The sequence below is a fragment of the Xanthomonas sp. NCPPB 3959 genome, assembly GCF_056675575.1.
In genome coordinates, this window is sequence record NZ_JBWWVR010000007.1 from 1 (window position 1) to 57671 (window position 57671).

51 protein-coding genes and 1 riboswitch (1 of these 52 running past the window's edge) are annotated in these 57671 nt (G+C 63.5%); of the genes, 31 read left to right on the top strand and 20 right to left on the bottom strand.

The features are described from left to right. Window positions 1-125 precede the first annotated feature (125 nt). Window positions 126-572 (bottom strand): redox-sensitive transcriptional activator SoxR, encoded by a 447-nt coding sequence (gene soxR / locus AC1KVG_RS09685; RefSeq protein ID WP_043889844.1) that lies wholly within the window; start codon window positions 570-572, stop codon window positions 126-128. Window positions 573-684: 112 nt separating this feature from the next. Between soxR and AC1KVG_RS09690 the strand changes: the two genes are divergently transcribed. Next, a complete protein-coding gene (locus AC1KVG_RS09690; protein WP_481094382.1) occupies window positions 685-2055 on the top strand; it encodes an MFS transporter in 1371 nt (456 codons plus the stop codon). Window positions 2056-2437: 382 nt separating this feature from the next. On the opposite strand, the gene AC1KVG_RS09695 is transcribed toward AC1KVG_RS09690, so the two are convergent. The 9 genes from AC1KVG_RS09695 to pdxH all read right to left on the bottom strand — a co-directional run bounded on the left by AC1KVG_RS09695 (window position 2438) and on the right by pdxH (window position 8810). Beyond that, window positions 2438-3604: a glutathionylspermidine synthase family protein gene (locus AC1KVG_RS09695; protein WP_481094263.1), complete on the bottom strand. Its 1167-nt coding sequence runs from the start codon at window positions 3602-3604 to the stop codon at window positions 2438-2440. Between the two features lies 1 nt (window position 3605). Next, window positions 3606-4184: a DUF1190 domain-containing protein gene (locus AC1KVG_RS09700; RefSeq protein WP_006449069.1), complete on the bottom strand. Its 579-nt coding sequence runs from the start codon at window positions 4182-4184 to the stop codon at window positions 3606-3608. A gap of 12 nt (window positions 4185-4196) precedes the next feature. Next, window positions 4197-4601, bottom strand: a complete 405-nt coding sequence (locus tag AC1KVG_RS09705; RefSeq protein WP_006449070.1) for a DUF350 domain-containing protein — start codon at window positions 4599-4601, stop codon at window positions 4197-4199. 37 nt (window positions 4602-4638) lie between these two features. After that, entirely contained in the window at window positions 4639-5313 is a 675-nt protein-coding gene (locus AC1KVG_RS09710) for a YjfK family protein (RefSeq protein ID WP_481094264.1), read from the bottom strand. Continuing rightward, a complete protein-coding gene (locus AC1KVG_RS09715) occupies window positions 5310-6392 on the bottom strand; it encodes a potassium channel family protein (RefSeq protein ID WP_481094265.1) in 1083 nt (360 codons plus the stop codon). The genes AC1KVG_RS09710 and AC1KVG_RS09715 overlap by 4 nt, the downstream gene beginning before the upstream one ends. 25 nt (window positions 6393-6417) lie before the next feature. After that, window positions 6418-7188, bottom strand: a complete 771-nt coding sequence (locus tag AC1KVG_RS09720; RefSeq protein WP_023904670.1) for a PspA/IM30 family protein — start codon at window positions 7186-7188, stop codon at window positions 6418-6420. A 12-nt stretch (window positions 7189-7200) separates the two neighbouring features. Next, window positions 7201-7617 carry a YjfI family protein gene (locus AC1KVG_RS09725; RefSeq protein ID WP_006449074.1) on the bottom strand — a complete coding sequence of 139 codons (417 nt, stop codon included), beginning with the start codon at window positions 7615-7617 and terminating at the stop codon, window positions 7201-7203. Window positions 7618-7743: 126 nt separating this feature from the next. Beyond that, the gene (gene aac(6') / locus AC1KVG_RS09730) at window positions 7744-8214 is read right to left on the bottom strand and encodes an aminoglycoside 6'-N-acetyltransferase (protein ID WP_481094266.1); all 471 of its coding nucleotides are present in this window, start codon (window positions 8212-8214) and stop codon (window positions 7744-7746) included. Next, window positions 8211-8810: a pyridoxamine 5'-phosphate oxidase gene (gene pdxH, locus AC1KVG_RS09735; protein ID WP_074057342.1), complete on the bottom strand. Its 600-nt coding sequence runs from the start codon at window positions 8808-8810 to the stop codon at window positions 8211-8213. The genes aac(6') and pdxH overlap by 4 nt, the downstream gene beginning before the upstream one ends. Before the next feature lie 206 nt (window positions 8811-9016). Here pdxH and AC1KVG_RS09740 point away from each other — a divergent pair, with 206 nt between their 5' ends. The 19 genes from AC1KVG_RS09740 to AC1KVG_RS09830 all read left to right on the top strand — a co-directional run bounded on the left by AC1KVG_RS09740 (window position 9017) and on the right by AC1KVG_RS09830 (window position 23241). Then, window positions 9017-9559, top strand: a complete 543-nt coding sequence (locus AC1KVG_RS09740; RefSeq protein WP_043889342.1) for a shikimate kinase — start codon at window positions 9017-9019, stop codon at window positions 9557-9559. After that, window positions 9556-10668: a 3-dehydroquinate synthase gene (aroB, locus tag AC1KVG_RS09745; RefSeq protein WP_481094267.1), complete on the top strand. Its 1113-nt coding sequence runs from the start codon at window positions 9556-9558 to the stop codon at window positions 10666-10668. The genes AC1KVG_RS09740 and aroB overlap by 4 nt, the downstream gene beginning before the upstream one ends. A 179-nt stretch (window positions 10669-10847) precedes the next feature. Beyond that, window positions 10848-11099 (top strand): WGR domain-containing protein, encoded by a 252-nt coding sequence (locus AC1KVG_RS09750; protein WP_006449079.1) that lies wholly within the window; start codon window positions 10848-10850, stop codon window positions 11097-11099. Between the two features lie 8 nt (window positions 11100-11107). Further along, window positions 11108-12172: a uroporphyrinogen decarboxylase gene (gene hemE / locus AC1KVG_RS09755; RefSeq protein WP_115040620.1), complete on the top strand. Its 1065-nt coding sequence runs from the start codon at window positions 11108-11110 to the stop codon at window positions 12170-12172. Window positions 12173-13357: 1185 nt separating this feature from the next. Next, window positions 13358-13645, top strand: a complete 288-nt coding sequence (locus AC1KVG_RS09760) for a RebB family R body protein (RefSeq protein WP_115040621.1) — start codon at window positions 13358-13360, stop codon at window positions 13643-13645. A 35-nt stretch (window positions 13646-13680) separates the two neighbouring features. Then, window positions 13681-13950, top strand: a complete 270-nt coding sequence (locus AC1KVG_RS09765; RefSeq protein ID WP_022973269.1) for a RebB family R body protein — start codon at window positions 13681-13683, stop codon at window positions 13948-13950. Between the two features lie 30 nt (window positions 13951-13980). After that, window positions 13981-14247 (top strand): RebB family R body protein, encoded by a 267-nt coding sequence (locus tag AC1KVG_RS09770; protein ID WP_317062861.1) that lies wholly within the window; start codon window positions 13981-13983, stop codon window positions 14245-14247. A gap of 52 nt (window positions 14248-14299) precedes the next feature. Next, entirely contained in the window at window positions 14300-14578 is a 279-nt protein-coding gene (locus tag AC1KVG_RS09775) for a RebB family R body protein (protein WP_022973268.1), read from the top strand. A gap of 106 nt (window positions 14579-14684) precedes the next feature. Next, on the top strand, window positions 14685-15020 hold the full coding sequence (locus tag AC1KVG_RS09780; RefSeq protein ID WP_115040623.1) for a hypothetical protein: 336 nt from the start codon (window positions 14685-14687) through the stop codon (window positions 15018-15020). An 89-nt stretch (window positions 15021-15109) separates the two neighbouring features. Next, window positions 15110-15289: a RebB family R body protein gene (locus AC1KVG_RS09785; protein WP_043931546.1), complete on the top strand. Its 180-nt coding sequence runs from the start codon at window positions 15110-15112 to the stop codon at window positions 15287-15289. Then, a complete protein-coding gene (locus tag AC1KVG_RS09790; protein WP_481094268.1) occupies window positions 15286-15948 on the top strand; it encodes a RebB family R body protein in 663 nt (220 codons plus the stop codon). The genes AC1KVG_RS09785 and AC1KVG_RS09790 overlap by 4 nt, the downstream gene beginning before the upstream one ends. A 79-nt stretch (window positions 15949-16027) precedes the next feature. Continuing rightward, window positions 16028-16375, top strand: coding sequence for a hypothetical protein (locus AC1KVG_RS09795; protein WP_115040715.1), 348 nt, complete (start codon window positions 16028-16030; stop codon window positions 16373-16375). A 19-nt stretch (window positions 16376-16394) separates the two neighbouring features. Continuing rightward, on the top strand, window positions 16395-17465 hold the full coding sequence (locus AC1KVG_RS09800) for a hypothetical protein (protein WP_481094269.1): 1071 nt from the start codon (window positions 16395-16397) through the stop codon (window positions 17463-17465). Beyond that, window positions 17462-18094 carry a hypothetical protein gene (locus AC1KVG_RS09805; RefSeq protein WP_481094270.1) on the top strand — a complete coding sequence of 211 codons (633 nt, stop codon included), beginning with the start codon at window positions 17462-17464 and terminating at the stop codon, window positions 18092-18094. Before AC1KVG_RS09800 ends, AC1KVG_RS09805 begins: the two co-directional genes overlap by 4 nt. A 173-nt stretch (window positions 18095-18267) precedes the next feature. Beyond that, window positions 18268-18954, top strand: a complete 687-nt coding sequence (locus AC1KVG_RS09810) for a glycoside hydrolase domain-containing protein (RefSeq protein ID WP_481094271.1) — start codon at window positions 18268-18270, stop codon at window positions 18952-18954. A 33-nt stretch (window positions 18955-18987) separates the two neighbouring features. After that, the gene (locus tag AC1KVG_RS09815) at window positions 18988-20919 is read left to right on the top strand and encodes a hypothetical protein (RefSeq protein WP_481094272.1); all 1932 of its coding nucleotides are present in this window, start codon (window positions 18988-18990) and stop codon (window positions 20917-20919) included. Between the two features lie 43 nt (window positions 20920-20962). Further along, window positions 20963-21085: a hypothetical protein gene (locus AC1KVG_RS09820; protein WP_481094273.1), complete on the top strand. Its 123-nt coding sequence runs from the start codon at window positions 20963-20965 to the stop codon at window positions 21083-21085. A 47-nt stretch (window positions 21086-21132) separates the two neighbouring features. Then, the gene (locus AC1KVG_RS09825; RefSeq protein ID WP_238601873.1) at window positions 21133-21756 is read left to right on the top strand and encodes a hypothetical protein; all 624 of its coding nucleotides are present in this window, start codon (window positions 21133-21135) and stop codon (window positions 21754-21756) included. A 225-nt stretch (window positions 21757-21981) separates the two neighbouring features. Continuing rightward, the gene (locus AC1KVG_RS09830) at window positions 21982-23241 is read left to right on the top strand and encodes a hypothetical protein (protein ID WP_481094274.1); all 1260 of its coding nucleotides are present in this window, start codon (window positions 21982-21984) and stop codon (window positions 23239-23241) included. Window positions 23242-23258: 17 nt separating this feature from the next. Here the strand turns inward: AC1KVG_RS09830 and AC1KVG_RS09835 are convergent, their stop codons facing one another. After that, on the bottom strand, window positions 23259-24791 hold the full coding sequence (locus tag AC1KVG_RS09835) for a helix-turn-helix domain-containing protein (protein ID WP_481094275.1): 1533 nt from the start codon (window positions 24789-24791) through the stop codon (window positions 23259-23261). 446 nt (window positions 24792-25237) lie between these two features. On the opposite strand from AC1KVG_RS09835, the gene mdtD reads away from it, so the two are divergent. Next, on the top strand, window positions 25238-26659 hold the full coding sequence (mdtD, locus tag AC1KVG_RS09840; RefSeq protein ID WP_481094276.1) for a multidrug transporter subunit MdtD: 1422 nt from the start codon (window positions 25238-25240) through the stop codon (window positions 26657-26659). A 75-nt stretch (window positions 26660-26734) separates the two neighbouring features. Here mdtD and AC1KVG_RS09845 read toward each other — a convergent pair whose 3' ends face one another. The 4 genes from AC1KVG_RS09845 to AC1KVG_RS09860 all read right to left on the bottom strand — a co-directional run bounded on the left by AC1KVG_RS09845 (window position 26735) and on the right by AC1KVG_RS09860 (window position 41593). Continuing rightward, complete coding sequence (locus tag AC1KVG_RS09845; protein WP_481094277.1) at window positions 26735-30256, bottom strand: hybrid sensor histidine kinase/response regulator; 3522 nt, start codon at window positions 30254-30256, stop codon at window positions 26735-26737. 364 nt (window positions 30257-30620) lie between these two features. Beyond that, complete coding sequence (locus AC1KVG_RS09850; RefSeq protein WP_481094383.1) at window positions 30621-34205, bottom strand: hybrid sensor histidine kinase/response regulator; 3585 nt, start codon at window positions 34203-34205, stop codon at window positions 30621-30623. 199 nt (window positions 34206-34404) lie between these two features. Further along, window positions 34405-37944: a sensor histidine kinase gene (locus AC1KVG_RS09855; RefSeq protein WP_481094278.1), complete on the bottom strand. Its 3540-nt coding sequence runs from the start codon at window positions 37942-37944 to the stop codon at window positions 34405-34407. A 79-nt stretch (window positions 37945-38023) separates the two neighbouring features. Beyond that, complete coding sequence (locus tag AC1KVG_RS09860; RefSeq protein ID WP_481094279.1) at window positions 38024-41593, bottom strand: sensor histidine kinase; 3570 nt, start codon at window positions 41591-41593, stop codon at window positions 38024-38026. 95 nt (window positions 41594-41688) lie between these two features. On the opposite strand from AC1KVG_RS09860, the gene AC1KVG_RS09865 reads away from it, so the two are divergent. The 4 genes from AC1KVG_RS09865 (at window position 41689) to AC1KVG_RS09880 (ending at window position 44205) form a co-directional block, all read left to right on the top strand. Beyond that, window positions 41689-42345 (top strand): YceI family protein, encoded by a 657-nt coding sequence (locus tag AC1KVG_RS09865; RefSeq protein WP_481094280.1) that lies wholly within the window; start codon window positions 41689-41691, stop codon window positions 42343-42345. A gap of 2 nt (window positions 42346-42347) precedes the next feature. Beyond that, a complete protein-coding gene (locus tag AC1KVG_RS09870; RefSeq protein ID WP_481094281.1) occupies window positions 42348-42911 on the top strand; it encodes a cytochrome b in 564 nt (187 codons plus the stop codon). Between the two features lie 10 nt (window positions 42912-42921). Continuing rightward, window positions 42922-43491, top strand: coding sequence for a YceI family protein (locus AC1KVG_RS09875; protein ID WP_481094282.1), 570 nt, complete (start codon window positions 42922-42924; stop codon window positions 43489-43491). A 132-nt stretch (window positions 43492-43623) separates the two neighbouring features. Then, the gene (locus AC1KVG_RS09880; RefSeq protein ID WP_481094283.1) at window positions 43624-44205 is read left to right on the top strand and encodes a cold shock domain-containing protein; all 582 of its coding nucleotides are present in this window, start codon (window positions 43624-43626) and stop codon (window positions 44203-44205) included. Window positions 44206-44713: 508 nt separating this feature from the next. Here AC1KVG_RS09880 and AC1KVG_RS09885 read toward each other — a convergent pair. Then, the gene (locus tag AC1KVG_RS09885; RefSeq protein WP_481094284.1) at window positions 44714-44947 is read right to left on the bottom strand and encodes a glutaredoxin family protein; all 234 of its coding nucleotides are present in this window, start codon (window positions 44945-44947) and stop codon (window positions 44714-44716) included. Window positions 44948-45034: 87 nt separating this feature from the next. Between AC1KVG_RS09885 and AC1KVG_RS09890 the strand changes: the two genes are divergently transcribed. Then, entirely contained in the window at window positions 45035-46417 is a 1383-nt protein-coding gene (locus tag AC1KVG_RS09890) for an L-serine ammonia-lyase (RefSeq protein WP_023904687.1), read from the top strand. A 270-nt stretch (window positions 46418-46687) separates the two neighbouring features. After that, window positions 46688-47683: an alpha/beta fold hydrolase gene (locus tag AC1KVG_RS09895; RefSeq protein ID WP_481094285.1), complete on the top strand. Its 996-nt coding sequence runs from the start codon at window positions 46688-46690 to the stop codon at window positions 47681-47683. A gap of 207 nt (window positions 47684-47890) precedes the next feature. Here the strand turns inward: AC1KVG_RS09895 and AC1KVG_RS09900 are convergent, their stop codons facing one another. From AC1KVG_RS09900 to metX, 3 genes are read right to left on the bottom strand one after another with little or no spacing between them, the layout of a single operon-like run. Continuing rightward, window positions 47891-48979, bottom strand: coding sequence for a homoserine dehydrogenase family protein (locus AC1KVG_RS09900; protein WP_481094286.1), 1089 nt, complete (start codon window positions 48977-48979; stop codon window positions 47891-47893). Then, window positions 48976-50193 (bottom strand): O-succinylhomoserine (thiol)-lyase, encoded by a 1218-nt coding sequence (locus tag AC1KVG_RS09905; protein ID WP_481094287.1) that lies wholly within the window; start codon window positions 50191-50193, stop codon window positions 48976-48978. Before AC1KVG_RS09905 ends, AC1KVG_RS09900 begins: the two co-directional genes overlap by 4 nt. Next, window positions 50190-51221 carry a homoserine O-succinyltransferase MetX gene (metX, locus tag AC1KVG_RS09910; RefSeq protein ID WP_481094288.1) on the bottom strand — a complete coding sequence of 344 codons (1032 nt, stop codon included), beginning with the start codon at window positions 51219-51221 and terminating at the stop codon, window positions 50190-50192. The genes AC1KVG_RS09905 and metX overlap by 4 nt, the downstream gene beginning before the upstream one ends. Window positions 51222-51292: 71 nt before the next feature. Then, window positions 51293-51413: riboswitch (SAM riboswitch) on the bottom strand. Between the two features lie 129 nt (window positions 51414-51542). On the opposite strand from metX, the gene AC1KVG_RS09915 reads away from it, so the two are divergent. The 4 genes from AC1KVG_RS09915 (at window position 51543) to AC1KVG_RS09930 (ending at window position 56946) form a co-directional block, all read left to right on the top strand. Then, window positions 51543-52454 carry a M23 family metallopeptidase gene (locus AC1KVG_RS09915; protein ID WP_481094289.1) on the top strand — a complete coding sequence of 304 codons (912 nt, stop codon included), beginning with the start codon at window positions 51543-51545 and terminating at the stop codon, window positions 52452-52454. A 135-nt stretch (window positions 52455-52589) separates the two neighbouring features. Beyond that, window positions 52590-54194, top strand: a complete 1605-nt coding sequence (locus AC1KVG_RS09920; protein WP_115040646.1) for a peptide chain release factor 3 — start codon at window positions 52590-52592, stop codon at window positions 54192-54194. 75 nt (window positions 54195-54269) lie between these two features. Beyond that, window positions 54270-54914, top strand: a complete 645-nt coding sequence (trhA, locus tag AC1KVG_RS09925; RefSeq protein ID WP_023904694.1) for a PAQR family membrane homeostasis protein TrhA — start codon at window positions 54270-54272, stop codon at window positions 54912-54914. A gap of 67 nt (window positions 54915-54981) precedes the next feature. Continuing rightward, a complete protein-coding gene (locus AC1KVG_RS09930; protein ID WP_481094384.1) occupies window positions 54982-56946 on the top strand; it encodes an AsmA family protein in 1965 nt (654 codons plus the stop codon). Between the two features lie 671 nt (window positions 56947-57617). Here the strand turns inward: AC1KVG_RS09930 and AC1KVG_RS09935 are convergent. Further along, a protein-coding gene (locus tag AC1KVG_RS09935; protein ID WP_104549838.1) for a CBS domain-containing protein crosses the window boundary here: on the bottom strand, window positions 57618-57671 show its end. It continues 375 nt past the right edge of the window; 54 of the gene's 429 nt are visible here — the last part of the coding sequence; its start codon lies off the right edge, out of view — the gene reads right to left on this strand; it ends in the stop codon at window positions 57618-57620.

The window sequence follows — 57671 nt, forward strand, 5'->3', positions numbered from 1 at the left end:
CGAGGGCCCCGCGCCCTCGATCCACTCAGCGTTTGACCTGGACTTCTGACGCCATCCACCAAGACGCGGCCGACAACACCAGACTCACCGCCAAGCGCCCGCTCGCTAAGTTTTGTTAGCCACTCTTATTCCGCAATCAAGCTGCCCAGTCGCAAAGCCCCCTCACCGTCGTGGCCCAGGGTGTCGCCCGGATTGCTCAGCCGGCAGCGGCGCAGCGACAGACACCCGCAGCCGATGCAGTCGGTGAGCTGGTCGCGCAGCGCCTGTAGTTCGCTAATGCGCGCATCCAGTTGCCCGCGCCAGCGCGCCGACATGCGCGCCCACTCCGCACGTGTGGGGGTGCGCTGCTCCGGCAACACCGAGAACGCCTCCAGCACCTGCTGCAAGGGCACGCCAAGCCGCTGCGCCACGCGGATCACCGCAATCCGCCGCAACACATCGCGCGCATAACGGCGTTGGTTGCCTGCGGTGCGCAGGCTGCGGATCAAGCCCTTGCGCTCGTAGAAATGCAATGCCGACACCGCCACGCCACTGCGCTTGGCCACTTCGCCCACGGACAACTCACGCTGCATTGCCTTGACCTCAACCTTGGTTGAGGCAGGATGCTGCGCGGCCATGACCGGTGCAAGTACCGATGTCATGGCTGTGCTCACGCTCGTTCCTGGATCTTCGATGCCCACCGACATGCCCGCCGCAATCACCACGCCCGCCACGCCACTGGGCGCCACGCAACCCACTTCCATTCTCGCCGCGCCGTATCGCGCCGCAACGCTGGGCATGGTCGCGCTGGTATCGCTCAATGCCTTCGAGTCGCTGGCGGTTGCCGCCGCCATGCCGACCGTGGCGCGCGAATTGAACGGGCTGCCGCTGTACGCGCTTGCCTTCGGTGGCACCTTGGCGACCAGCGTGGTCGGCATGACCGCCGCCGGGCGCTGGAGCGACCGACGCGGCCCGGGCGGCGCGCTGGGTGCAGGACTGCTGTGCTTTGTGATCGGGCTGTTGATCGCCGGGTTGGCGCCAAGCATGCCGCTACTCATCGCAGGGCGCTTGCTGCAAGGCCTGGGCGCCGGGGCGTATTCGGTGGCGCTGTACGTCATCGTCGGGCGCCTGTATCCGGAAGCGTTGCGGCCGCGTGTGTTTGCCGCGTTTTCCGCCGGCTGGGTGGTGCCCTCGTTGATCGGGCCCGGCATCAGCGGGCTGATCGTGCAGCACGTGGGATGGCGCTGGGTATTTCTGTCGGTGCCGCTGCTGGCGATTCCGGCCGGGCTGATGTTGTGGCCGGCCATCCGCGGGCGCGCGTGGTCGGGCGAACCGTACGCCGACTCCAACGCCGCGTTCGGCTGGGCGATCGGTGCGGCCTTGGGCGTGCTCGGCGTGTATCTGGGCGGGCAGCTGCACGGCATGCTGGCGTTGCTTGCGATGACGCCAGCGCTATTGCTCACGCTGCTCTGCGCCTGGCACCTGTTGCCGGGCGGCACGCTGCGGCTGGCGCGTGGGCTGCCCAGCGTGATCGCGCTGCGTGGCATTGCGGCGGCGGCCTTCTTCGGGTTCGAGGCGTTTCTGCCGTTGCTGCTGTCGCGCGAACGCGGCCTCTCGCCGCTGCTGGCCGGCGTGGCGCTCAGCGTGGGTGCGCTGGGGTGGTTCAGCGGCTCGTGGTATCAGGGCCATAGCCGCGCCGGCTGGGCGCGCCCACGCCTGCTCAAGATCGGTGCGTTGTTGATGTCGCTGGGCATCGTGATCAGCGCGGGCGCGGTGTGGCCGCTCATTCCGGTACCGGTGGCAATTGCCGGCTGGGCGCTGGCAGGCCTGGGCATGGGCCTGCTGTATCCGAGTCTGTCGGTGTTGATGTTGTCGTTGTCGCCACCGGCGCAACAAGGCGCGAACAGTTCGGCGCTGCAGTTGAGCGAAGCGATTGCGGTGGCCGGCATGCTGGCGCTGGCCGGCGCCTTGTTCGCTGCGCTGCTGGCTTCCGCGACGTTGGCCGCATACCTGAGCGTGTTCGCGTTGGCGTGGCTGCTGGCGATGGCGAGCTTTTTCGTGGCGCGGCGAGTGTGATGGTGTGCAATCGACTTTGCCGATCCTGCCGGGATCGTTCAAATCTCGACTGGAAAACCATCGCCGCGAGCGGTTGGTCATTTTTTCGCCACCCATCTTGACAGCGTTGCAGGCCGCGGCCTGCGCTCACTTGTCCACAGCCTTGTGCAACTTCCATCCACAGGGGGTGTGGAAAACCTGCGCTGCTCGGCCTGCAGTGAAGGGCTTGCGCGCAACCAAGGCGTGTGTAAGGCGATGAAGCGCGTTGTCTGCGCTGTGCAGGGCAGGACCATTGCGCAGAGCGCAGCCACGTAACCGGCGAACCTCACCAACGGCCACAGCTGAGGCAATCGCAACAAGCAACACCGCCACCTTGCGGTGGCGATGCGCACTCACTACTACATCAATCCACGATCACGTGCGGTACGAAGCGCGAGGTGTCGCGGGTGATCGGGCCATCGTCGTCGCGCATGCCCAGCCCGGCGGGGCGATCGGCCACGACCCAACTGCCCACCAGCGCATGCCGCCCGTCGAACACCGGCAACGGATGGTGCGCCTGCAAAATCGCCGGCCCATCCACATACGGCCCATCGGTCTGTGCGGCATCGCCCTGTGCGGTGACCAGAGAGATATTGGCGCCCTCGCGCGAGAGCAGCGGCTTGCGCACCCAGCCTGCCGTCGGCGCTTCGCCGGCTTGCGCAAAGCGTGCAGGCAGCAGATTGGGATGGCCTTGATGGCGCTCCCACAGCAGCGGCAGGATGCCCTTGTTGCTCAGCACCGATTTCCATGCCGGCTCGATCAGGCGCACACGGTTGGCAATCAATGCCGGCCCGAAGCGCTCTTCCATCATGAATTCCAGCGGGTAGAGCTTGAACAGCGTATGGATCACCCGGTCCTGCTCATCGGTGAACCAGCCATCGGCGCTCAGGCCGATATCTTCGATGGCCACTTCCTCGGTGCTGATGCCCACCTGGTGCGCGCAATCGCGCAGATACCGCACCGTGGCGCGATCCTCCAGCGAATCGCGCACCGCTGAAAAATGCATCTGCGGCCCGATCGCCCCCTCCACCGCCAGCGCGCCCAGGGTTTCGCACAGCAGATCCTGGATCAGGTTGTACTGGTCGGTGCCCTTGGGCAGCACGCCGGCGGCGATCTGCTGTTCCAGCCACAACCACTGGAAATACGCCGATTCGTACAGCGAGGTCGGCGTGTCGTAATTGAGTTCGTACAACTTGGCCGGGCCGTCGCCGGCATACGCCAGATCCATGCGGCCGTACAGGTGCGGGTCGCGGTCTTTCCACGAGTTGGCGATCCAGTCCCAGTAGAACGGCGGGATCGCCAGCTGCGTCATCAGTTGTTCCGAGCCGACCACCTCGTCCACCAACTGCATCGCCATATCGTGCAGTTCCTGGGTGGGCGCCTCGATGTCGTCCTCGATCTGGCGCAGCGAGAACGCGTAATACGCGCTTTCGTCCCAATACGGTTCGCCGTCGATGGTGTGGAAATGGAAGCCGAGCGACTCGGCCTGGTCGCGCCAATCGGTACGTTCTGCAATTGCGATCCGTTGCATGTCAGCCGCCGTACCCGGAGCTGCGCCCGCCGCTGCCGAACGAACTGCGCGCCGCCGCACTGGAGCCGAAACCCGAGCGCGACACGGTGATCGCACGCGACGGCATGTCGATGGCGCCGCTGCGCCCGCGCACGGTGCCGATACGGTTGCTGGCCAGATCGCCATTGGGTTTGTAGTAACCGCCGCTGCGGTAATCGCGATACAGCGGCATCGCGCCGCCGTAGCGATAGCCGCCGCCACCGCTCATGTTGCCCAGCGCATAGCCGAGCAGGAAGCCGCCCATCGGCGGAATCCAGCTGTGTTGCCCCTGGGTCTGACCCGGCACCTCGGTGCAGCTGCCGAACTGCGCATCGCACTCGTAGCGCGAATTGAAGCGCGGCGCAGCCTGCTGATGCTTGGCCACCGCCTCGTCATAGGCCTTGAGGCATTGCTGGATGTCGGTCTGTTCCTGCTTGATCTGGTAGCAGTCGGAGGCCGACTGCAGCACCACACCTGTCTCTGGTTCAGAACCACAACCGGTGACGAGGGCGGCCGGCAAGGCGGCCATCAAGGTGAGCTTGAGATTGCGTGAGCGCTTCATGCCTGTACTCCGTTACGGCGTGATCGCCGCAGCATTGATCAGCCCGACCGCGATCGACACGCCAGCCGAAAAGATGCCCGCCGCAGCAACGTTGTCGGTGATCTGCCGCGAGATGCGCCCGGCCACCACGTTGGCCAGCAGATACGCCACGATCTGAATCCCGCAGGCGACCGCGCCCCAGATCAGCGCATCGACCAGGCTCACCGAATGGGTGATGGCCGAATGCAGCGGCAATGCCACACCGATGAAGTTGCCGGCCAGTGCGGTGGCCGCAGCCACGTTGCCCTGCCGCAGCAAGGTGAAATCCTTGTGCGGGGTGACCAGGGTCACCAGCACCACCGCGACGATCAACACGCCCAGACCGGTGCCGAAGTAGGAAAGAAACGCGAGAAAACTCTGCAGGTTGATCGGGTTCATGACAGGACCAGGGTAGGTGGAAGACGAGCGCGCGCGCTCAGGTGATATCCAGATCGGCGACGGTGACATCGATGCCGACTGCATAGGTGACGCAGAATTCGTTGGGGCCGGAATCTTCGCCAGTGACCAGCAGGAATTCCTCACGCTGCAGCTCAGGCACATCGCGGCTGTAGAGCATGGCGTAGTGGGTCAGATCGCCATCGCGGCGCGGCGGCTGATAGCGGTACAGCACTTCGTCGTAGGCGATCGGCGGGATCCGCGCGGCATCATCGGTGGACTGGGTGGCGCGCTCCCAACGTTTGCCGGCGTAGTCGATCTGCGCCGCACCCAGATGCGGATGCTGCATCACGAACTCCTGAAATGCCTGCTTGCTGGGCGGGTTGACCGTCTCGCAATACACAAACGCCTTCATCGCTTCCAGATCGCCGCCCACCGTGGTGACCTGCAAGAACGCATCGTCGTCCAGATAGAAACGATGCAGGGAATAGCCATCGCCCAGATTGACGTGGCCATAGCACGGGATACCTTGATGGCCGCCCGGTAGCTCGGCGGTCATGGCCTCCGGCGCCATGCGATACAGGGTGGTGTCGATCTCCACCTGGCCACCGACACGCAGGCCCAGCGGCAGCGTGTGGCCGATCGCGCCGGTGCCGGACGCGGGCGCCGCGGGTTGTGGTTGACCGAACAACTTGCTGAAAAAACTCATCGTCATGCACCTTGTGGCGATGGGGAATGGGGAACGGCGGCAGTGCGCAGGGCGTGCCATGCGATGGCGTGCGCAGGCACGCGCTGCTCGGCCAGGTAATACAGCATGGCACCGGCCGCCACAGCGGTGTGTGCGGGCGGGTTCAACCGCAACGCACCATCGGGCGCGCGCAGGCCCAGCAACAAAGCGCCGCGCTGGCTGAAGTCGGCCGCCACGACGCGGTAATCCAGCGGGCCTGCATCGGCCGGAACCGCAAGACTGAACTGGGTGGGGCCATCGTCCACAGACAGCAGCTCGGCAGTGATCGCCGCGCTGCCCGGATCCTGCGCAGCGCGCGCCAGGATCTCGGCGGTCATCGGGCGAGTGCATTCGATGGCCGGATAGTGGCAATTGACCAGCCGCGCGGCGCTGCCCGAATCGAAGTGCGCCACGATGTGCGCACGCGGCGCATGCGCCATCAGCGCGAACACCGCCGCCAGGGTCTGATCGTCGGATGGCGGGTTGACGATCACCCGCGCCGCGCCCGCGATGCCCGCACGCAGATACACGTCCGTGTGCGTGTACGACTCGGCGGCGATGAAGCGCATGTGGTCTGGCATCGGGTTCTCGGCCACGCCCTCGGCGATCAGCACCACGCCTTCGTCGTCGGTGGCGGTGTCCGAGAGCAACAGTTCCAGCAAACGCGCGGAGGCGGCGCCCTGCCAGCCGATCAGGATAGTGTGCCCGCGCAGATCGGCGTAAGCCATCTTGCCCATGTAGTGGCGCCTCCAGAAAGTGATGAGCACGCCGCTGGTCTTGGCCAGCACCGTGGCGAACAGCGCCACCGCGCCCGGCATCAACACGAACGCGGCGATATAGCGCCCGGCCACCGAGCCCGGCGACAGGTCGCCGTAGCCGATGGTGGTGGCGGTGGTCATGTAGTAGTACGGAAACGCGTCCAGGCCGACGAGCTTGTGCTCGCCAGCCATCAACAACAATGCCCAACTCACGCCCATGTGGGCCAGCAGCGCCAGCGCCACCAGGCCCCAGCTGACGCGGCGCACATGGCGCCGCAGTACCCGGAACAACCGTCCGACAATGATCATGGCGCGTCCTGTGCCGTGCGGTGGATCAGCTGTCGCTGCGCGGAACCTGCTGCACGTCGCGCACCTGGCCGATCAGCGGCGCGGTGCCGCTGGCGGTGTCGTGGCCGAGTTGGGCCGGCTTCTTGAAGCGTGCCAGCACTGCGGCAGCGTTGGACTCGCCTTCCATCAGGCCGGCTGCGGCCAGACGCCGGTTCAGATCGCCGTCGCCGCTGGACGATTCGAGCTCTTCGGCCGATTCGATGCGTGCGGAAGTCTCGGCCTGACGCGCCTTGATCCGCTCCAGCGATTCCAGTGCCGAGCCCATCTTGCTGCTGGCGCCGGAGTGCCGCGCGGCAATCGCCGCCTGCGCTTTTTGCACCGCGTCGGTGGCCTTGACCGTGTCGATCTGCTGGCGCATGCCGCGCAGCTGGTTTTCGGTCTTCTGGATGGTGGCCTTGAGCGTCACCACCGACTGGTCCAGCGCCGTCTTGGAGGCCTTGTCGCCGGCGTCCTCGCTTTCCAGCGCGGCGAGCTTTGTCGCCACATCGTGGGCCAGCGATTCGTCGCCCTTGGCCAGCGCACCTTCGATATAACGCGTGTATTCGGCCATCTTGCCGGCGCGCGCGTCGATCTTCTGCTGGGCCAGCTTGCTCTGTGCCATCAGCTTGGTCAGCTCTTCGCGCGAACGCGTGAGCTGGGCGCCGGCATCGCGCATTTCCTGGTCCAGGATGCGCAGCGCATTGGCGTCGACCGCCTTCTGGCCGGTTTCGTGTGCAGTGCCACGCAGCAGCGTGATCAGCTTTGAAAAGATACTCATGACAACACGCCTTTAGGAAAAGTACGGCTTGAGAGATTCGGCGGCATCCAGCGTATTGGCCGCCAGGGTCTGGATTTCCTCGTCGATCTGGTCGAGCGTGGACGACGCCGACAGTTCGCCAAAGACCACGTAGCTGTCCTTGCCGTCGACCTGCACCAGACCCAGGTTGGACAAGGGGTTGAGCGGATTGAGCCGCAGGCAGGCATCGTTGAAGGCGGCGCGGTCGCTGACCTGGTCGGCATTGGCCAGCAGCGTGGACACGAACACCTGCGAGCCGGAGGCGGCGACCTGGATCTGCATGTCTCCGTGGTCGGCCAGGGTGAGATTGATGGCCGGTTCCAGCCCGTCGATCAGCTCGACCTCGATCGGCTGGTCGCGGTAGCGCTCGGCCAGCAGGCCGTGCAATTCGACAGTGGTGTACTGCGTCATACGATGTCCTGTCCTTTGGTCATGCAGCGGTGGTCGAGCAGCTGCGGTGATGCAGCAATGCTCGTGCAATGGGCGGACATACTACAGACTGTCCGCGACCGGCAGAAAGGGCCGGAAGTCAGCTGGTCAGGCCAGCTGCAGGCGGAAGCAGACCACCCGTTCAGTTGGCTCGAAGCCGCACGCCGCATGCGCCGCCTGGGCGCCGCTGTCTTCCAGCCGCGCATCGGAGGCCAGCTCCGCACAGCCTTGATCACGCGTCCACGCGACCGCCGCTGCCACCAGTGCACGACCGAGCCCGCGGCCGCGCCAGGCCGGAATCACATACCAACCTTCTAGAAAGCCCACCGGCGTGCTTTCGGTGCCATTGACATACTCGTGGCGCACCGACACCTCGGCAAACCCCAGCGCCGCATCCGCGTCGTCCACCACCATCAGGTAACCGGCATCTGATTGCGCCAGCGCGGCCTGCAGTTCGGCGACGCTGTCGTCGGCAACGCCACCGTCGGCATCCGGCCACAAGGCCAGGCGCAAGGCCAGCAAGGCCTGCGCATCGGCACCGACCGCCGCGCGCACCCGCCACCCGGCTGGCGCGCTCACGGATACAGCATCCGCTTGCTCCAGCGGCTGGCCGCATCGGCCTCGTAGCGCCAGCGCTCGTGCAGGCGGAAGTTGGCGCCGTACCAGAACTCGAACGCCTGCGGCACCACCCGGAACCCGCCCCAGCCATCCGGGCGCGGCACCTCGCGGCCCTCGAACGTGGCTTCGACCTTGGCGATGGCCGCGTCGAACTCCTCGCGCGAGCCCAGCGTCTGCGACTGCAGCGAGGCCCAGGCGCCGATCTGGCTCATGCGCGGGCGCGAGGCGAAGTAGGCATCGGATTCGTCCGCACTCACCAACTGCACGCCACCTTCGATACGCACCTGGATGCCGGCCTCGCGCAGGCTACGCCACAGAAACAGCAATGCCGCCTGCGGATGGGTCTGCAAATCGCGGCCCTTTGCGCTGTCCAGATGGGTGTAGAACACGAAACCGCGCGCATCGAAGGCCTTGAGCAACACGGTGCGCGCGCTCGGCCGGCCATCCACGCTGGCGGTTGCCACGGTCATCGCGCTGGCTTCCAGTTCGGCGCTGTTCTGTGCCTCGGCGTACAGCGCGGTGAAGGTGGCAAGGGCTTCTGCGTACAGATCGGTCATGACGGTGCGTGGGCAGCAAGATTGGCGCCTATTGTGGGCGCATCGCGTGTGCTTCGCCTATGTCCGCACGGTCGCAGCCATCGATCTGCCTGCGGCGGCGGCAGGTGTCGATGCCGAGGCACGCAGTCGCACGTCACACCGCACGAATGGTTTCAGGCCACGTCAATCGGCCCGGCGCGCGGGCGTGAATGCTACGATCCCTGCGCATGAACCCCGCTCCCAATCTCGTGATGGTCGGCCCGATGGGCGCCGGAAAAAGCTGCATCGGCCGTCGTCTGGCCGAGCGCTTCGGGCTGGAGTTCGTCGATGTGGATCAGGCCATCGTCGAGCAGGCGGGCAAGAGCATCCCGGCCATTTTCGAACAGCACGGCGAAGCACGGTTTCGCCAGCACGAACTCGAGACCCTGCAGGCACTGCTGGAGCAGGACAACAAGTTGATTTCCACCGGTGGTGGCGCAGTGCTGGATCCGCTCAACCGCCAGCGCATCCGCGAGCGCGGCTTTGTGGTCTATCTGCATGTGAGCGTGCCGGCGCAGTTGACGCGGCTGGCGCGCGACCGCAATCGCCCGCTGTTGCAGCGCGCCGACCGCGAGCAGGTGCTGCACGCGATGGCCGCGCAGCGCACCCCGCTGTACCAGGAGGTCGCCGACCTCAGCCTGGAAACCGATCATTTCTCCCCCGCCGAGGCCACCGCACAGCTGGTGCTGCGCCTGGCCGCGCAATGGCGCATGTCGAGTACCCCCGCATGACACTTCCCCGTTCCTCGCGCAGCGTCGATGTCGACGGCGCGCAGCCCTACACCATCACCATCGCGCCCGGCCTGCTGGCCGACGGCGCGCGCCTGGCCAGCCATGTGCGCGGCCGCCACGTGCTGCTGCTCAGCGACTCGCAGGTGGCCCCGCATTACGCAGCCGCGGTGCGCAATGCCCTTTTGCAGGCGCGCCCGGACCTGCAGCTCGGCGAGCTGGTGATCGCCGCTGGCGAAGCCTCCAAGACGCTGGATAACTTCGGCGCTGCGATCGCTGCGCTGGCCGAATTGGGCGCAACCCGCGACGCCTGCGTGTTCGCACTCGGCGGCGGCGTGGTCGGCGATCTGGCCGGCTTCGCAGCGGCCTGCTGGATGCGCGGGGTGGATTGCGTGCAGCTGCCCACCAGCCTGCTGGCGATGGTGGATTCCTCGGTCGGCGGCAAGACTGCGGTGGATATCCCGCAGGGCAAGAACCTGGTCGGCGCGTTTCATCCGCCACGCGCAGTCATTGCCGACACCGACACCCTGCGCACCCTGCCACCGCGCGAGCTACGTGCAGGTCTGGCCGAGGTGATCAAGTACGGCGCCATCCGCGACCCGTTGTTCTTCCAGTGGCTGCATGCCGAGCGCCGCGCACTGCTGGACAGCGACGCCGCAGCGCTGGCCCAGGCCATTGCGCGCAGCTGCGAGCACAAGGCCGAGATCGTGGCGCGGGATCCGCTGGAAAAAGGCGAGCGCGCCCTGCTCAACCTGGGCCACACCTTCGGCCACGCGATCGAGACCGAACAAGGCTACGGCGCTCCCGGCAACGACAACCTCAACCATGGCGAAGCCGTGGCGGTGGGCATGGTGCTGGCCGCACGGCTCTCGGCCGCGCTGGGCATGAGCACTGCGCAGGACACCGAGGCACTGCGCGCCCTGCTGCACGACTTCGACCTGCCCACCGAGATCCCGGCCGGTCTGTCGCCGGAAGCGCTGCTGGGGCGCATGCGGCTGGACAAGAAGAACATCGCCGGCCGCCTGCGCCTGGTGTTGTGGCGCGGCATCGGCAAGGCCGAGGTGGTGCCCGATGTGGACGAGGCCGCGGTGCTGAAGATTCTGGCGGGCTGAGGTGTACGCGTTTGGCCGGCTGCGGCAGTAAGCGCGATCCAACATCCCGGAAAACGCAGCGTCGTTCGTACCCACGCTGCCAGGTCGGGCACGCTGCAGCCTGCCTTATCCAATCCCGAATCCCCACGCCCTAATCCCTGCCTCCCAGCCTTCAGCACCGCCCGGCTACAATTGGCGCCATGCGTATCCACTTGCAACACGATCCCGGCGGCAATGCGCCGCTGCGTTATGTCCAGCTGACCCTGCAACCGGATCTGTTCGGTGGCTGGGAGCTGCTGCGCGAGAGCGGCGAGATCGGTGGACGCTCGCAGCTGCGACGCGACCAATATCTGCTGCAGGATGAGGCGGACCGGGCCTTCGACAAGGCACGCGACACCCACCTCAAACGCGGCTTCCAACTCATCACCGGCGGCGCCGACGCGCCGCGCTGAGGAACACCATGCTCAAGAACGATCGCCTGTTGCGTGCCCTGAACCGCCAGCCCGTCGACCGCACCCCCGTGTGGCTGATGCGCCAGGCCGGCCGGTATCTGCCGGAATACCGCGCCACCCGCGCGCGCGCCGGTAGCTTTTTGGGCATGGCCAAGAACCCCGAGATCGCCTGCGAAGTGACGCTGCAACCGCTGCAGCGCTTTCCGCTGGACGCAGCGATCCTGTTCTCCGACATCCTGACAATTCCCGATGCGATGGGCCTGGAGCTGTACTTCGTCGAGGGCGAAGGTCCCAAGTTCCGCCATCCGGTGCGCGATGCGGCCGCGATCCATCGGCTGGGCGTGCCAGACATGGAAACCGAGCTGCGTTACGTGATGGATGCGGTGCGCCTGATCCGCCGCGAGCTGGATGGTGCGGTGCCGCTGATCGGTTTCTCCGGCAGCCCGTGGACGCTGGCCTGCTACATGATCGAAGGCGGCGGCAGCAAAGAATACGCGCGCATCAAGGCAATGGCCTTCAACGCGCCAGAGGTGCTGCATCACCTGCTCAGCACCGTCACCGATGCAGTGATCGCCTATCTGTCGGCACAACGCGCGGCCGGCGCGCAGGCGCTGCAGGTGTTCGACACCTGGGGCGGCGTGTTGTCGCCGGCGATGTACCGCGAATTCTCGCTGCCCTATCTCACCCGTATCGCGCGTGAGCTGGAGCGTGGCGACGGCGCCGAGCGCACCCCGCTGGTGTTGTTCGGCAAGGGCAACGGCGCCTACGTGAGCGAACTGGCCGCCAGCGGCGCCGAAGCGGTGGGCGTGGACTGGACCATCTCGCTGGCCGACGCCGCACAGCGCGCCGGTGGCCGCGTCGCCCTGCAAGGCAACCTGGACCCGGCCACCCTGTACGGCTCGCCCGAGGCGATCCGCGCCGAGGTCGGCAAGACCCTGGACAGCTACGCCCAAGGCAACGGCGGCTCGCGCGAAGGCCACGTCTTCAACCTCGGCCACGGCATGTCGCCGGACATGAATCCCGAACATGTTGGCGTGCTGGTGGAAGCGGTGCAGACGCTGAGCAAGCGGTAATGCGCCGCGCGATCGACAGCACCCGCACGTGCTGTCGGTCGCCACGCAGCGCGCGTACGCGATCGGGTCATCAACTGCGCGGCGTTTTGCTGATTGGTGCATGAGCGGATGCAGCGCGGGACCGCCGGAGCACCTCGAGTTGCCTGCCGACCTTGGCGTGCAGCGCCCTCAAGCAGGCGCTCTGCACCGCCGGCAAACCCGGCGCGCACTGCCGTGAAAGCATCTCGCAAGGGCATCCGCAGCAGTTGCGGATTTGCTGCGAATTGTGTTCAAGAGCGACCGCAGGTCGTCACCAGCGGCCGTCAGATGGGCGCGGAGAAATTGTAGTGTCCGCGTGTGCCTGCCGAGCATCGGCCGCGCCCGTCCGGCGATCGCACGGTGATGCAATGAGTTGCCCTAAACCAAGCGCATCCCACCGACTTCGTGCGGCAGTCAGCTTGTCATCCTGCCTGTGTCGATGCGATACGACGCAGACGTCGTTGAACTCTCACTGTCAATCGCTCAGGCCGGGACGCTGGGCGAAGCCGCGCACCATCAGGAGGCCGTGCACCAGCAGCAGGTGCGCCATGCCTCTGCATACGACCTCCACCGGAGCGGCGGCGGTGGTCATGCCACCCACGCTTGGCACGCAGCGCCGCCGATAAACCCACGCCAGGCGATACTGCACACCGTTGCGGACAGCTCGCTGCCCGGCTCGCTGCGACTGCAAACCAGCTCGCTATAGCCGTTCAAGCATTTGTAGACCGCGCACCCTCTCCCTCTTCCGCACGTCAGCCAAGCACAGTCTGACCGCGCAACGGCAACACGTCGTTGCGATAGGGCGGGCGTCACACACGACCAAGCGGACGCGAGCTATCGGGCCCGGGCTGAGATAATCGGACGTTACTGGTATTGCGCAGCGGGTTTATGCAAACGCCGTTGCGATTCACCCATGAATTCCCCGCACGGCGTTCCAAATCGCCGCATCGCTACGCATGCCGCTCTAAAGCGGATCGGGCTTCACGTCGATAAACCCGGCATTGCCGTCGTTTAAACCAATTTTTCCGAGCCAAGGAGATCTACTGTTTCTCCACGGTGATGCGGTGCCACTGCAACACATCTCCGGACAGGCAGGCCGCCTGCCGAACCTCGACATCGTCACGTTTGTTCAAGCGCTTCACTCATTCGAGAAACAGGGAGAAAAGCATGGCATTTCCAACCGCCGTCAACGACCAGATCACCGACTCCGTCACCCAAGCCAATACCAAGGTGCTGGGCGATGCCCCGGCCATCGCCATGGGCAATCTGTACCAGGCCACCGCGCAGGCGCTGGCCAATGCAGCCCATAACGCGACCAACGCGCAGCAGCAGAGTTATGTCACTGCGCAGTCTTCAACCACGATGGGTGTCGCCACCCTGTACTCCATCGATACCGCCACCACCGGGGTAGCGACCAAGCAGATTCTGAGCACTGGCGTGAAGGGCCTGGGCTAAGTCAATCGTGATTTCTGGCACACAAGGAGCAAGCAATGGCATTTCCGACCGCAGTCAATAATCAGATCACCGATTCCGTTACCCAAGTAAATACCAAGGTTCTGGGCGACGCACCGGCGATCGCGATGGGCAATCTGTATCAGGCAACTGCGCAAGCGTTGGCAAATGCTGCCCACAACGCAACCAACGCGCAACAGCAGAGCTATGTCACTGCGCAATCGGCCACCACGATGGGCGTGGCGACGCTGTACTCCATCGACACCGCCACCACCGGCGTCGTCACCAAGCAGATCCTGGGCGTCTGACGGCCCGGCTAACGCCAAGGACATTCGCCAATGGCATTTCCCACCGCCGTCAACGATCAGATCACCGACTCGGTCACCCAGGCAAACCTGCAGGTGCTGGGAAGCTCCCCTGCCGCAGCCATGGGCAATCTGTATCAGGCCACCGCGCAGGCGCTGGCAAACGCGGCCCACAACGCAACACTCGCGCAACAACAGATGTATGTCACCGCACAGGCAGCAACCACCATGGGCGTTTCGCTGCTGTACTCGCTCGATACCGGCGCCACGGGTGCCGCCACCAAGAAGATGCTCGGCTAACCGCTAACGCCGCAGGCTCTTCGTTCTTTCACTACCTCAAGGAGTTTTCACCATGGCCTTTCCGACTGCCGTCAACAGCCAGATCACCGATTCCGTTTCTCAAGTCAACACCAAGGTCCTCGGCGATGCGCCGGCGATCGCAATGGGCAACTTGTTCGTCGCCACCAGCCAGGCGCTGTCCAACGCCGCGCACAACGCCACCAACAACCAGCAGCAGTCCTACGTGACGATGCAGGCATCGACGACGCAGGGCGTGTCTACGCTGTATTCGATCGACACCGCGTCCGACGGCGTCGCTACCAGGGAAATCCTGAGCGCCGGGCTCCGGTAATCGGCAGCCAGGCGCCGCTGCCACAGCGCGGGCGGCGCCTGGTTCGATACGCGATGCCTTTGTAACTACCACGCAGTTCGCTGGTCGAATCGAGAAAGGACGCCTCATGCTGCAACTACGCCATATTCCCACGTCCAACACCCTGGACGTCGTAGTGAGACTGATCAGGGGCCGCACCATTGTGGCGACGTTCGCGCCGCACCAAAAGGCGGTGATCAACGTCGAGTTCGACGGCATCCTGCCTGTGATTCCCGGAGCGCAGCCGTTGGTCTATCGCCAGAAGCTGGACCGCGTGATCGACGTACCGCACGGCAATTTTGCATTCCTCGAGCGCGTGCCCGATGGCGTGGCCTTGCAGTACGCGTGCAAACACGCGCCACAAAACACCGTCATGTTCTCGGCGTCGGCTGGCGTCGCACAGCGCAGGCCGTCGTTGGCTTAGGACGCCAACGCCAATGCCCCGTCATGGAGCCAAGCGCGCATGCCGCAAGCGTTGCCAGTCTGGTGGGCAATGCCGCCACAGGTGCGGCGATGGCCATCGGGCAGGCACCGGCCTTTGCAATGGGAGCGACCTATCTGGCGCTGTCGGATTCCATCGCCCTCGCAATGGAAAACGCAGTCGCCAACCAGCAGCGCGGACAGGTGCTTGCCGATGCAGCCCTTACTCAAATCCTTGCCTTAATCATCCAGAAGGGAGCGACTTCGTCATGATCGACGACAGTAGCGTGAACAGCCAGGTCGTCGATGCGGTGAGCAGCATCGTGACGCTGACCACCGGTCAGGCGCCCGCACAGGCGCTCGGCATGCTCGATGCCGTGATGCTGGAGACGCTGGGCATGGCGATGCACAACGCCGTCAATCGGCAGCAAGGCGCCGGCATGATCAATGCAGCAGCGATCACCGCCGCCTGCGCCAAGATGATCTCGGCACCGTTCCCGGTTCCGCCGCCACCACCGCCTGCACCACCCGGACCACCACCGACGGTCGCGCCGTTGCCCGGCCCGCCCCCCGTACCGCCCCCGCCTGCAGCACTCATCGCCGCTGCAGCGGCGGAAGCCAAGGTGGCCGTCGACGTGCTGAAAACGCAAGCGCAGGGCGCCTCGGCAGATGCCGCGACCGCAACCGCCGACCTCTTGGAAGTGCATGCACTGAGCGTACCGCCGCCCCTGCCCGCTACTCCTCCCGCCTCCGGCGCCGGCCCCGATGATGCTGCCACTCCTGATGCTCCTGCTGCTGCACCCGCAACTTCACCCGCAACTGCAGCTGCTGGCACACCCCCTGTTGTTCCTGCATCTGCATCTGCTGCTCCTGCTGCACCTGCATCTGCATCTATCCCTGCACCTGCACCTGCGCCGCCTGCTCAGTCCTAGGCCGTCTGCAGAGATGAGGTCATCCCCCCCTACCACCAGGCCTCATTGAAAGGCGGCCGATCATTCCATGGGAACCAAGATGGAACCGACAAAGGTCAATGCGCAGGTCATCGATGTCATCAACCAGGTGCAGCTGGCGACCATGAGCCCGCAGGTCGTGCTGACCAGCGGAGCCGGCAAAGCCTACCAATCGGTGGCGCAGTCGACCGCCATCGCGGTGCAGGACGCCACCGACGCGTTGCGCAATGTCTCCACGATTGCGACCACCGCGGTCGGCGTGGCGATGGCGCAGTACTTGGCCACCGGGGATGACAAGTACGTCACTGCACTTACCAAGGCGCAGGAGCTGATGCAGGGCGCCACCGACGACTTTGCCAGGATCGGTTCGGCGGCCGGGCTGGTGCTGAAGAATTTCCCCGCTGGTTGAACTCACAAGGAGTCACGCAATGTCCGTTTCGATCGCAGGCCGCCTGATCTCGATGCCCACGATGCTCTCGACGCTGGGCAGGCAGTGCCTGGCCTTCATCGATGGAGGCACGCAATGGTTGGCCTGGGCGATCCAGTCGCCCGGTGTGCGCTACGACTTTCCCGACGAGAGCAGCTTGCTCGACGAAGTGCAGCAAGGCCTGCATGGCTCGCGCCTGGCCTTGTTGCCACAGTTGGAGCTGAAGGTCAGCCCGGTCAAGCTGATGACCTTGAGCCCGACCGACCTGGGCACGCTGGCGCAAGCCGAAGCCGGCGACACCGGTTCGGTGGTCAAGGCGCAGCTGCAGCGGATCTTTCGCGACAACGCCCTGTACACCGCAAGCGACCTGGCCGCAGGCCGCAGCCTGCTGACACAGTTGAAGGTCGATGGCGCCGGCGTGTTCCAGTCGCTGGACCTGGAAGAAAGCCTGGCGCTACGCCAACTGGCCGCAGACGCGCCGCCAGCCAACGTGACGCCGGCACTGCAGCAGGAGGCAGCAGCATTCGCTATCGAGCAGGCGCGGACGCCGCTGGAATTCTGCGATTACTACCGCTTCTATCTGGCCTGCACCGCCACGATCGCAGCTGTGGACGAACGCGCGCATGCGGCAGCATCGGCACTGCAGACGCTGTTGCCGCAGCTGTTCACCACCCTGGATTGCCCACAGGTCCAGGGGCTGCCTTCGCCCAACGAGGTTGAACGCAGCGTTGCCGAATGGCTGGCACGCGGTCGCCAGATCGGCTTCGCGCGGCTATCGCTGGCGGCCCAGCAGATCGTCCAGCACACACGCTACCGAGGCGACGGCGACGACCAGGCGGCAGGCGACGCGATCCGCCTCTACCTGCAGTCGGCACAGGCATTCCTGGCAGCCAGCCGGCCCAGCCGTGGGGTGCTGGGCCAGGATGGCAGCAGCTGCATGTTCTCCATGCACAACGACGCCCTGGCTGCGCTGCTGCAGGTCAACAACGGCGTCATCTCGCTACGCGATTTCGGTGCGGCACCCGCGCCCAACAGCCCGCCGCCCGCTGCGGAGACGGAGGCCTCGGAATGAACGCATCGAGCTCGCTTCCCGCGGCCACCGATCAGGCCCCGCCTGCGATCAGCGCCGCCGACGCGGCTCGCGACGCAGTGCACGCAGGACGCGCAGCCGCCCTGGCGGCCGCACGCCAGACCATGACGCAAGCCGAATACGCACTGGGCGAAATGCTGCGCACGCTCGCAGCGCAGCGCCCGCCCGATACCGCACCACTCACGGTAACGATCCAGCCATCGCGCACCGATGCCCTTGCCCCACTCCATCCCGCTTCCCCTTCAGGAGACACCAGCATGTCCGACGATACCCAGCCCACGCCGCCGGCTCAGACCGCAGTCGCGGCTACCTCCACCACGGCGCAAGCGCCCGCGTTGTCGCAAGCAGAGGCCGCGCTGAAAGCGGCGCAAGCCCAGATCGATCAAGCGATGGCGGCCAGCAACATGGCAGTGCAGGCGGCGATGCAGGCCGCAACCGCGGCGACTGCCGCAGCCGGCAACGGCCAGGCTGCCGATAGCGCAACGCAAGCATTGCAGCAGGCCGACCAGGCCGCCGCCGCTGCGGTCGCCGCCGCACAGCAGCAGGCCGAGCAGGCGATGGCGGCAACGTCGTCGGCCAATCCAAACACTGGCGACGGAACAAGCAGTTGATGAATCGATGCGTTTCGGCGTTGCGTTGACGCCCGTTCTTACGGTGAACCATCCGGTCTCTTCAGAGGCCGGTCACCCGATTCTCCACCGCCAAGGCAACCAAACAGCGCGGCCCGCTTGCGCCGGCAATCTCGACCCGGTCCAGCCAACGCTCGATCCGAAGGAATTCCGACATGACGTTCTATGCAGGCTTCGACACCGATCAATTCCCAGGACTTCCCGCGCTGCAGTGGCTCAAAACGCAGACCGGCCTGACGTGGTGCGGCTACTATCTGGCGCCCGCACCAAGCCATGCCGATACCGGCTGGATGGGCCAACGTGACGCGTTGATCGCGCAGGGCTGGGGCCTGGCCCCCGTCTACCTCGGCCAGCAGACGGTCGGCCCCGGTTCGCACGAAGTCACCGCCCGACAGGGCAGCATCGACGGCGCACAGGCCGCAGCGCTGGCACGCAGTGAAGGCTTTCCCCAGGGTGCGGTCGTCTATCTCGACTGGGAAGATGGCGGCAGCCCGCCCCAACCAGCCATCGACTACATCCGCATGTGGATCGCCGCGCTGGCGGAGCGTGGCTACTCGCCAGGCCTGTACTGCTCGCACGCGCGCGCAGTGGAATTGCTGTCGCGGATCGGCCCCGGCCCATCCCAACGCGTCTGGGCCTGGCGCGTCTCGATGGCAGGCCGTCATCGCTATGCCGGCGACATCCAACACATCCAGGCAGGCGACCCGGCCGGCTGCGGCTATTCCCAAGCCCTGCTCTGGCAATACGAACAGGATGCGGTGCTGTCGCTTCCCGGCACGCCCTGCGACGGACTTGAAGTCGACCTCAGCTATTCGACCCATGCCGATCCAAGCGTGCCGTGATTGCGTCTGCGTTCTGCGTCAAGGAGAAGCCGAATGCATGAATGCGAACAAGAGCGTGAAAAGCACCGTGCCGCCAGCCGGGCACTCACCACATCGATCAACGATGCCAAGCAATATCCCAACGTTCGCTATGCGGTCATTCAAACCTTGACACAACTGGACAAACGCATCAGCGGCCTCAATCAGACCGAGGACGACTGCATAGTGACCAAGCAGACCCCGCACCTGGGTCGGTGCCTCGTGCGCATCCATCTCACAGGAAGCAATGCACTCAATGCCTGCCTGAGCGAGGACACCGATCCGCTACATAACGGTACTTCGGGATGGAAGATGCAAATTCTCGTCAACCCATGGCTTCCGGCAAGAGCTCAAGGAAACTGCTACAGACAGGCGAAAAAGATCGTTTCCGATGAATTAACTGCCGCTCGCATGCAGGTTGCGCGCGGCTTGCATCGAGACACTCAGATCAGGCTTAAAATCGATCCTGCAGGGACGCCGAATCAGCATTTTGGCGTCCGAACGATAAACCTTCTTGATACCAGAAGCGGAACGCTTCACGCGACAAACCTAATTTGCGACCAGCTAGAACGCACACAAAATCCTCCTAGATTCGACTCACCTGATCTGAAACCATACGCTCAACGCTGGGCACCCAAAAACGTCGATAAACGCTTACTCGACCACTTTGGAAAGGGCAATCCCGGGACAGAATCCAAAAACAGCGGAGCTCCAACAACACCCACACCAAGCATTCTGACCAGAAACCGAGGACATTTCAGTAGAACTTATCGCCTCGCATACACCTGGCATTTCGAGCGAGGTTCAGCAGGAGCGGACGCCAGCCATTCTCGATGGAACAAACACAACATCGAGGGAGAAGACACAACATGCAAGGATGATGTAAGCACTCACCATGTACTGATGAAGCTTATCGAAATAACCATCCTGAGGCCCGATACGATCGACGCCATCATGGCCTGGTCCGACCTTGAACGTTATCGACCGATGAGCAGGGATCCGGCGCTCGGAAAGCTATCGCTCCCAAGCCTGGATTACCACTTCCGCGAAAATATGATAGCACTGTGCAAAATTGCCGACAGCAATTCGCGGCACAAGCAAACGCGGAGCGAGTACGAGAAGCGTTTTATTAGCCTACACGACTCAACCATATTGTTTGACCAGGCAAGCAGGAAAAGCGATATGGCGCAAGCAGACCAACAGGACCCCTACCGCACACATTTCCTGACGATACTCAACGCCATCGCCGGGAGAACATTTAAGGATGAAGATCCCAGCAGGCTCATGAAGGAATTGATGACATCAGTCGAATTAAGGAGCATCTCCCTTGATCCCCGACGCAGTCTCGCCGATCAAGCGCTCAATGCCGACACGGCAACGCTGCAACGCATTGCGCACGCACGCGGCACCCTACAAGCGTTGGTCCACCGAATTCATCGCACTGCATTTCCTGAACTACCACCGCTATCAGCGGCGTTCAGCGACGACCTTGCGTTGATCGATTTACTCAAGAGACATCCATACATCGATGTTGAACGATTTCCATTCCTTGGCATGGACATGGCCGCTGTAGTTCGCATCCCTTACGAGAACCAGATGAAGCTGGAATTAGCAGACTTTTCCAGATCGCTTGACGATTTCCCGTTTATACGCATGCATCGACACAGCACCCCGCGACCGGGAAACATCAGCCATGAAACGACGCTTGCCTTGTATAACGAGAACACGGTGTTGGGCTTGATCACCCTCACCAGCGCAACCCCATATGAGGCGCCATTCCACCCTGTCGGAAAGGACCTTAAAAGATGCCACGCATCATTACTGGATATACAAGCACAACGCAAAGCGGCTATCGCATTGACCGAAGGCTACGTACTGCGAAGACAATTGGGGCTGCAATACGAGTTTATTCAAAACGCTTTGTCCGAGCACTCACGGCTGTATTAAGTGCAAACACATCCATGCGCAAGCCCTCGCCCCGGGTCTTCCTGTGAGCGAACTGTTCTACGAACCCATCGCTGGCGGCATTCAGCCGCTGCCTATTGAACGGCAAGCCGCAGACCACCGTATCAGCAACAGGATTGCTGTCATGGCGCGCTCGACCTGGCGCTGAGACAGGCCGGTAGGCATGTTCCGTTTCGTCATGAAAGGAGATGTGAGATGACAGTGCTACTCAACTCGATGTCAGGACAAGACAATTCCGTCGGCATCGTGGGCATGTCGCGCCATCAGGGATGGTGGAACCATTCGCCAAACATGCGCTACGAAGTCAACCCCGACCGTGGACTGATCTCCTGGACCGAGCAAAATCTCGGAATCGGATCCTCAAGATTATCGCGCTCCCCACTGCTGGAGCAGTTTACCGGGCATACGGCTGTTATTTCCCGTGTCGGCGGGCAGGTCCAACTCGTGAGAGGACTTGTGCCAAACGTGACGGGCTACCCCTGGGCGTTCTTCGGCGAAGGGGGAGGCGGCCATTGGCAGGACGACGTTGCCATGCTGAGCGACCCTACCTGCATCAGTTTCGAGATACCGGTGACTGCGGAAGATGCCGAGAATTTCCCACAATGGTTCGATGTGGCGTCGTCGCAAATTAACGTTTATGCATTGAGGAGTGGAGACGGATTCAACAGCTTCAACTGTGTTCTTGCATCTCTTACGATCCTCATAAACTACCTTCTCGACTCAACAAACGACTACTCCAACTATGTTTCTCAGCTGACAAAAGTCGAGGATTCACTACAGGGCCACCTGATGCAGAACATGATGGGCGGATTCCAATAGACCATCAAAGCCACTCGCTTTCCGTGGACTGGGAACGTATCAGTTGGCGAAAATCAAATCGACCAACATCATCGATACCCGCCTACCACCTTCCAGAGCATTGCCTACCCTGGAGGATTCCAGGATACCCACCTCGCAGCGCCATGCCGCGATATCGCACCCTGTTGTCATCCCAATCCGAAGGGACGCAGGCTTTATTAATCAGAAAGCTTGGAGGCGATCATAATGTCTGTTTTCACAGTTTTTTTCTGCGGAACTGGCTCAAACAGCGAAGACTGCAATAGCGCAAACTATCTGAATGGCGAGCTCATCTCGACATTGGCACGCAATCATCAGGGAATCGAGTTTGACGACTGGATCCTCGCAGACGGGCCAGGCAGCGGAAACCATCAGGAAGATCACAAATGGACCCGTCCGGGATATTATCTAAAGCCCAGAGGAATCGTCCTTGGTGCAGGCTGGGAGGAGAACGTCAAGCATGCGATTGCGGTGATCAAGAAGGATCCCACCTACATGCGCACCAAGATGACGGATACGGAAAGGCGCATTCTTCGTAATGAAATGGTCAAGGCCAGGCCGACAGGCCATGACATGCCCATCGACTTCGGCGGGGTCTTTCGCAAGCCAGACCGGAAGATCACGCCGCAAGCCTTGCAGAATGAGAGGGCGCGGATCCTGCAGACGCCGTTGCCTACCTGCGTGAACCTGGTCGGCTGGAGCCGCGGCGCCGTAACTTGCCACATGATGGCGAACGCAATGCGCGCAGACCCAGAACTTGGCGATATTCCCGTCAACATCTTTGCAGTGGATCCTGTGCCGGGCCCCGGAAATTTCCAGGCCAGCAGGACCACCTTGGGCGCCAATGTCCTCAATTATTTTGCGGTATATGCGCGAGATGAGAGATCCGTGGGATTCGCCCCGATCATTCCGGATGTGCCAGAGAGCAACAGGTTGCTGTCGCTACCAGGCAGGCACGCCACACTGACCGGAAACGCCTTCGCAAATGGGGTAAACAAGGGCGCACAGAGCTTCTCAGCGCCGGGAAAGGTCGTGCGACATTTGGCGGAAGAATTTTTAAAAAGCAACGGGACTCAGCTCGAGTCGTGCCTGAACCTCAATGATATGGAATTACTTGGTCTATACGACGAGATACTCAGGGACAATGAAGGCTACGTTGCGATGCGTAGTCACACCTACACCTTTCCCGAACATGCCTGGGGAAGCACGGACAGAAATGTGGGGGTCGGCTCCGGCTACTGGGGGGTGGGGCTGGGCTCATTGCCGATGTTACGGCAGCCTCCGGTTTTCGTGAATTGGCATCACCGCGACCTCTATGTCAAGCAGTTTGCGAATGCCATTGAAGAGGCCGAACTGCTAATTGCAGCGGCATTGATTCAAAGCCCGCTTCCGGTCACCACTGGCCGCCTCTACCAGGTATACGACTCCGTACTGGGTCACGAGAGGGACCCAGTACGAGGCTTGTAAGAACGTCGCATTTGCGGCTAGTCAGTCCCAACTGCGATATGGGCGTTACGGAACTCACGCGGGCTCACCCCGACCAGCCGTCGGAAGCTCTTCTCGAAATGGCTCAGATCACCGAAGCCCACCTTCAGCGCCACCTCGGTGATGCGCAATTTCCGTTGCTGATGCAAAAGCTCCTTGGCCTTTTCGATGCGGAGCTGCTGCAGCATCGGTTTGAACGGGGTACCCAGTTCGTCGCGGAACAGGAAGCCTAGATGCGACTGGCTGACGTGCGCCTGCCTGGCCAGGTCGCCCAGGGTCAGCGGCTCGGCGTAGTGCTCGCCCAGATGCACCAGGGCACGCCGCAGCGCGTCGTGCAGGCTAGCGAGACGTTGGCCGGGGCGATGCGGAAGGCCGTCGATCCAGTCGACAGGCGTTTCCGGCGGCGTGGGCTCTGCCGGAGGATCGGCCTGTCGCGACACCGTGGCGCGCCCATCGCGCTGCGTGTCTTGCTCCCGGCCTTCCAACAGACGCGGTGCGTGGCGCTGGATGTCGGCGCTGCCGACCGGCCTGCCGGCGGTCATGACCGCCAGGCGCAGCACCACCCGCTCCAGCTCCTGGAGGTTTTCCGGCCATGGGTAGTGGGTCAAAGCGTCCATCAGCACTTCGGTGACCACCTGACCATGATCTAGGCCATGCCGTTCCAGCACGTGCTCGACATGAAAGACGATATCTGCCCGCCGCTTGCGCAACGGCGCGAGCTCGATTGCCAGGACATCCAGTTGCGACAGCAGCGCGCGTGAGAAGCGCCCCGCACGCACGCGGCGCGACAGATCGGCGGTCGTGGAGGCGATCACCCGCGGCAAGGCCTCGTAGCCCGACACAGCCCACGGTGTGTATCTACCCCGAAGATGCCCAGCAAGCTGACGCTGTAGCGCGTCGTCGAGCTCGTCCACGCCCTGCAGGAACAGCGTTCCTCCCGCCGCGCGCTCGAACCATATTGCCGGCGTGTCGTCGGGCGCGGCGCAGTCAACCGCAACGAACGACCCCTCTCGCCAGGGCGCAGTTGCATGCAGCAAAACCGCCACTTCCTCCTTCTCGGTACCGAACTCGCCGCGCACGATGACTGGCAAGCGACTGTCTGCGGCCTGCTCGATGAACGCATCGATCATCCAGACGTCTTCGCAGACCCCCGTTATCATCAATGATCGAGCGAGCCGATCTTCCGCCAAGGTCCGCGCTGCATCGCGCTTGATCAGATAAGCACAACACTTTGCGATCTGCTGACACAGCATCATCGCTTGCGTGGTCATGCCGCCGTGGGCCTGGGTCACGTGCAGCGTACCGAGCACCTGCCTGGCGTGCTGGACGGGAAAACAACGCTTCATCGTTGCTTGGTTGTCCGCCTGATCCGAAGCAGGCAGATCGCTTTCCTCCACTCCGAAAAACTCGCATGTCGCGCCATTCAATATCTCGCTCTGTGCCAATTCCGCAACAATCTTGCCGAGCATTGCCGCCAAGCGATCGCCTGGGAGATAGCCGCGCTGTAATAGATTGAAGACCTGCTTTTCCATGGAATGTCCGACCTGATCACTGGCGCGCTCAGAAGGCGGCCATACCCAAGTCGCGCCATCCCTGACCAGACCGTCGGCAAAGCTCCAAGAAATGAATTCCGCTCTTTAGGTTCAACGCTCCCCTCGCCTCCCGCTCGATCGATCCATCGCAACGCAGGGAAACCCTTGCTTGCCTTGGCTGGACCCGTTTGAGGCGTAAGAGATTCGCCAGCGAATCAACCGCTTGTCGCAAGCCATATCGGGCATTAGCACGCCGCCACTGCCCTGTCCCGACGATTCGTGACGTGTGGCTGGCCTGACATTCAATTGGGTGAGGTTCGTCTCATTCATTGCCGATGCAGCGATACATCGCTGCGACGGACTCAAGCAACGGCGTACCGCATGCCGTTGCGACTTTCTGCACAGTGGCGCGGGGATAATGCGTCGTCCTCCCTACGACGATGCTCATGTCTCAGCCCGTTCCCGTCTTACGTGACTACGACAGCATCAAGCCGTTGCTGTGGCTGGTGTCGCTGGCAATCTTCATGCAGATGCTGGATGCGACCATCGTCAACACCGCGTTGCCGTCGATGGCGGCGAGCCTGCATGAAAGCCCGCTGCAGATGCAGTCGGTGGTTTTCAGTTATGCGTTGGCGGTGGCGATGTTCATCCCCGCATCGGGCTGGATTGCGGATCGCTTCGGCACCCGGCGCACCTTCTTGGCCGCGATCATCGTTTTCACGCTGGGCTCGTTGTTGTGCGCGGCCGCGCAACAGTTGCCGCAGCTGGTGGCAGCGCGCGTGGTGCAGGGCATCGGTGGCGCGATGTTACTGCCGGTAGGCCGCCTGGCGGTGCTCAAGACGGTGGCGCGCGCCGACTTCCTGCGTGCGATGAGTTTCATCGCGATTCCGGCACTGATCGGTCCGCTGATCGGCCCCACCTTGGGCGGATATCTGGTCGAAGTCGCCTCCTGGCACTGGGTGTTCTTGATCAATCTGCCGATCGGCGCGATCGGGTTTATCGCTGCACTCAAGATCATGCCGGATCACTATGGCGATGCGCGCAAGCGCTTCGATCTCATCGGCTATCTGATGCTGGCGTTCGGCATGGTGGCGCTGTCGCTGGCCTTGGACGGCATCTCCGAACTCGGCCTGCGCCACGCCTTCGTGATGCTGCTGGCGATCGGCGGGCTGGCGGCGTTGGCCGGTTACTGGTTGCATGCGGCCAGCGCGCCGGCGGCGTTGTTTCCGCTGGCCTTGTTCAAGGTGGCCAGCTTTCGCATCGGTATTTTGGGCAACCTGTTTGCGCGCGTGGGCAGCGGCTCGATGCCGTTCCTGATTCCGCTGTTATTGCAGGTGGGCCTGGGCATGAGCCCGATGCATGCGGGGCTGATGATGGTGCCGGTGGCGCTGGCCGGCATGGTCGCCAAACGCGCCGCAGTCAAGTTGGTCGGCCGCTTCGGTTACCGCCGCATCCTGATGCTCAACACCGTATTGGTGGGACTGGCGATGGCCAGCTTCGCCTTGATCGATGTCGGTCAACCGCTATGGCTGCGGCTGGTGCAGCTGGCGTGCTTTGGCGCGGTGAACTCGCTGCAATTTACCGTCATGAATACCGTCACCTTACGTGATCTGGACCGCGACCAGGCCAGCCCCGGCAATAGCCTGCTGTCGATGGTGATGATGTTGGCCACCGGCTTCGGCGCGGCGGCGGCGGGCAGTCTGCTGGCCGCCTTCAACACGCATCTGGGCGACAGCCACGGCGCCACCGCAGCGCTGCATGCCACCTTCCTGTGCGTGGGCGGCATCACCTTGTCCTCGACATTGATCTTCTGGCAGCTGGCCGAAACACGGCCGCATCCCAAACATGTGGAAGAAGTTGCCGAGTAGCCATACGTGTGCGGCAGTACCTGGTGCAGTACGTGAGCGAATCACCACCCGGGAGTTCAAGTGCGGTAATAGTTCTTAAATCTCCTCGCGCGGGCGCTTGCTTCGCAACGCCTCGGCGATGGTGTCGGCGAGCATGTCGCCGGTGAGCGGCTTGCGCAGGAAGCTGTCGAATCCGGCTTGCTCGGCAGTAGGCTCGGCTGCTTCATCAGAACGCGCGGTTACTGCAATCAGCGGCATGTCGTAGCCGAACACGCGCAGCTGCCGCGCCAGAGCGAAGCCATCCAGGCCCGGCAGATCCAGATCCAGCAGGGCAAGGTCGAAAGTGTTGTCGGCCGCTTCGGTCAGTGCGGCCAGCCCGTGCGGTGCGTGCACCACCGAGTGGCCTTGCGAACGCAGCAGGCCAACGATGACCTCGGCGATGGTCGGGTCGTCTTCCACCAGCAGGATGCGCTGCGGGGCGACCGCTCCACCGGCACGCGCCACCTCGCCGCCGAGCGTGGCGTTGGAGGCGACCCAACGCAGCGGTAGATCGACGACAAAGCGCGTGCCGGCGCCGAGGCGACTGATAACTTCGATATGCCCCCCCATCGCCATTGCCAGTTCCTGGCAGATCGCCAGACCCAGGCCGCTGCCACCGTAGCGCGAGGTGGTCCTGGCGCCGTCGCCTTGTTCGAAACGCTGGAACAGACGCGCCTTTTGCTCGGCATTGATGCCCGGCCCGGTATCGGCCACCTCGAAACGCAGACCTTGATACGAGCCAAGCGTGGTCAGCTTGAGCCCGACAACGCCGCGCTCGGTGAACTTGATCGCGTTGCTGAGCAGATTGAGCAGAATCTGGCGGATGCGGGTGACATCGCCGCTGGCCGTGATATCACCGAGCAGGCCCACTTCCAGGCTGAAACGCAGGCCGCGCTCCTGCGCCAGTGGCGCCATCAGGCCTTCGACTTCGGCTACCAGTTGGCGCACCGAAAAGGGCTCCAGATCCAGTTCCAGCCGCCCGGATTCGATCCGCGCCAGATCCAGCGCATCGTTGACCAACCGCAGCAGATGCGCGCCGGCACGCCGGATCGATTCGGTGTAGCTGCGCTGCTTGTTGTCCAACGAGGTCTTGAGCAATAACTCGCTCATGCCCAGCACACCGGTCATCGGTGTGCGTACTTCGTGGCCGAGCGTGGCCAGGAAACGTGTCTTGGCGAGCGAGGCCTGCTCGGCAATTTCCTGCTTGTGCACCGCCAATTGCCAGGCATTCAAGCGACGCAGGCGACGGCGATACAACAACACCGCCGCGGCAATGACGCATAGCGCGAGCAGACCCAAAAAGACCAATCCCCAGGGCGCCAGCCACCACGGCGGCAGCACCTGGAAGCGTAGTGTCTGGCTCGCCGACCAGATGCCCTCGGCGGTGCGCCCTTGAATTTCCAGCGTGTAGTGACCCGGCGACAAACGCGAAAACTGCCGCTCGCCACTTGGCCCGACGTCGATCCAGTCCGGGTCGTAGCCGCTGAGGCGGAAGCGGTAACTATTGGACTCGGAATCAGCCAGGCTGAGCAGGCGCGCAACGATGTGAAGATCGCGATCGGCGTCCTGCATTGTGAGCGGCTCCTGTCCGGTGATATCCAGCCCACGCTCCCCGCGCCGCAAGCCCACTCGCTCGATAATCAATGGCGGTCTGCGTGTGCTGGGTCGCATCGTGGCCGGATCGAACACCACGACGCCATCAGGCGCCGCGCCAACGATCTGCCCGCTGCCCGCCTGCACCAGTGTGTTGATTAGCAACTGCTGATTGGGGAGCCCATCGTGCACCCCATACACACGCACCAATCTGCTGCCAGGATCGATCCGGATCAGGCCGCGCTGACTGGACACCCAGGCCACTCCCCTGGCATCGACCACCATTCCATTGGGCGCCACCATCGGAAACTCCTGGTCTTTTCCGACGGTATCCAGGTGCTTGAGCTGCTTTCCATCCCACAGATATCGGCGTATCTCGCCCGCCAACCCGGTCCAGACCACGCCACCCTCGCCAAGCCGGAAAAGATAGGTCGGCACGGACGGCGCACCGTCGACGGGGATAAATCGGTCGGCAGCGGGGTCCCAGCGCCTTAGACCGGCGTTATTGCTCAGCCATATCTGACCGTCGGGACCAAGGCGTATGTCCAGAATGGTCAATGCTTCCAGTCCATGACTGCCATTGACGATGGTCCGAAGCAACTGTCCATCTTCGTTGCGGATTTGCAGACCATGCTCCAGCACAGTCACCCACAGTCGGCCCTGCGCGTCCTCTGCCATCCAACTCGGTCGGTCCGCGGCACCGTCGGGATCGGGTTCCACATCTTCCCGCAGTTGCCAGCGTTTGACTTGTCGCGTCCGCGGGTCGTAGCGGACCAACGATCCTTGTACCCCGATCCAGACGAACCCGCGCCTGCTTTCGAGCATGGAGTCTGGCGGACGAACTCCGTCGATTTTCGCCAGATGCTTCTGCAGTTGGCCGGTGGTCGGATCGAGATATTCCAGCACGCCCCGGCTACCAGCTAACCAGGCACCGCCCGAAGACGAAGGCGCTGTCGACAGCACGGAGGGATTGGCCAGCGACTGCGGATCATCGCTGTAGTGCGCAAGCACCGCAAAGGTGTCCCAATGCGGAGGCAGGTGCCACAGACCGCCTTCAAGCGCCGCAAACCACAGCCCGCCCTCCCGATCTTCGTAAGCTGTGATCCAGTTTCGCCTGACCAGACCATGCGCCGACAAGCTGTAGATCGGCACGCTGCTGAAGTCGGTTCCTGCAGAAGACAGGGCGATGCCGCCGTTAGTGTCCAGCCAGTAACGCCCGCCACGATCATGCAGCAGGATACCCAGGACACGCTGCTTGCTGGCCGCGTTTTTCCATGGCTGAAGGCTGACCTGGCCGTTGGCGTTTATGCTAAACGCGTCACCTGCGATATCCGAGATCCAAAGCGTGTCGCCACTGCGCTCCATGTACAACCGATTGACGGCTTGCGTGGTTCCAGGAAGCGGCACTCGCTCGAAATGCGCACCATCCCAGCGAGCCAGCCCTCCAGGGGTTCCAATCCACAAGGTCCCGTCGGGCGCGACCTCGAACCCGTTCACGCTGTCGGACGGCAGACTGGCGGAGTCGCCGGGCACGTTGGAAAATCGCTGCATGCTGCCATCGGGACGCCACCGGTACAGTCCGTGGGCAGCGGTGCCAAGCCAGATGTCGCCGTTCGGAGTCTGTGCCAGCGCCCACACCGTAATTTCGGCCAACTCCGGGAATTGCGCATTCTGCAGGCGTGTGAACGCGCGTGTTTTGGCGTCCAGAAAGCCGGCACCGCCATTCTCGAAACCCATCCACACCCGATTGTCGCCATCGACGCAAATGGTCCAGATCGCGTTGCTGGTCAGCCCGTCTTCCATCCGCCAGATGCGATAGTTGCGCCCATCAAATCTAGCTAGTCCGTCATCGCTGGCGAGCCAGAGATAGCCCTGCTTGTCTTCGGCAAGTTCACTGATGGTGTCCGACGGCAGCCCGTCGGCGACCGTGACCTGGCTGGGTACCGGCGTGAGCAGCGCGCCCGGGGTCGCAAGTGCAGGTCGCACTGTAACGCACGGAAGCAGCGCCACCGCAGCAATCAACCAATAGGAAAAACACAGAAAAAGGCGCACTGGACACGTTTCACGACAAGTCGCCGCATAGTGCGGGCCAAGCGCAGTGCGGGCAAGCCCGGGCCCGCTTGTAGCTCCACTGCTGCTCATCTTTCCCATGCCCACAACCGATACGGCAGCGTCACAGGTCCATCCGCTGTCTGCCGCAGTCGGCGCACAGGACTGCGTCCAGCCGAAACGACCCGGACGCCCCGGAAGATCGCCGGCACGACGCATCGCTGTTCAAGCTGCCCGTTACCCGACGAAGGCGCCGCACGACGCCCGAACACCACTTGTCTCCACTGACTGGGCATCCGCTCTATCCGTCCCCGCGCGGACGCACGCTTCGCAACGCCTCGGCAATTGTGTCGGCAAGCATGTCGCCGGTGAGTGGCTTGCGCAGGAAACTGTCGAATCCCGCTTGCTCGGCGGTCGGCTCGGCGGCTTCATCAGAGCGCGCGGTCACTGCAACCAGCGGCATGTCGTAGCCGAACACGCGCAGCTGACGCGCCAGCGCGAAGCCATCCAGGCCCGGCAGATCCAGATCCAGCAAGGCAAGGTCGAAAGTGTTGTCGGCCGCCTCGGTCAGTGCGGCCAGCCCGTGTGCCGCATGCACCACCGAGTGGCCTTGCGAACGCAGCAGGCCGACGATGACCTCGGCGATGGTGGGGTCATCTTCCACCAGCAGGATGCGCAGCGGATCGATTGCAGCACGAGCACGCTCCACTTCACTGCTGAGCGTGGCATTCGAGGCGACCCAACGCAGCGGCAGATCGACCACGAAGCGCGTGCCGGCGCCAAGGCGACTGATCACTTCGATATGCCCACCCATCGCCACCGCCAGTTCCCGGCAGATCGCCAGGCCCAGGCCGCTGCCGCCGTAGCGCGAGGTGGTCCTGGCGCCATCACCTTGTTCGAAACGCTGGAACAGACGTGCCTTTTGCTCGGCATTGATACCCGGCCCGGTATCGGCTACCTCGAAACGCAGGCCCTGATACGAGCCCAGCGTGGTCAGCTTCAAACCGACCACGCCGCGCTCGGTGAACTTGATCGCGTTGCTGAGCAGATTGAGCAGAATCTGCCGGATACGGGTGACATCGCCGCTGGCAGTGATGTCGCCGAGCAGGCCCACTTCCAGGCTGAAACGCAGCCTGCGCTCCTGCGCCAGCGGTGACATCAAGCCTTCGACTTCCGCGATCAGTTGGCGTACCGAGAACGGCTGCAGATCCAGCTCAAGACGCCCGGATTCGATCCGCGCCAGGTCCAGCGCATCGTTGACCAGCCGCAACAGATGCGCACCGGCGCGGCGAATCGATTCGGTGTAGCTACGCTGTTTGTTGTCCAGCGAAGTCTTGAGCAACAGCTCGCTCATGCCAAGGACGCCGGTCATCGGCGTGCGTACTTCGTGGCCGAGCGTGGCCAGGAAACGTGTCTTGGCGAGCGAGGCTTGCTCAGCCAGTTCCTGCTTGTGCACGGCCAATTGCCAGGCATTCAAGCGACGCAGGCGATGGCGATACCACAGCACCGCCGCGGCGATGACGCATAGCGCGAGCAGACCCAAAAAGACCAGTCCCCAGGGCGCCAGCCACCACGGCGGCAGCACCTGAAAGCGTAGCGTCTGGCTCGCCGACCAGATGCCTTCGGCAGTGCGCCCCTGTATTTCTAGCGTGTAATGCCCTGAGGGCAACCGCGAAAACAGCCGCTCGCCGCTCGGCCCAACGTCGATCCAGTCCGGGTCGTAGCCGCTCAAACGGAAGCGGTAGCTGTTGGATTCGGAGTCGGCGAAACTGAGCAGCCGTGCAACGAAGTGCAGATCGCGATCGCCGTCTTCGACCACCAGCGGCTGGATATGGCTGAGGTCCAGCCCGCGCTCGCCGCGACGCAGGCCCACCCGTTCAATCACCAGCGGTACACGGCGATCACTCGGCTTCAGCTCAGCCGGGTCAAAGATCACTAGCCCGTCCGGCGTTGCTCCAACGATCAAACCCTTGGCAGATTGCACCAACGAGCGTGGCACAAACTGCGGATTGGGCAAGCCGTCATGTACGCCATATACACGCACGCCATGGGTCGCTGAATCCACCCGAATCAGCCCGCGCATGCTGGACAACCACGCCACGCCATCGCGATCGATCACCAAACCATTCGGCGCCAGCGCCGGAAACTCATGCTCGGCACCGACGGTATCCAGGTGCTGCAGCGCCCCATTTTTCAACAGATAGCGGTGCAGTTTCCCCAGGCCGGCCAACCAGGCGACTTGATTATCGCTAAAGCGGAGAGTGAAAATTTGTTCATTGGGTGCGCCCGAAATCGTTTCGAAGCGCGCGTTGCTCGCATTCCACTGGAGCAAACCGCGATTAGTCGCAAGCCATAGGTTTCCCTCCGGGCCGGTCTGTAGTTCGTGCACGACCTGATCGCGATACAGTCCGTGACTGCCACGCAGCACGGTCCGTATGACATGCCCGTCCTCGTCGCGCTCCTGCAACCCCACTGCGGTGTTTATCCATATGTGTCCGTCGCCGGTCTGCTGCAAAATGTCCTGCGAGGCATCTAAGGCGGCATCTTTACTCTCGGAGCGCGCCCCGCTTGCGCCGTCTTTCCAGCTCAGCAATTGGCCGTTTGCCGGATCGAAACGCGCCAGCTCGGCGTATTGACCAACCCAGACCCTGCCTTTGCGATCCTCCAGCACACTGTTGGCCCAGCTCTCCGTGCCGAAGCTCGCCAGCACCCGCTCGATCTTGCCGATGCCCGGATCAACGCGCTCAAGCACGCCCGCCGTGCCCACAAGCCACATCCGGCCATCCCGTGACTTGGCCGCAGCTTGCGTTGCGAGATTTCCGCCCTGGCCGCCATCGTCCATGAGGTTGAATACCACTGCAAAACGGCGCCAGTTCGACGGCAGATGCCAGAGTCCACCATTGGGGCTGGCAAACCACACTCCGCCTTCGCGGTCCTGATAAGCGGACTCCCAATTGGGACGGATGCGACCATGCGCTGAGAGGCTATACAACGGCACATTGCGCACATCCTTGTCGATCACGTGACCTAGCCCGGCCAATGTATCGAGCCAGTAACTGCCGTCTTGATCCCGTAGTAATACGCCAAGGACCGGATATTGCGAAGGCGCGGTCCAGGGATGCGGACTCAAGCTGCCATTAGGGTCACGCCGAAACAGCTTGTCGTCGCTGGTGCCGATCCAGACACTGCCATCCCGATCTGCAGTGAGCCGCGTGATGATTTGCTCAGTACCATCCGGAAAGACCTGCCGTTCGAAATCCTTGCCGGTCCAGTGCGCAACGCCATCGGCTGTGCCAACCCACAAGGTGCCCTTCGCGTCCACTTCGAGTCGATAGATGGCGTCATTGGGCACACTGCGCGGATCGTCAGCGCGATGGACGAAATGATCCAGTAATCCATCCGGTTGCAGTCGATACAGCCCGTTTATTTCGGTACCGAACCAGATGCTGCCATCTTCGGTAGATTTGATATTCCAGATTGCCGCGCCACGCAGTTCCGGGTAGCGCGCGCCATCGTAGAAGGTGAAGGCGCTACGAGAGGAATCCAGCATGGCCAGACCGGCCATGCCGGTACCGATCCAGACACGGTTGCGCTTGTCGACGTGGACAGCCCAGACCTGGTTATCACGCAGCCCTTCTTCGATGCGCCAGATGCGGTAATTGCGGCCATCGTAGCGGGCCAGCCCATCGCTACTGGCCAACCACAGATAGCCGTTTTCGTCCTCGTCGAACCCATACACTACGTTGGATGGCAGCCCATCGGCCACCGTCAATTGACGCGGCTGCGGCAACGCCGGCACACCGCCCAGCACCAACGTCGGCCAGCCGCATATCAGAACCAGGCACAGCAGCAGCCTGCAGCGCGCAATCAGATTGGTCGCAAGCATGCGACGGAAGGGAGAGCGTGGTTGCAGCATGCCTTCTTGTTTTTCCTTTGAACGCATAGTGCGGACCGGGCGCGATGCTGGCAACACGCGAAGCTGCGATCCTGGCAATCTAGGTCATTGGACAGGCGTCGTGTTCGAGCTTTTACTCTGAAGCGCAGCGGCGGGGTTGGTCTAAGACAGTTACCACTAGCCAGCTATCTCAACCGCTCAAGGGCATCGGCTGCGTATCGGCGCGTACCCGCGCCGCCGCAATCGCGTCAACCAACATATCGGCGGTGACCGGCTTGCGCAGGAATCCATCGAAACCTGCGGCCTGCGCCTGGCGCTCCGCATCGCCGTCGGCACGCGCGGTGACTGCGAGCAGTGGGAACCCATGCCCGAGCCGGCGCAGTTGCGATGCCAGCGCAAATCCATCCAGGCCGGGGAGATCCAGATCCAGCAGCGCGATGTCGAAACCGCCATCGACCGCCTCCGACAGCGCCGCCAACCCATGCGCGGCATGCACCACCCGATGCCCACGGCCCATCAGCAGGCCGGAGATCACCTCGGCCACGGTCGGGTCGTCTTCCACCAGCAAGATGCGCAACGACTCACCGGCCACCGCGCCCAGCTCGCCAGAAGCGATGCGCACGCCGGAGCGGTCGATCGGCAACGGCAGGTCCACGCTGAACTGGGTGCCGACGCCGAGCCTGCTGCGCACGCGGATCGCGCCCTTCATCGCCACGGTGAGTTCCTGGCAGATCGCCAGCCCCAGGCCGCTGCCGCCGTAGCGAGCGCTGGTGCGCGCGCCATCGGCTTGTTCGAATCGCTGAAACAAGCGCTTCTGCTGCTCCGGGCCGATGCCCGGCCCGGAATCGCGCACCTTGAAACGCAGCACCTCGCCATGCCGACTGACCGTGAGAGAAACCTCGCCGCGTTCGGAAAACTTGATCGCGTTGCCGAGCAGATTGATCAGGATCTGGCGTACCCGCGTCGCGTCGCCCAGCACGACCAACTGCGCAGGCAATTGATTGCGATAGTGAAAGCGCAATCCGCGCGCTTCGCTGATCGGATGCATGAAATCGGCCAGTTCCTGGGTCAGTTGCGCCGGGTCGAACGGCTGCTGCACCAGCTCCAGTTTGCCGGCTTCGATACGCGCCAGATCCAGTGCATCGTTGACCAACCGCAGCAGATGCGCACCGGCCTTGCGGATCGCGTCGACGTGACTGCGCTGCTTGGCATCCAGTGGCGTGGCCAGCAGCAGTTCGCTCATGCCGAGCACACCGGTCATCGGCGTGCGTACTTCATGTCCCAGGTTGGCAAGAAAGTTCGATTTGGCCACCGAGGCCTGCTCGGCAAGCTGTTGGCGTTGTTGTGCCAGCACCCATTCCTGCTGGCGCCGCACGCGGCGCCGCCAGGCCCACACACCCAGGCATGACAGCAGCACGCACAGCAACGCGGCCACTAGCTGCGCCGGTGTGCTCAGCCACCACGGCGGGCGAACTTCCAGCTGCAACGTCGGTGCAGCGACCCAGTCGCCCTCGCCGGCACGCGCCTGCACTTCGATGCGGTAGTCGCCGGGCGGCAAGCGCGAAATCACGCGTTCGCCGCCAGCGCCCTGCTCCACCCAGCGTTCGTCGTAGCCGTCGATGCGGTAACGATAATGCGCAGAGGCCGGATCGACGAACGACAGCAATCGCGCACTGATACGCAGATCGCGATCGCGCGCCTGCAGCACCATCGGCACCTTGTGAGAGACCGGCTGCGAGCGCTCGGCATCGTTACGGCGCACCTGCACCGATTCGATCACCAGCCGTGCCGATGGCGCGGCGGAAAACGGCCGCGATGGGTCGAACAGCACGATGCCGCTGGTGGTCAGCGCCAATACTTGTCCAGTGGGGCCGGTGACCGGTGGACGCATCGAGAATTCGCTGTCGGGCAGGCCATCGCGTTGGCCGAACATGTGGATCCGCGGCTGCCCGCGCCGATAGGCGAGCAGGCCACGTGAAGTAGTGGCCCACACCGTGTCTGTACCGCCCAATGCCAAGCCACGGATGTCCGTTGCCGGAATCCCCTGCGCGCGCCCGATGCGCTCCAGTAGCCGCGCCTGCGATCCATCCCAGCTGTAGCGCTCCAACGCGCCAGAGCGCCCCGCCCAGAACTCGTGTGGCGATACAAAAGCCAGTGCGTAGACCTCATGTCCATCGCCGATTACTTTGCGAAAGCGTTCGCCCTGCCAGACCCACAGTCCATAGCCGGTCGCCGCCCATGCACTCCCATCCGGCCGCACTAACAACTGCTGCACCATGTCGTCGTCCATGCCCAGATCGGCGCCGAAACGGAATGTCGCCAGCACATGTCCATCCGCCGCACGTCGCTGCACGCCGCCCTGCACGATCGATAGCCAGAACTCGCCATCGATACCGGCTGCCATCAGCTCCACGCGGTGGATATCGGGCGTGCCGACATCCACAGGAAAGTCGCGGCGCGCGCCCGTGGCAGGGGTATAGCGCGTGATGCCCTCGCGCATTGCGATCCACAGATTGCCATCGCCTGCCGGCAGCACCGATTGCACCGAACCGCCACCCAGCGCATCGCTATGCACCACCGGCACTACTGCACCGTCTTCGCTGACCCGATACACCCCCTCGCCCGTGGTCACCAGAAAACGTTCACCATCTGCGGCAACGTTCACCAGATACAGGCTTTCCAGAGGTTTTCCCAGTGTTTCGAAGAATGTCGAGAAGCGCTGCCAATCCGGCGGCAGGTACGCCATACCTTGCGAGATCATCCCTAGCCACAGGCCGCCCTGGCGGTCCTGCATGACATCGAGCACACCGCTGTGCGCGGTAAGAAACCCACTACCACGATCGCCTTCCATCACTCGCAGCGCAGTTTCGCCGGGTGCTACTCGAAAAAAACCATCGGCTGCGCCGACCCAGTAACCGCCATGGACATCGTGTACCACAGTGCCGGCACGCACGGCGGCCGACCCGGCCCAGGGCGCCGGCTCCAGCACACCTGCCGTTGTCACGCGGTACAAACCCTTGCTGCTGCCTACCCACAGCGTACCGTCGGGATCCTTGCTCAGCTTGAGCACGGCCGTGCTCAATTGCGTCGGCGCAATGCGGACGAAGCGCTCGCCGTCGCGCATCACCAGACCACTGGCCGTGGCAATCCAGAGCCGGCCGCGCGCGTCGGTCACCATGCTCAGAATGGTGTCGCTGGGTAAACCGTCCGCTGCATCGGGCGTTGCATGAAATGCGGTGATGCGGCCGTTTTCTTCGCGCCGGCACAAGCCACCATCGCTGGTGCCGATCCAGATCGCTCCTTGCGCCTGCGCCAACGACCACACCTGCCCCACGCAGGTTTCGGTGATCTCGGGAAACTGCGCGAAATCCTTGCGCCCTGCATCCAGCATGCCCACCGGCGAGCCATTGGCACCGATCCAGACCCGGTCGCGATCATCGACAAGCAGCGTTTCCACCTGGTTGCCGGGAATCGATCGCGGATCGGCCGGATCATGCCGCCACACCTGCAAGCCGATGCCGTCATAGCGCGCCAGACCGTCGCTGGTGGCCGCCCAGATATAACCCTGCCGGTCCTGCGCCAAGGCCAGCACCATGCGCGAAGGCAGGCCTTCGACCGGCCCGAACCGGCGCATGCGCGGGGTCTCGATCTGGTTCACCGCCAACGCATCCACACCGATCAGCAGCAACAAGAGCGCAAGCAACGACAGCAGCACCTTCTTCATCTTCATCCTTGTCCCCATCGCCACCTGCACGCTTGCGCGCGCTCCCTGGCGGGACTGCACTGTACCTGCTTGGCCACGGCCGCCCCTAGTCGGCAACCGGGTCTTCCTGTGCGTCGCTGGCGTCAGCAAGCGCGCGCGCCAGTACCTGCGCAAGCAAGTCGCCGGTGACCGGCTTGCGCAAGAACCCATTGCACCCGGCCGCCATTGCCTGCGGTTCTGCATCGGCGTCGGCGCGTGCGGTCACCGCAACGATCGGAAAACGCACGCCGCGCGCGCGCAACTGCGCCACCAGTGCCGCGCCGTCGATGCCGGGCAGGTCCAGGTCGCACAGGCCGGCATCGAAGCTGCGCGTACTCACCTCGGCCAGTGCCGCAAGACCATGCAACACATGCGTGACCTGATGCCCGCGCGTCTGCAGCAGGCCGACAATCACTTGCGCCACGGTGGGGTCGTCTTCGACCAGCAGCAGCTGCAGCGGCGCCTGATCGTGAAGCGGCGTTGTGCGTGCCACATTCGGCGTCACTGCAGGTAACGCAGCCACCCAGCGCAACGGCAGTTCGACCACGAAACACGCGCCCTGCCCCAGTTCGCTGCTGACTGTCACTTCACCGCCCATGGCCGCTGCCAATTCGCGGCAGATCGCCAGCCCCAGGCCACTGCCGCCATGCCGCGCAAGCGTGAGTGCGCCTTCGGCCTGCTCGAAGCGCTGGAACAGGCGCCCGCGCTGTTCTGCACTCATGCCGGGGCCGGTATCGCGCACCTCCATCCGGATGCCTTGCTTGTGGCCTTGCGGCAGCACTGAGACACGCAAACTCACACTGCCGCGCTCAGTGAACTTGACCGCGTTGAACAACAGATTGAGCAGGATCTGCTGCACCCGGCTGGCATCGCCGTGCAGTGCCGGCGGCAACGCATCCTCCAGCTCGCACTCGAAGACCAACTGCTTCTGCTCGGCAGTCGGGCGCACCAGCTCGGCCACTTGCCTGATCAGCTGGCGCAAATCGAAATCGCGGTAATCCAATGGCAGCTTACCGGCCTCGATCCGCGCCAGATCCAACGCATCGTTGACCAGCCGCAGCAGATGCTTGCCCGCCGACTGGATTGCGCTGGCGTAGCCCTGCTGACGTCCATCCAACGGTGTTTGCAGCAGCAACTCGCTCATCCCCAGCACACCGGTCATCGGCGTACGCACCTCGTGCCCCAATGTCGCAAGAAACCGCGTCTTGGCCTGCGACGCCTGCTCGGCAAGCTCGCGTTTGTGCTGCGCAAGTTGCCATTGCGCACGCATGCGCACACGCCGGCGATAGGCGGCGGCAAGCAATGCGCTCAGCAGCAATCCAAGCAGGCAGATCAGCGCGATACCGACGTCGCTGCGCCACCAGGGTGGATTGACCGTAAATCGCAGGGTGCGCACTGGCGAGCGATTACCCAAGGGGTCTACACCCTGCAGCGCGAGCTCGTAGTTGCCGGCAGGCAAACTGGCAAATTCGCGGATCCCCGCGTTGCCCGAGGTCTGCCACTCCGTATCGAAGCCTTTCAAGAAACTGCGATAACGATTGGAAAGCGGATCGCTATACGACAGCAGACGACTGACGATCTGCAACTGCCGGTCCCCGGGACCCAGCTGAAACGGGCGATCCATCGGCAACGCGATGCGTGCACCATTACGCAGCACGCTGAGATGTTCCAACTGCAATGCGGGCACAAACGGTGCGATATCGGGCATTGCGGTATCCAGCAACACGGTGGAGCCATCGCTTGTCGCCCCGATCAAGGTGTCGCCCGCCATCAGCAGGCAATGCTGGACGAATTCCTGACTGGTCAACCCATCGCGCGTGCCGATATTGCGCAGCCGTGCCGGCGTCACCGAGGGATCGATCCGCCAGAGCCCACGCAAGCTGGAAATCCAGACCCTGCCATGCGGGTCGATCTGCATTGCAGAGGCGTCGAATCCGGCCAGCCCGTCGGCTTCGCCCACGTGGCGCACACGCGTCCAGCCTGTTGCGGTTTTTTTCCATTGTTCCGCACCGGTGGCCCGGTATACCCACACCGTCTCCGGCGATTGGCTGGCAAACGCCTGGATCGGGGTTCCTTCGAGACCTGCAACCGGCACAAAGCGGCGAGAGGTGTCGTCCCAGGCAAACATGCCGCCCTCGCCCGCAGCCCAGACACGCCCGTCGGGGCCTTGTTCAAGCTGCTGTACAGCGATGTCGCTGAGGCCATGCAGGTCCTGCTGAGTGATGCGCTGCAAGACGCGGCCGCTACGTAAATCGCGCTGCTGCACCATGTCGAGGAATGCCATCCACACCGTGTCGCCCTGCTCGATGATCCAGTCCGGCGCCGACAGCGCGGATGCCGGTTCGGGACCATCGGACGGCCAGTGGATGAACTCACCAGTGCGCAGATCCATCCGCGAGAGACCAAAGCTCAAATTGCCCAGCCAGACACGCTGCAGACGATCCTCCAACGCCGACACCAGCTCCATGCCCTTGAGATGCGGCGACTGCAATCCTGTCTGAAACGTGTCGCCCGTGCTCGGATCAACGCGCAACAAGCGACCGTCTGTATCCACCTGCCACAAACCACCAGACCGTGTGGCGGGTGCCAGATTGCAATAAATGGCATCGCCGGTCGGCACGGCGGGCTTGAGCACGGCACTGCGCTTCCAATCCGCCGGCAAATACCCCAGGCCAGTGCCATGCATCGGAACCCAAAGCCCCCCATCGGCCGCTCCCAGCAGACCGACCACATTACGGCGCGACAACGGACCCTCACCGCTGAAGGCAGGGACCGGTGGACGCTCGCCACGCGTCCGCCATAGACCGCGTCCGCTCCCTAGCCAGAACTCGCCGTCCTGAGCAGCCACTGCGCCCCAGAACTCGTTGCCGCTACCGAACATCGTTCCCCAGGGAAGCGGCTGCCATTGATCGTTGGACCCCATGACATGCAATCCAGACTCGCTGCCCAGCCACAGACGGTCGCCGGTCCATTGCAGACCGAAAATGGCCGACTGCCGGTTCGGCTCGTCTGGGACATATTCGCGACGCAGATGTTTCCCGTCGTAATAAGCCAGTCCATTACTGGTTGCGATCCACAGCCGCTGCCGGTTGTCCGCTGCAAGATTCATGATCATGGCCTGGTCAAGATCGCCATCGACCGCGCCCAGATCCACCGACGACATCGTCCCACCAGCATCGATGCGGACCAGCGCGCCGGACGTGGTCCCTGCCCAGATATCGCCGTCGAACGCAGCGATGCTGTAGATCTCGCCGTCCTTCAGCAAAGGATAGTCCGCAGTGCGATAGTGGCGAAAGTGGCGTCGTCCGGCATCCATGACGCTCAGCGTCTTGCCGCAGCCGATCCATATCCTGTCCAGCGCATCGATATGCAGCGCCTGGACCGCATTGCAGGGCAACGACGCAGGGTCGTTCGGATCGTGTCTCCAGGTCCTGAATCCCGCGCCGTCGTAACGCACCAGGCCATCCAGGGTGCCAAGCCACAGATAACCGGCACGATCCTGGTGGATCGCAACCACCATGGTCGATGGAAGTCCATCGCTAGGCCCTACAATGCGGAAACGGGGAATCTCGGGAATCTTCGCCGCACATGGCAAAGCGCCAAGCAGCAAGACAAGCACAACGATGAGCGCACGCATGTGGGCATCCTTTCCACGTCCAGCCCGCATGCTCGCAACGGATCGTTGCGAGCGCAAGCCAAGCGGAGCGCAGCGGGAATGCCTAGAATCCGCCCATGACAATCCTCGCCCGCCTGTTGCTGCTTCCCGCCCTGGTCGCGACCAGCCTTGCCGCAACCGCCGCGCCGGTGCGTTACGCGCTGGATCCGGTGCACACGCGGGTGCTGTTCGCAGTCGAACATGCCGGGTTTTCCAAGGCGTTGGGCACCGTTTCCGGAAGTAGCGGCACGCTGGTGTTCGACCCGGACGACTGGGCCTCCGCACGGCTGGATGTCAACGTGCCGCTGCACCGCGCCGACCTGGGCGATGCCAAGTGGAACGAGGCCACGCTGGCGCGCAACCTGCTCGACGCCGAGCGGTTTCCCGACGCGCATTTCGTCTCCACGCACGTCGAAGCCAGCGGCGAAGACCACGCCAAGGTCAGCGGAAACCTGACCCTGCACGGCGTCACCCGCCCGGTCACCCTGGACGTCACCCTCAACGCGCTCAAACGCCATCCGCTGCCGCCGTTCCGGCGCACTGCCGGTTTCTCGGCCACCGCCACGCTGAGCCGTGCCGAGTTCGGAATCGACGCGTGGAAGTCGATGATCGGCGACTCGGTGGAACTGCGCATCGAAGCGGAAGCCGTGCGCGAAGGCCGTGCCGAAGACGACGCACCGCAACCGCAGAACATACCCGCCGCCCCTGACGCTGCCACCAGCCCGGAATCCTGAGCATGAGCCTGAAGAACATCGAACGTTGGGGCGGTGTCAGCCAGACCCTGCATTGGCTGATCGCACTGCTGATTCTGGCGTTGGGCGTGGTTGGCCTGATCATGGGCAACCTGCCCAAGACCCCGAAATATTTCTGGGTCTACACCGCGCACAAGTCGGTGGGTCTGACCGTGCTGGCATTGGTGATCGTGCGGCTGGGCTGGCGCATCTATGCAGGCGCACCGCCGCCGGTAAGCGGTACCCCGCGCTGGCAGGAACGCATCGCCGGGCTCACGCACTGGCTGCTGTACGCCATGATCTTCGCCATGCCGTTGTCGGGCTGGCTGTACGACTCCACCAGCGGCCTGCGCCCGTTCCGTTGGTTCGGCTTGTTTGCCGTCCCCAAGCTCAGCCCGCCGGACGAACAACTGCGCGTGATTGCGCATTTCATCCACGAGTGGGGCTTCTGGTTGTTGATTGCGGTGGTGCTGGCGCATGCCGGCGCTGCGCTCTACCACCACCTGTTCCAGCGTGACGCCACCTTGGTGCGGATGTTGCCGCGCGGTTGGCTCTCTTCCAAAACCTAAAGGATTCCCCATGTCGTCCAGGTTGTTCGCCTCTCCCCTGCTGGTCGCCGCCTCATTGGTGGCCACGTTCGCTGCCGCCCCGGTCCTCGCTGCCGATTACGTGCAGGCACCCGGCTCGTCGCTGGTGTTTGCCAGCAAGTACGACGGCGAAGTCTTCACCGGCAAGTTCCCCGGGTTCGACACCACGCTGAGTTTCGATCCGGCCAATCTGGCCGGTGCCAAGCTCGACGTGCGCATCCCGCTGGCAGGTGCCGTCAGCGGCAATGGCGACCGTGATTCGACCCTGCAGGGGCCGGACTTCTTCAACGTGGCCAAGTTCGCCACCGCGCGCTACCGCGCCGACAAGTTCCGCGCAATCGGCGGCAACCAGTACGCCGCCGACGGCACGCTGGAATTGCGCGGCATCAGCAAGCCGGTCACGCTGACCTTCACCTGGACACCCGGCGCACAGCCGGTGCTGGCCGGCAAGGCAGTGGTGAAGCGCCTGGACTTCGGCGTGGGCGGCGGCGACTGGGCCGACACCAAGACCATCCCCAACGAAACCGCGATCAGCACCAAGGTCGTGTTCAAGGCGAAGTAACGCCACCGGCCGCAACCGGACGCGGCCACTAAACGGCGGACTACCTCGTCGGGTCCGCCGTTTTTTTGTGTCTGGCGATTGGATGACACCGCGCGACAGTTAGACCCGGCACTCATCCAAAGGACGCCGACGATGCGCACACACGGAACGTTGACCCGCTGGAATCCCGATCGCGGCTTCGGCTTCATTACCCCGGCTCAGCCGGGCGATGAGGTGTTCGTGCATATTTCCGCGTTTCCCAGAAGCGCAGATGCGCCGCGTATCGGCGAGCTGATTTCCTTCGAGATCGAACCAGGCAAGGATGGGCGACAGCAAGCGGTGCGCGTGATGCGCGCCGGAGCGCGTGCGCCCAAGCATGACGCGCCTGTGCGACGCAACACGGCACGCATGGCGCCGGCAAAAAGACAGATCGGGCTTGGAAAGGTCTTGCTCATGATGCTGGTGCTCGGTGGCGGGGCGTTCGCCTATCAGCAGCGCGATTACTTGATCGATGTATTCACCCCGGCACCGGCACTAGAGCAAATGTCGTCGCCAACGCGGCCCGTAGCAACTCCTGCGTCTGCGCCCACCGCGCAATACAGCTGTGGCGGACGCACGCACTGCTCGCAGATGACCTCCTGCGACGATGCCACTTACGTGTTGCAGCATTGCCCAAATACCGAAATGGACGGCGACCACGATGGCGTGCCCTGCGAGCAGCAATGGTGCCGTTGAATCAAAGCGGCTGACACCTTGAACGGGCGGCCGACAAGAATATTTTGTTAGCCGCATCTTGTTACATGCAGTCAAACGCCCGGGTCAAACGCTGAGTTGGTCGAGCGCGCGGTGCCCTCACCGCTCGCGGGACACGCCGCAAGTACGTCCATGTAGGCTCGGTGGCGGCATCCATGCCGCCACACGGTCCCGCAAGCGGCAAGGACACCGCACCAGAAAGTTGTTCGGTTGCTTTGTTCAAAAGCATGCACACCGACCATCTCGACTGGTCCTTGCCCGCCCACCGTCGCGGGACCTTACGCGGCATAGATGCCGCGTAAGAGCCTACACGGACGTACTTGCGGCGTGTCCCGCGACGGTGGGCGGGCAAGGGCCCTGCAGCAAACCCGCAGATCGGCCGCCCTGCAGCGAAGGCCCAGATCATCCGCTCCGCACCAGACCGGCGTGAAGTCGTTTTAAGCCGCTCTAAATCCAAAATCTGGCGCGTACCGGGTCCACGAGCGCCACATCAGCGCGTGCCGGAATTCAACCACTCCAGCAAACGCCGGCTATCGAACGGCCACCCCAACTCGCGCCCAACCGCATCGCGCAGCACCGGCACGCGCTCGCCGTAAGCAGACTCAAGCGCCGCATCGCCATCGATGAACACGCTGCTGAATTCGCCCGCGCGCGTCTGCGCCAGCACCGCCACGGCCTGGTCGCACAGGTGGCAATCGTCGCGTTGGTACAGGATCAAAGCCATCGCAAAGCTCTCAATGCTGCGCTGCAGCCGTGCCGCAATCGCCGAAAGACTAGAATAGCCGCCTTTACGCTCACCTCTCCGGCAAGCATGGCTGTCAGCACGTTCGACCTGTTCAAGATCGGCATCGGTCCGAGTTCCTCCCATACCGTGGGGCCGATGCGCGCGGCCGAACGCTTCGTGCATCGCTGGTTGCTCGACGCCGGACGCCTGCAGGACGTGGTGCGCATCCGCGCCGAGGTCTTCGGCTCGCTGGCCCTGACCGGCCGCGGCCATGGCACCGACAAGGCCGTGCTACTCGGCCTGGAAGGTAACCGCCCCAACCTGATCGACCCGGACATCATCCCCGCCACGCTCGAGCGCATCCGCGCCAGCAAGCGCATCAATTTGATGGGCCAGCACACCATCGCCTTCGACGAAAAACGCGACCTGCCGATGAACAAACGGCAGAAGCTCCCGTACCACACCAATGGCATGCGTTTCACCGCCTACGACGCCAATGACGCCGTGATCGCCACCCGCGATTACTACTCGGTCGGTGGCGGTTTTGTGGTCAACCAGGACGATGCCGCCGACGACCGTATCGTGGCCGACGAGACGCCACTGCCCTACCCGTTCCTCAGTGGCGACGAACTGCTCGCGCAATGCGCACGCAGCGGTCTGAGCATCGCAGCACTGATGTTCGAAAACGAAAAGAGCTGGCGTAGCGAAGACGAAATTCGCGCCGGCCTGCGCGAACTGTGGGCGGCGATGCAGTCGTGCGTGGAACGCGGCATTCGCCAGGAAGGCACGCTACCGGGTGGCCTGAACGTCTCGCGTCGCGCACCGGCCCTGTATCGCGAACTGTCGTCCAAACCGGAAGCAGCGATGCGCGATCCGTTGACCACGCTGGACTGGGTCAATCTGTACGCGCTTGCGGTCAACGAAGAAAATGCTGCTGGCGGCCGCGTCGTTACCGCACCCACCAACGGTGCGGCCGGCATCATTCCCTCGGTGCTGCATTACTTCGATCGCTTCTGCCCCGGCGCATCCGAGCAGCGCATCTTCGACTTCCTGCTCACCGCTGCGGCCATCGGCATTCTCTACAAGGAAAACGCCTCCATTTCCGGCGCCGAAGTCGGTTGCCAGGGCGAAGTGGGCGTGGCGTGTTCGATGGCCGCTGGCGGTCTGGTCGCCGCGCTCGGCGGCAACCCGGGGCAGATCGAAAACGCCGCGGAAATCGGCATGGAACACAACCTCGGCCTGACCTGCGATCCGATCGGCGGCCTGGTGCAGATCCCGTGCATCGAACGTAATGCGATGGGCGCGGTGAAGGCGATCAATGCCAGCCGCATGGCCATGCGCGGCGACGGCAAGCACAAGGTCTCGCTGGACAAGGTCATCAAGACCATGCGCGACACCGGCCGCGACATGCAGGACAAGTACAAGGAAACCAGCCGCGGCGGCCTGGCGGTCAACGTCATCGAATGCTGAGCGATGGCGGGTCCTGCTCGGCTGCATTGGCAGGCAACTGCGCGCGATCGTGAAAGCACGCCTGAGTGTGATGAGGCGCTAGCTGCCATGCCTCATCGGCTGCAATAAGAGATTCGCGGCCACCCCGCGCGCCTGGCGCATCGCAACAGACATCAAACGCAGCGAACTGATCCGACACAGCAGGCGTTCCCGCACGCGGGTTGCCACGTTGAACGCGATCACCACATGCACGTGTGTACTGTCGAAGGCTGAATTCCCACGGAGATCGCGATGCGACAGCTTGTCTGCACTCTCGCCCTGGCCCTGGCCTGCGGCCCATTGATGGCGCAGGAAACCAGCTATGGCCCGCGCCTGGAAGGCTTCGACTACCCGTATCCGGTCAAGACCTTCGCGCTCACTTCGCAACAGCAGCCGCTGGAAATGGCGTACCTAGATGTCGCACCCACCGGCAAGCCCAACGGACGCACCGCCGTGCTGCTGCATGGCAAGAACTTCTGCGCTGCCACCTGGGAGCAGACCATTGCCGCGTTGAGCACCGCCGGCTACCGCGTTATCGCGCCGGACCAGGTGGGTTTTTGCAAATCCAGCAAGCCGGCGGCTTATCAATTTTCTTTCGCGCAGCTGGCCGACAACACACAGGCGCTGCTGAAAAAGTTGGGCATCGAACGTGCCGTGGTGGTCGGTCATTCGATGGGCGGCATGCTCGCCATCCGCTATGCGCTGATGTATCCGAAGGCCACCGAGCAGTTGGCATTGGTCGACCCGATCGGCCTGGAAGACTGGAAGGCCGAAGGCATCCCGTGGCGTAGCGTCGATGCCTGGTACGACAACGAACTGAAGATCAGTTTCGAGCGCATCAAAAAGTATCAGATGGAGGTCTATTACGCCGGCCAGTGGAAGCCCGAGTTCGAACGCTGGGCGCGCATGCAGGCCGGCATGTCGCTGGGCAACGGCAAGCAGGCCGTTGCCTGGAATCAGGCGCTGACCTACGACATGGTGTTCAACCAACCGGTGGTCTACGAACTGCCCAAACTCGCCGTGCCGACCACGCTGTTCATCGGCCTCAAGGACCGCACCGCGATCGGCAAGGACACCGCCCCCCCCGAGGTCAAGGCACGCGTCGGCGATTACACCAAGCTGGGGAAACGTGCGGCCGAGACGATTCCGAATGCGAAGCTGATCGAGTTCGCCGACCTCGGACATTCGCCGCAGGTGCAGGACCCGAAGCGCTTCAATGCTGCGTTATTGAAGGCGATTGCGCAGTAAGCGGCGGGCCGGTCGCACGGTGTCACCTGACCTACGCTGATCTGAAAGCCGCAGCTCGCTGACATGCGAGCTGCGGCTGGATGCGCGTCAGATGCGTATCTGATGCCGCGTCTCTCAGCACACGATTGCCAGGCAGTTGGCCTGCTGCAACCTGATCAAGCCAGAGGCTTGGCCTGTGCGATGCTTCAAACAACGACAATCACTCGATCAACCCGCCACAATCCGCAGCACATCATCCAGCAACGCCGCCGCAGTCACTTCCGCACCCGCGCCCGGGCCCTGGATCAACAACGGCTGCTCGCGATAGCGATCGCTGCTGATCGCAACGCGGTTATCGGTGCCGGCACCACCGGCCAGCGGGTGATCCAACGCCAATTCGCGCAGGCCGACGCTGGCGCCATGCGCATCCACACGCCCCACGAAACGCAGGCAACGCCCTGCGGCACGCGCCTGCTGCCAACGCGCGCCCACCACCTCGTCCAGCGCGCCCAGCTGCGCATCCAAGGCGTCAAGCGGCAGCCGCGCAATGCTTGCGGGCACCAGCGATTCCACATGCACCTGCTCGGCTTCCAGCTGCCAGCCCGCCGCACGCGCCAGGATCAGCAACTTGCGCCGCACATCCTCGCCGGACAGATCGATACGCGGATCCGGCTCGGTGTAACCGGCCGCCATCGCCTCGCGCACGCAATCGGAAAACGCGCCGCTGCCGTCATAGCGATCAAACAGCCACGCCAGCGATCCGGACAATACGCCTTCGATCGAATGGATATGGTCGCCGCCCGCCACCAGCGCGCGCACGCTACTCAACACTGGCAATCCCGCGCCCACCGTCGCGCTATCGCCATAATGCGCACCACTAGCGTGACGCGCCGCGTGCAGCGCCTGCGCACGCGACAACGCGGTGCCCTGGCCCAACTTGTTGGCGGTGACCACATGCACACCACGCAGCAACCATTCCACATGCCAATCGGCCACCACGTCGCTGGCAGTGGCGTCCACCAGCACATCGCCGGCACGCAGCGCAGTGGTTTCCGCCCACGGCTGCAACACCGCCTGGCCGCGCGGCGCTGCATTGGCCTGCCGCAATGCCTGTTCCGCACTGGTGCCGCAGTCGTGGGCAATGCGCGAATTGGCCAGCCAATCGAAGCGCGGCAGGCGCAATTGACGTTCCTGCAGCGCGGTATAGCGCGTCACGAACGCGCGCCCCACGGTGCCGGTGCCCAGCAAGGCCAGACGTGGCGTCGGTGTCACCGCGGCCGCTGAAGCGCGACGCGAAGCAGGTAGCACAGTGCTCACGCGTCGACCTGTTTGCGGCTTGCGGTGGTCAGCGTCGCTTCGGCACGTGCCAGGCCGGCGCGTAGATCGATCAACAGATCTTCTGCAGACTCGATACCGATCGACAACCGCAACAACCCATCGGAAATGCCTGCGGCAGCACGTGCCTCAGCCGTCATCGCCGCATGCGTCATCGATGCCGGATGCGCAATCAGGCTTTCCACACCGCCCAACGACTCGGCCAGCGTGAAGTAGCGCAAGCCATCGACAAACGCGCGCACTGCCGCTTCGCCACCTTCCAGCTCGAAGCTCATCATCGCGCCGAAGCCCTTCTGCTGGCGCGCCGCCAGGGCATGCCCCGGATGCGTCGCCAAGCCGGGGAAATACACCTGATTGACCACCGCATGCCCATCTAGCAATGCAGCGATGGCGTCGGCATTTTCCTGATGCACGCGCAGACGCGCATCCAGCGTGCGCAAACCGCGCAAGGTGAGGAAGGCATCGAACGGCGAACCGGTCAGTCCCAGTGCATTGGCCCACCACACCAGCTGCTGATGCAGCTCCGCGTCGCGCGCCACCACTGCACCACCCACCACATCGCTGTGGCCGTTGATGTACTTGGTGGTGGAATGCAGCACCAGATCCGCACCGAACTCCAGCGGCTTCTGCAGTGCCGGCGACAGGAAGGTGTTGTCCACCACCGTCAACGCGCCAACCTTCTTCGCTGCCTCAATGACGAAGCGCAGATCGGTGATGCGCAGCAGCGGATTGGAAGGGGTTTCGATCAGCACCAGCTTGGGCGAATGCGCCAGTGCATCGGCCAGCGAACGCGGGTCGGTGAGGTCGGCGGTGATCAGCGCAAAGTGGCCTTTCTTGGCCAGCGCATTGAACAGGCGCCAGCTGCCGCCGTAGGCATCGTGCGGCACCACCAGCGTATCGCCCGGCTGCAGCAGCGCATTGAGCACCAGATTGATCGCGCCCATGCCGGTGGAGGTGATCACCCCGCCGGCGCCACCTTCCAGTTCGGCCAGCGCTTCGCCGAGCAGATCGCGGGTGGGATTGCCGCTGCGCGTGTAGTCGTACTGGCGCTTGTTGCCAAAACCATCGAAGGAGAAGTTCGACGACAGCACGATCGGCGGCGTTACCGCGCCATAGGCAGTGTCGCGATCGATACCGGCGCGGACAGCGGCAGTGGCAGCGGTACAAGGGGCGTCGGTGGGGTCACGAAAGCTCATGCGGTTTCTCCGGTGATGCGAAGGGCAGTGGTGAGGATCGCGTCGATGCGATCGATTTCTTTCAAGAAGGCGTCGTGGCCATACGGCGAGCGCAGCACGCGCAGACTGCCGCGCTGGCCCAAGCCTTCGACCAGCGTGACCAGGTCGGCCAGCGGCACCAGGCGGTCGCCCTCCACCGCAACGACAACGGTGGGCACACGCACTTGCGCGGGGTCGATACGATGCAGGTCGATGGATTCGGACAACCGCAAATACGCGTTTACCGGCGTGCGCGCCACGTATTGCGCGCCAGCGGCGTCCAGATAGTCTTCGGCCGCCACGCGCACGCGGCCATTGATCACTTCCGGCGGCGCGTCGAAGCGTTCGCTGAATTCTTCCGGCGTGCGGTAGCTGAGCATGGCGAACTGCCGTGCCAGCGCCAGCCCATGATGTTCTGCGCATTGCAGCTGGCCTAGCGCCACCGCGCGGCGCTGCAGTGCGCGCCACGCTGCGGCATACGGATGCGCGCGATGCGCACCGCTCACTGCCACCAACGTGCCGACACGGGCGGCATGGCGGGTGGCGAATTGCAGACCGACCAAAGCGCCATACGAATAACCGACAAAACCGTGCAGGCGCGCGATGCCCAATGCATCCAGCAGCGCGGCGATCGCATCGGCCTGGTCGGCGGTATCGATCGGCGCATCCAGCGTGCCGTCGGCACCGAGAAAATCGAATGCCAACAGCCGGCGCGATGCCGGATCCAGCGCGCGGCCCGTGCCAACCAGGCCATCCACCCAGCCTTTCTCGGGAAACAGCGCACTGGCGGCCAGATGGCGGTGCGCAGAAATTCCGCCCGCCACGAACACCACCGGCGCATTGGCCGCGCCAACCAGCTCATAGCGCAACCGCAGCTCGCGCATGCCGGCATGCCGCATCGGCAGCGCGATGACAAGATCGCCGCGCACGGCAATCGAGCCGTCGTCGGTGGCGGCGGGCGTATAGGCGTAGTCGGTAGTAGAAGGCGATGCTGTATTCACGAGGCTCATGGCGATATCCGGGGTGGATCGGCCATCGAGCTTCGCGGGAGCTCGCGTTCGACGTGCACGAGGCACAAATCGAACCATCTTTCGGCGGACGCGCAGGTCCCCGCAGGATTTGGCACCAAACGCGGGCGCTTGCGCGCTCCGCTGGCTGCCCCGGCATCAAAGGGCCTGTCCCTCCGCCGGTCTCGATGGTGAGGCTAAGATGCCACCGCCTTTTTGCGATGTCAATCTCTTCATGCGGATAGAAAGATATATTTTCATCCGATACCACTGCCCCCTGTGATGGGCCGCATACTTGAGGTCTTTCCCGTTCGAGCCAATCGCGTGCCCCACCAGGTGTCTCGCGCCGCCCTGCGCGTCTTTGCATCGGTCTCGATGACCCTGATGCTGCCCTGCGCTGCACCTGCCAGCGCCCAGCAGCGCTGGCACTGGCCCGGCGCTGCGGCGGCAACCGGGCCTGGAACTTCGGCAACCCCGTCTGTACTCGACGCCGGCGACACAGCCCCACTGCTGCAGCTCGAATGGCAGGCGCCAGTCTATTTGGCCTGGGTCGGCAACCCGCTGGCCGGACCTGCGCAGGTGCGACTGAGCGCACCGCCCAGCGAGGATTACCGCGCCGTGCCGCAGTTACCGTTGACGGTAGAACTGGCCGCGCACGAACGCCGCCTGCTCGCCCGGCTGTATCCGGCCAGCAACCAGCGCACCCTGGGCGGGCTTGGACTCAAGCTCGACATCGTGCCCGGCGCCCCACAGGCACGCGCCCAGCCCGTACGCTACCAACTCCCATTCCGCGATGTGCCGGTGCAGGTAGACCAGGGCTTCGGTGGGCACTTCAGCCATACCGATGCGCCCAACTGGTATGCGGTGGACTTCGCGCTGCCGCACGGCACGCCGGTGCTGGCAGCGCGTGAGGGCGTGGTCATGCAGGTGCAGCGCGACAGCACCGAAGACGGCCCGCATGGTCCGGCGGCCGGCGGCGGCAACCTGGTGCGGGTGCTGCATGCCGACGGCAGCATGGCGGTGTACGCGCACCTGGCTCCCGATGGCGTGGCAGTGCGCGCCGGCCAGGTCGTGGCTACCGGCGAGCGGCTGGGCAGCGCGGGCAACACCGGTTTCAGCACCGCCCCGCACCTGCATTTCGCGCTTCAGCACAATGCCGGGATGCAGCTGATCTCACTGCCGTTCCGGATGATGGGCCCGCAAGGCGAGCTGCAGTTTCCATCGCCGGCGCCCTGACCCGCAGGCGCCAGGATGGTGGCGTCGCCAGAGCCAACTGGCTCGACCCGGTCATGAAAGGCGTGCCGGAGCGAAGCCGCTATAATCACCGGCTTCCTCAGTTTCCGCAGGCGTCCGACCGGGCGCGCTCAGCCCATGTCCGACGTCTCCAACGAAGCCGCGCGCCGCCGCACCTTCGCCATCATTTCCCACCCCGATGCGGGCAAGACCACGCTGACCGAAAAGCTGTTGCTGTTCGGCGGTGCGATCCAGATGGCCGGCTCGGTGAAAGGCCGCAAGGCCGCCCGCCATGCCACCTCGGACTGGATGGCGCTGGAAAAGGAGCGCGGCATCTCGGTGACCTCCTCGGTGATGCAGTTCCCGTACGAGGGCAAGGTGATCAACCTGCTCGACACCCCCGGCCACGCCGACTTCGGCGAGGACACCTATCGGGTGCTTACCGCGGTGGACTCGGCGCTGATGGTCATCGACGTGGCCAAGGGCGTGGAAGAACGCACCATCAAATTGATGGAAGTCTGCCGGCTGCGCGACACGCCGATCATGACCTTCATCAACAAGCTCGATCGCGAGGGCAAGAACCCGATCGATCTGCTGGATGAAGTCGAAACCGTGCTCGGCATCCAGTGCGCGCCGGTGACCTGGCCGATCGGAATGGGCCAGCGCCTGAAGGGCGTGGTGCATCTGATCACCGGCGAGGTGCACCTGTACGAACAGGGCCGCAACTTCACCCGCCAGGATTCGACCATCTTCCCGTCGGTGGATGCGCCTGGTCTGGTCGAAAAGATCGGCACGCAGATGCTGGCCGAGCTGCGCGACGAGCTCGAACTGGTGCAAGGTGCCAGCAATCCATTCGATCTGCAGGCGTATCGCGCTGGCAAGCAGACCCCGGTGTTCTTCGGTTCGGGCGTCAACAACTTCGGCGTGCAACCGCTGCTCGATTTCTTCATCGAACACGCACCGCCGCCGCAGGCACGCGACACCACCGGCCGTCGCGTCGAGGCCACCGAAGCCAAGCTCAGCGGCTTCGTCTTCAAGATCCAGGCCAACATGGACCCGCAGCATCGCGACCGCGTCGCCTTCATGCGCGTGTGCTCGGGCAAGTTCACCGCCGGCATGAAAACGCTGCACGTGCGCAGCGGCAAGGATGTGAAGCTGGCCAACGCGCTGACCTTTATGGCCTCCGATCGCGAGATCGCTGCCGAAGCCTGGCCGGGCGATGTCATCGGTATCCATAATCACGGCACCATCTCCATCGGCGACACCTTTACCGAGGGCGAATCGCTGTCGTTTACCGGCATCCCCAACTTCGCACCGGAGCTGTTCCGCCGCGCGCGCCTGCGCGACCCGCTCAAGCTCAAGCAGCTGCAAAAGGGTCTGGCGCAGCTGTCCGAAGAAGGCGCCACGCAGTTTTTCCGCCCGCTGATGAGCAACGACCTGATTCTTGGTGCGGTGGGCGTGCTGCAGTTCGACGTGGTGGCCTACCGGCTCAAGGACGAGTACGGCGTGGATGCGATCTTCGAACCGGTGGGCGTCACCACCGCGCGCTGGGTGCATTGCGACAACCCGAAGAAGCTGGAAGAGTTCCGCGAGAAAAATGCCGGCAATCTGGGCATCGATGCGGCCGGCCAGCTGGTCTATCTGGCACCGACCCGGGTGAATCTGCAGCTGGCCCAGGAACGCGCACCAGACGTGCGCTTTTCCGCAACGCGCGAGCATGCGCATGCCAAGGCGATCGATTGACCGCTGCTTGAACCGACGCATGAAAATGCAACTGCTGGCGATGCGAATTGCTCGCAGTTACGGTACATTTTTGGCATGAACGCAGACGCCTCCCCCTCGACCGACCTGCGCGACGAGATAGCCAGTGCCGTGACCCACGGCCTGGGCGCAATTGCCGCATTGGCCGGCGGTTCGGTGCTGATCACGCTGGCCGCCATTTATGGCGACGGCTGGCAGCTGGCCACTTCCATCGTCTTCAGCGCCACCCTGGTGCTGCTCTACGTCGCCTCTACCTTGTTCCATGCCATACCGCATCCCGGTGCCAAAGCACGGCTGCAGATACTGGATCACTGCGCGATCTATCTATTGATCGCCGGCACCTATACGCCGTTTACGCTGATCAATCTGCGCGACTCCTGGGGTTGGGGATTGTTCGCCGCCATCTGGACGATTGCCGCCGCCGGGGTGATCTTCAAACTGTTTTTCACCGGACGCTTTCGCTTGCTGTCCACGGTGCTGTATCTGGCGATGGGCTGGTTGATCCTGGTCGCGATCCAGCCCCTGTTACGCTCGGTCGATACCTGGTCGCTGTGCTGGCTACTGGCCGGCGGGCTCTTCTATACCTTGGGTACGTATTTCTATCAGCGCGACACCCAACGCTATTTCCATGCGATCTGGCATCTGTTCGTGCTTGCCGGCAGTGCTTGCCACTTTGTCGCGGTGATCGCGCAAGTGGTGTGATCTGCGCAGGTGCTGTGATGGACGATTGATGGCGCGTTCGCGCGCCGTGCACGAGGCATCGCCAACCATGGCCCGCGTGAACACTGTGACCAACACCTCTGCTACGCCCCCTCCCCGCACATCACGTCGTCGACGCTGGTTGATCGGGTTCGGCATCGCCGCCGTGCTTGTGGTGATCTTCGTGCTGCTGTTCGAGTGGAACTGGCTACGTGGCCCGGTCGAGCGCGTGGTCAGTGCCAAGACCGGTCGCGAATTTCATCTGGGCTATCTGGATGTGAAACTGGGCCGCACTACCACCGTGCGTGGCAACCGACTGAGCCTGGCCAATGCGCAGTGGTCCAAGCGCGGCCCGATGGCCGAACTGAATTCGGCCGAGATCGATGTCGAGTTGTGGCCATTGCTGCGCGGCAATGTGCGCTTGCCGGAAATTCGCCTGGATCACCCGAAAGTACTGCTGGAAGCGGGCGACGACACGCATCCGGGCAACTGGGTGTTCGATCAGGACGATGGCGACGGCACGCTGCCACGGCTTGGGCGCCTGCTGGTCCATAACGGGCGGCTGCAATATATCGATGCCGCCAACCGCTCGGATGTGGATGTGGCGATCAACAGTCTCGCACCGCCCAGCAGCGATCAGCGTGCAGCGCCGATCGGCATCGACGGCAAAGGCCGCTGGAAGGGCTACCCCTTCACGCTCAAGGGCGACACCGCGTCGCCGCTGGAGCTGAGCCAGAGCGAGCATCCCTTCCGCATCGATCTACGCGGCAGCGCTGGCGCCACCCGTACGCACGTCCGCGGCACGCTGACGAATCCCTTCCAGTTCCAGGTCTTCGATCTGCAGATGGCGCTCAGTGGGCAGGACATGCAGGACCTGTATCCCTTGACCGGCGTGGCCATGCCGTCGACGCCGCCGTACAAACTCGACGGACATCTGCGCCGCAACGGCGAGATCTGGCGCTACGAAAAGTTTACCGGCACCGCTGGCGACAGCGATCTTGCCGGCACTGCCGAAGTGGATCTACGCAACAAGCGTCCGTTCCTGCGCGCAGATCTGGCGTCGAAACGTCTGGATTTCGACGATCTGGCCGGCTTCATCGGTGCGCCACCGAAGACCGGCACGAATGAATCGGCAAATGACGAACAGAAAAAACAGGCTGCACAACTTGCCGCCAGTGCGCGTGTGTTGCCCAGCACGCCCTATGACTTGTCCAAACTGCGCGCGATGGATGCGCAGGTGCGTTGGCGCGCACAGCGCATCAACGCACCATCGTGGCCGCTGGACGACATGGATGCCTCGCTGACGTTGAAGGACGGCCTGTTGCAACTAGATCCGCTCAACTTCGGCGTTGCCGGCGGCGATATCCGCTCCACCATCCGCATGGATGCGCGCAACGAAGTGATCACCACGCAACTCAAGGCCGGCCTTCGCGGGATTCGGCTGGATCAGCTATTCCCCGACACCGCGCTCGCAAAACAAGCCTCGGGCGCCATCGGTGGCGAATTCGATCTGCGTGGTCGCGGCAACTCGATCGCCGCGATGCTCGGCACCGCCGATGGCACGATCGGCGTTGGCATGGGCCGTGGTCATGTGGGCAATCTGATCATGGAGCTGGCTGGCCTGGACATTGCCGAGTCGCTCAAATATCTGTTCACCAAGGATCGTCAGATTCCGGTGCGCTGCATTTTCGGCGACTTCGGTGTGCAAGACGGCCTGATGCAATCGCGCGCCCTGGCCTTCGATAGCACCGACACCATCATCATTGGCGAAGGCAGCATCAGCCTCAAAGACGAAACGCTGGATCTGCTGCTTCGTCCACGTCCGAAGGACCGCAGTATCCTGAGCCTGCGCTCGCCGCTGCGAATCGGCGGCACCTTCAAAGACCCCAGCTTCCGGCCGGACTTCAAAGCATTGGGACTGCGCGGCGCGCTTGCCGTCGGCCTGGGCATGATCGCCCCGCCCGCAGCATTGCTCGCGACCTTCGAACCGGGCCCCGGCAAGGACAGCGACTGCGGCGGCAAGTTCGCAAAGTAGCCCAACTGCGCGACTTGAAGTGGCTAACAAAACAGCTCGAGCGCTGTATGCAGTGCGGCAGAATCTTCGCCGCACTCGCCTTCGCTGACGAGTGAAGTATCGGAAATAGCAGTGACGTCGGTCGAATCGAACTGAGCTGATCAGACCGCACCATCATCGGTCGCACGCGCGGCGTGCACTATTCGACCACGCCGCACACCGACCATCTCCACTGGTCCTTGCCTGCCCACCGTCGCGGGACCTTACGCGGCATGGATGCCGCGTAAGAGCCTACACGGACGTACTTGCGGCGTGTCCCGCGAGGGTGGGCGGGCAAGGGCCCTGCAGCCAAGCCGCAGATCATCCGCTCTAAAACCGAGCCATCCGCACCGTTCATTCCCCTAGCAAGCCGGACGAGAGCTTCAGCGCAGTTTGAATGCTCCCAAACCGATAAATGTTCCCAAACCAAGCGGATTGCGGGCGTGATGCTCTCACCGCTTCCGGAACACCCGATGCATCCATCCATGGAGCTCCGTAAAGGCATTCATGCCGCCACAAGGTACCGCAAGCGCTGAGAACATCGCACCTCGCAATGTGGTCGTGTTTAACCAAAAAGTCGGCCGCACCAACCTAACGGTGGGCGCAGTAAATTTGTAGCCACTCTTGGCTGCAAGGCTTCAGCCAGCGCGGCGTTAGCTGGCGATATAACGCTGCAACTGATCGATATCGCGCTGCTGGTTCTCGAT

What these genes read in the sequence shown, in the direction of transcription:
- AC1KVG_RS09855 (WP_481094278.1), bottom strand. Translation starts at nt 37,944, where the DNA reads ATGAAGATGAAGAAGGTGCTGCTGTCGTTGCTTGCGCTCTTGTTGCTG.
- AC1KVG_RS09865 (WP_481094280.1), top strand. Translation starts at nt 41,689, where the DNA reads ATGACAATCCTCGCCCGCCTGTTGCTGCTTCCCGCCCTGGTCGCGACC.
- AC1KVG_RS09880 (WP_481094283.1), top strand. Translation starts at nt 43,624, where the DNA reads ATGCGCACACACGGAACGTTGACCCGCTGGAATCCCGATCGCGGCTTC.
- AC1KVG_RS09690 (WP_481094382.1), top strand. Translation starts at nt 685, where the DNA reads ATGCCCGCCGCAATCACCACGCCCGCCACGCCACTGGGCGCCACGCAA.
- AC1KVG_RS09765 (WP_022973269.1), top strand. Translation starts at nt 13,681, where the DNA reads ATGGCATTTCCGACCGCAGTCAATAATCAGATCACCGATTCCGTTACC.
- AC1KVG_RS09795 (WP_115040715.1), top strand. Translation starts at nt 16,028, where the DNA reads ATGGAACCGACAAAGGTCAATGCGCAGGTCATCGATGTCATCAACCAG.
- AC1KVG_RS09875 (WP_481094282.1), top strand. Translation starts at nt 42,922, where the DNA reads ATGTCGTCCAGGTTGTTCGCCTCTCCCCTGCTGGTCGCCGCCTCATTG.
- AC1KVG_RS09710 (WP_481094264.1), bottom strand. Translation starts at nt 5,313, where the DNA reads ATGACGATGAGTTTTTTCAGCAAGTTGTTCGGTCAACCACAACCCGCG.
- hemE (WP_115040620.1), top strand. Translation starts at nt 11,108, where the DNA reads ATGCTCAAGAACGATCGCCTGTTGCGTGCCCTGAACCGCCAGCCCGTC.
- AC1KVG_RS09780 (WP_115040623.1), top strand. Translation starts at nt 14,685, where the DNA reads ATGCTGCAACTACGCCATATTCCCACGTCCAACACCCTGGACGTCGTA.
- trhA (WP_023904694.1), top strand. Translation starts at nt 54,270, where the DNA reads ATGAACGCAGACGCCTCCCCCTCGACCGACCTGCGCGACGAGATAGCC.
- AC1KVG_RS09695 (WP_481094263.1), bottom strand. Translation starts at nt 3,604, where the DNA reads ATGCAACGGATCGCAATTGCAGAACGTACCGATTGGCGCGACCAGGCC.
- pdxH (WP_074057342.1), bottom strand. Translation starts at nt 8,810, where the DNA reads ATGACCGATCTGTACGCAGAAGCCCTTGCCACCTTCACCGCGCTGTAC.
- AC1KVG_RS09830 (WP_481094274.1), top strand. Translation starts at nt 21,982, where the DNA reads ATGTCTGTTTTCACAGTTTTTTTCTGCGGAACTGGCTCAAACAGCGAA.
- AC1KVG_RS09760 (WP_115040621.1), top strand. Translation starts at nt 13,358, where the DNA reads ATGGCATTTCCAACCGCCGTCAACGACCAGATCACCGACTCCGTCACC.
- metX (WP_481094288.1), bottom strand. Translation starts at nt 51,221, where the DNA reads ATGAGCCTCGTGAATACAGCATCGCCTTCTACTACCGACTACGCCTAT.
- AC1KVG_RS09895 (WP_481094285.1), top strand. Translation starts at nt 46,688, where the DNA reads ATGCGACAGCTTGTCTGCACTCTCGCCCTGGCCCTGGCCTGCGGCCCA.
- AC1KVG_RS09825 (WP_238601873.1), top strand. Translation starts at nt 21,133, where the DNA reads ATGACAGTGCTACTCAACTCGATGTCAGGACAAGACAATTCCGTCGGC.
- AC1KVG_RS09740 (WP_043889342.1), top strand. Translation starts at nt 9,017, where the DNA reads ATGAACCCCGCTCCCAATCTCGTGATGGTCGGCCCGATGGGCGCCGGA.
- soxR (WP_043889844.1), bottom strand. Translation starts at nt 572, where the DNA reads ATGCAGCGTGAGTTGTCCGTGGGCGAAGTGGCCAAGCGCAGTGGCGTG.
- AC1KVG_RS09890 (WP_023904687.1), top strand. Translation starts at nt 45,035, where the DNA reads ATGGCTGTCAGCACGTTCGACCTGTTCAAGATCGGCATCGGTCCGAGT.
- AC1KVG_RS09705 (WP_006449070.1), bottom strand. Translation starts at nt 4,601, where the DNA reads ATGAACCCGATCAACCTGCAGAGTTTTCTCGCGTTTCTTTCCTACTTC.
- AC1KVG_RS09775 (WP_022973268.1), top strand. Translation starts at nt 14,300, where the DNA reads ATGGCCTTTCCGACTGCCGTCAACAGCCAGATCACCGATTCCGTTTCT.
- AC1KVG_RS09785 (WP_043931546.1), top strand. Translation starts at nt 15,110, where the DNA reads ATGGCCATCGGGCAGGCACCGGCCTTTGCAATGGGAGCGACCTATCTG.
- AC1KVG_RS09930 (WP_481094384.1), top strand. Translation starts at nt 54,982, where the DNA reads ATGGCCCGCGTGAACACTGTGACCAACACCTCTGCTACGCCCCCTCCC.
- AC1KVG_RS09885 (WP_481094284.1), bottom strand. Translation starts at nt 44,947, where the DNA reads ATGGCTTTGATCCTGTACCAACGCGACGATTGCCACCTGTGCGACCAG.
- AC1KVG_RS09920 (WP_115040646.1), top strand. Translation starts at nt 52,590, where the DNA reads ATGTCCGACGTCTCCAACGAAGCCGCGCGCCGCCGCACCTTCGCCATC.
- AC1KVG_RS09700 (WP_006449069.1), bottom strand. Translation starts at nt 4,184, where the DNA reads ATGAAGCGCTCACGCAATCTCAAGCTCACCTTGATGGCCGCCTTGCCG.
- AC1KVG_RS09715 (WP_481094265.1), bottom strand. Translation starts at nt 6,392, where the DNA reads ATGATCATTGTCGGACGGTTGTTCCGGGTACTGCGGCGCCATGTGCGC.
- AC1KVG_RS09800 (WP_481094269.1), top strand. Translation starts at nt 16,395, where the DNA reads ATGTCCGTTTCGATCGCAGGCCGCCTGATCTCGATGCCCACGATGCTC.
- AC1KVG_RS09815 (WP_481094272.1), top strand. Translation starts at nt 18,988, where the DNA reads ATGCATGAATGCGAACAAGAGCGTGAAAAGCACCGTGCCGCCAGCCGG.
- AC1KVG_RS09810 (WP_481094271.1), top strand. Translation starts at nt 18,268, where the DNA reads ATGACGTTCTATGCAGGCTTCGACACCGATCAATTCCCAGGACTTCCC.
- AC1KVG_RS09850 (WP_481094383.1), bottom strand. Translation starts at nt 34,205, where the DNA reads ATGCTTGCGACCAATCTGATTGCGCGCTGCAGGCTGCTGCTGTGCCTG.
- AC1KVG_RS09870 (WP_481094281.1), top strand. Translation starts at nt 42,348, where the DNA reads ATGAGCCTGAAGAACATCGAACGTTGGGGCGGTGTCAGCCAGACCCTG.
- AC1KVG_RS09790 (WP_481094268.1), top strand. Translation starts at nt 15,286, where the DNA reads ATGATCGACGACAGTAGCGTGAACAGCCAGGTCGTCGATGCGGTGAGC.
- AC1KVG_RS09860 (WP_481094279.1), bottom strand. Translation starts at nt 41,593, where the DNA reads ATGCGTGCGCTCATCGTTGTGCTTGTCTTGCTGCTTGGCGCTTTGCCA.
- mdtD (WP_481094276.1), top strand. Translation starts at nt 25,238, where the DNA reads ATGTCTCAGCCCGTTCCCGTCTTACGTGACTACGACAGCATCAAGCCG.
- AC1KVG_RS09905 (WP_481094287.1), bottom strand. Translation starts at nt 50,193, where the DNA reads ATGAGCTTTCGTGACCCCACCGACGCCCCTTGTACCGCTGCCACTGCC.
- AC1KVG_RS09770 (WP_317062861.1), top strand. Translation starts at nt 13,981, where the DNA reads ATGGCATTTCCCACCGCCGTCAACGATCAGATCACCGACTCGGTCACC.
- aroB (WP_481094267.1), top strand. Translation starts at nt 9,556, where the DNA reads ATGACACTTCCCCGTTCCTCGCGCAGCGTCGATGTCGACGGCGCGCAG.
- AC1KVG_RS09750 (WP_006449079.1), top strand. Translation starts at nt 10,848, where the DNA reads ATGCGTATCCACTTGCAACACGATCCCGGCGGCAATGCGCCGCTGCGT.
- AC1KVG_RS09805 (WP_481094270.1), top strand. Translation starts at nt 17,462, where the DNA reads ATGAACGCATCGAGCTCGCTTCCCGCGGCCACCGATCAGGCCCCGCCT.
- AC1KVG_RS09725 (WP_006449074.1), bottom strand. Translation starts at nt 7,617, where the DNA reads ATGACGCAGTACACCACTGTCGAATTGCACGGCCTGCTGGCCGAGCGC.
- AC1KVG_RS09835 (WP_481094275.1), bottom strand. Translation starts at nt 24,791, where the DNA reads ATGGAAAAGCAGGTCTTCAATCTATTACAGCGCGGCTATCTCCCAGGC.
- AC1KVG_RS09720 (WP_023904670.1), bottom strand. Translation starts at nt 7,188, where the DNA reads ATGAGTATCTTTTCAAAGCTGATCACGCTGCTGCGTGGCACTGCACAC.